This is a genomic window from Exiguobacterium sp. SH5S13 (genome assembly GCF_004337085.1).
In the GTDB taxonomy this organism is placed as follows: Bacteria; Bacillota; Bacilli; order Exiguobacteriales; family Exiguobacteriaceae; genus Exiguobacterium; species Exiguobacterium aurantiacum_A.
The window spans coordinates 1-56075 of sequence record NZ_SJUS01000020.1 but is presented as its reverse complement, the minus strand read 5'-3'; the positions used below and the strand labels follow the sequence as shown (position 1 = coordinate 56075).

Annotated in this window: 63 protein-coding genes, 1 riboswitch and 1 other annotated feature (1 of these 65 running past the window's edge); of the genes, 25 read left to right on the top strand and 38 right to left on the bottom strand. The window is 52.4% G+C overall.

The genetic code is table 11. The features are described 5' to 3' along the window. The 8 genes from EVJ30_RS10950 to acpS form a co-directional block, all read right to left on the bottom strand. Positions 1–551 carry the 5' portion of a Tex family protein gene (locus tag EVJ30_RS10950; RefSeq protein ID WP_131469092.1) on the bottom strand. The gene continues 1579 nt to the left of window position 1, outside the view, so only the first 551 of its 2130 coding nucleotides appear in the window; the start codon lies at positions 549–551; its stop codon lies off the left edge, out of view. Between the two features lie 75 nt (positions 552–626). Beyond that, entirely contained in the window at positions 627–1427 is an 801-nt protein-coding gene (sigB, locus tag EVJ30_RS10945) for an RNA polymerase sigma factor SigB (RefSeq protein WP_131469085.1), read from the bottom strand. Next, on the bottom strand, positions 1393–1869 hold the full coding sequence (gene rsbW / locus EVJ30_RS10940; protein WP_131469083.1) for an anti-sigma B factor RsbW: 477 nt from the start codon (positions 1867–1869) through the stop codon (positions 1393–1395). Before rsbW ends, sigB begins: the two co-directional genes overlap by 35 nt. Next, entirely contained in the window at positions 1866–2192 is a 327-nt protein-coding gene (locus EVJ30_RS10935) for an STAS domain-containing protein (RefSeq protein WP_016510528.1), read from the bottom strand. Before EVJ30_RS10935 ends, rsbW begins: the two co-directional genes overlap by 4 nt. Positions 2193–2332: 140 nt before the next feature. Next, entirely contained in the window at positions 2333–2683 is a 351-nt protein-coding gene (locus EVJ30_RS10930) for a type II toxin-antitoxin system PemK/MazF family toxin (protein ID WP_016510516.1), read from the bottom strand. Positions 2684–2688: 5 nt separating this feature from the next. Then, complete coding sequence (locus EVJ30_RS10925) at positions 2689–2967, bottom strand: hypothetical protein (RefSeq protein ID WP_070329223.1); 279 nt, start codon at positions 2965–2967, stop codon at positions 2689–2691. Between the two features lie 128 nt (positions 2968–3095). Beyond that, positions 3096–4172, bottom strand: a complete 1077-nt coding sequence (gene alr / locus EVJ30_RS10920) for an alanine racemase (protein WP_131469081.1) — start codon at positions 4170–4172, stop codon at positions 3096–3098. Then, complete coding sequence (acpS, locus tag EVJ30_RS10915; protein WP_070329221.1) at positions 4150–4527, bottom strand: holo-ACP synthase; 378 nt, start codon at positions 4525–4527, stop codon at positions 4150–4152. The genes alr and acpS overlap by 23 nt, the downstream gene beginning before the upstream one ends. 63 nt (positions 4528–4590) lie before the next feature. Here acpS and EVJ30_RS10910 point away from each other — a divergent pair, with 63 nt between their 5' ends. Continuing rightward, positions 4591–5316 (top strand): rhomboid family intramembrane serine protease, encoded by a 726-nt coding sequence (locus EVJ30_RS10910; RefSeq protein ID WP_131469079.1) that lies wholly within the window; start codon positions 4591–4593, stop codon positions 5314–5316. A 36-nt stretch (positions 5317–5352) separates the two neighbouring features. Here the strand turns inward: EVJ30_RS10910 and EVJ30_RS10905 are convergent, their stop codons facing one another. Genes EVJ30_RS10905 through EVJ30_RS10895 form a run of 3 tightly spaced genes read right to left on the bottom strand, consistent with a single transcriptional unit; the run spans position 5353 to position 6455 of the window. Beyond that, positions 5353–5670, bottom strand: coding sequence for a hypothetical protein (locus EVJ30_RS10905; protein ID WP_131469077.1), 318 nt, complete (start codon positions 5668–5670; stop codon positions 5353–5355). Positions 5671–5704: 34 nt separating this feature from the next. Continuing rightward, positions 5705–6187 carry a hypothetical protein gene (locus EVJ30_RS10900; RefSeq protein ID WP_236634026.1) on the bottom strand — a complete coding sequence of 161 codons (483 nt, stop codon included), beginning with the start codon at positions 6185–6187 and terminating at the stop codon, positions 5705–5707. Beyond that, positions 6180–6455: a 4a-hydroxytetrahydrobiopterin dehydratase gene (locus tag EVJ30_RS10895; RefSeq protein ID WP_131469075.1), complete on the bottom strand. Its 276-nt coding sequence runs from the start codon at positions 6453–6455 to the stop codon at positions 6180–6182. Before EVJ30_RS10895 ends, EVJ30_RS10900 begins: the two co-directional genes overlap by 8 nt. Positions 6456–6597: 142 nt before the next feature. Between EVJ30_RS10895 and EVJ30_RS10890 the strand changes: the two genes are divergently transcribed. Together EVJ30_RS10890 and EVJ30_RS10885 are read left to right on the top strand one after the other, a co-directional pair. Further along, a complete protein-coding gene (locus EVJ30_RS10890; RefSeq protein WP_070329216.1) occupies positions 6598–7131 on the top strand; it encodes a cysteine hydrolase family protein in 534 nt (177 codons plus the stop codon). A 23-nt stretch (positions 7132–7154) separates the two neighbouring features. Beyond that, entirely contained in the window at positions 7155–8600 is a 1446-nt protein-coding gene (locus tag EVJ30_RS10885; RefSeq protein ID WP_070329215.1) for a nicotinate phosphoribosyltransferase, read from the top strand. A 34-nt stretch (positions 8601–8634) separates the two neighbouring features. On the opposite strand, the gene EVJ30_RS10880 is transcribed toward EVJ30_RS10885, so the two are convergent. Beyond that, positions 8635–8937, bottom strand: coding sequence for a hypothetical protein (locus EVJ30_RS10880; protein ID WP_016510524.1), 303 nt, complete (start codon positions 8935–8937; stop codon positions 8635–8637). Between the two features lie 113 nt (positions 8938–9050). Between EVJ30_RS10880 and EVJ30_RS10875 the strand changes: the two genes are divergently transcribed. Further along, positions 9051–9524 (top strand): YwpF family protein, encoded by a 474-nt coding sequence (locus EVJ30_RS10875; RefSeq protein WP_070329230.1) that lies wholly within the window; start codon positions 9051–9053, stop codon positions 9522–9524. Positions 9525–9598: 74 nt separating this feature from the next. Here the strand turns inward: EVJ30_RS10875 and EVJ30_RS10870 are convergent, their stop codons facing one another. The 3 genes from EVJ30_RS10870 to EVJ30_RS10860 form a co-directional block, all read right to left on the bottom strand. Then, entirely contained in the window at positions 9599–10075 is a 477-nt protein-coding gene (locus tag EVJ30_RS10870; protein ID WP_070329213.1) for a DUF456 domain-containing protein, read from the bottom strand. 10 nt (positions 10076–10085) lie between these two features. Beyond that, positions 10086–10685, bottom strand: coding sequence for a histidine phosphatase family protein (locus tag EVJ30_RS10865; RefSeq protein WP_131469073.1), 600 nt, complete (start codon positions 10683–10685; stop codon positions 10086–10088). A 66-nt stretch (positions 10686–10751) separates the two neighbouring features. Continuing rightward, on the bottom strand, positions 10752–11687 hold the full coding sequence (locus tag EVJ30_RS10860) for an alpha/beta hydrolase (RefSeq protein WP_131469071.1): 936 nt from the start codon (positions 11685–11687) through the stop codon (positions 10752–10754). 173 nt (positions 11688–11860) lie between these two features. On the opposite strand from EVJ30_RS10860, the gene EVJ30_RS10855 reads away from it, so the two are divergent. Further along, entirely contained in the window at positions 11861–12904 is a 1044-nt protein-coding gene (locus EVJ30_RS10855; RefSeq protein WP_131469069.1) for a metal ABC transporter solute-binding protein, Zn/Mn family, read from the top strand. Between the two features lie 71 nt (positions 12905–12975). Here EVJ30_RS10855 and EVJ30_RS10850 read toward each other — a convergent pair whose 3' ends face one another. From EVJ30_RS10850 to EVJ30_RS10825, 6 genes are all read right to left on the bottom strand, one after another. After that, positions 12976–13257 (bottom strand): hypothetical protein, encoded by a 282-nt coding sequence (locus EVJ30_RS10850; protein WP_131469067.1) that lies wholly within the window; start codon positions 13255–13257, stop codon positions 12976–12978. Between the two features lie 89 nt (positions 13258–13346). Beyond that, positions 13347–13796: a hypothetical protein gene (locus EVJ30_RS10845; RefSeq protein ID WP_131469065.1), complete on the bottom strand. Its 450-nt coding sequence runs from the start codon at positions 13794–13796 to the stop codon at positions 13347–13349. Positions 13797–13840: 44 nt separating this feature from the next. Beyond that, the gene (locus EVJ30_RS10840) at positions 13841–14296 is read right to left on the bottom strand and encodes a hypothetical protein (RefSeq protein WP_131469063.1); all 456 of its coding nucleotides are present in this window, start codon (positions 14294–14296) and stop codon (positions 13841–13843) included. An 84-nt stretch (positions 14297–14380) separates the two neighbouring features. Then, positions 14381–15826 carry an alanine/glycine:cation symporter family protein gene (locus EVJ30_RS10835; protein WP_131469061.1) on the bottom strand — a complete coding sequence of 482 codons (1446 nt, stop codon included), beginning with the start codon at positions 15824–15826 and terminating at the stop codon, positions 14381–14383. A 183-nt stretch (positions 15827–16009) separates the two neighbouring features. Continuing rightward, positions 16010–18475, bottom strand: coding sequence for a CoA-disulfide reductase (locus tag EVJ30_RS10830; protein WP_131469059.1), 2466 nt, complete (start codon positions 18473–18475; stop codon positions 16010–16012). Continuing rightward, positions 18472–18777: a rhodanese-like domain-containing protein gene (locus EVJ30_RS10825; RefSeq protein ID WP_016509667.1), complete on the bottom strand. Its 306-nt coding sequence runs from the start codon at positions 18775–18777 to the stop codon at positions 18472–18474. Before EVJ30_RS10825 ends, EVJ30_RS10830 begins: the two co-directional genes overlap by 4 nt. Before the next feature lie 283 nt (positions 18778–19060). On the opposite strand from EVJ30_RS10825, the gene EVJ30_RS10820 reads away from it, so the two are divergent. The 3 genes from EVJ30_RS10820 to EVJ30_RS10810 all read left to right on the top strand — a co-directional run bounded on the left by EVJ30_RS10820 (position 19061) and on the right by EVJ30_RS10810 (position 20863). Further along, positions 19061–19327 (top strand): metal-sensitive transcriptional regulator, encoded by a 267-nt coding sequence (locus EVJ30_RS10820; RefSeq protein ID WP_016509666.1) that lies wholly within the window; start codon positions 19061–19063, stop codon positions 19325–19327. Positions 19328–19393: 66 nt separating this feature from the next. Continuing rightward, positions 19394–19825, top strand: a complete 432-nt coding sequence (locus EVJ30_RS10815; protein ID WP_016509669.1) for a type III secretion system chaperone family protein — start codon at positions 19394–19396, stop codon at positions 19823–19825. 90 nt (positions 19826–19915) lie between these two features. Further along, positions 19916–20863: a DUF4003 family protein gene (locus tag EVJ30_RS10810; protein WP_236636081.1), complete on the top strand. Its 948-nt coding sequence runs from the start codon at positions 19916–19918 to the stop codon at positions 20861–20863. A 19-nt stretch (positions 20864–20882) separates the two neighbouring features. Here the strand turns inward: EVJ30_RS10810 and EVJ30_RS10805 are convergent, their stop codons facing one another. From EVJ30_RS10805 to EVJ30_RS10790, 4 genes are all read right to left on the bottom strand, one after another. Next, complete coding sequence (locus EVJ30_RS10805; protein WP_131469055.1) at positions 20883–21605, bottom strand: YwiC-like family protein; 723 nt, start codon at positions 21603–21605, stop codon at positions 20883–20885. A gap of 80 nt (positions 21606–21685) precedes the next feature. Beyond that, the gene (locus EVJ30_RS10800; protein WP_070329202.1) at positions 21686–22321 is read right to left on the bottom strand and encodes a YitT family protein; all 636 of its coding nucleotides are present in this window, start codon (positions 22319–22321) and stop codon (positions 21686–21688) included. 255 nt (positions 22322–22576) lie between these two features. Continuing rightward, entirely contained in the window at positions 22577–24700 is a 2124-nt protein-coding gene (locus EVJ30_RS10795) for an MMPL family transporter (protein WP_131469052.1), read from the bottom strand. A gap of 102 nt (positions 24701–24802) precedes the next feature. Further along, on the bottom strand, positions 24803–25594 hold the full coding sequence (locus tag EVJ30_RS10790; protein ID WP_131469050.1) for a hypothetical protein: 792 nt from the start codon (positions 25592–25594) through the stop codon (positions 24803–24805). A 139-nt stretch (positions 25595–25733) separates the two neighbouring features. Here EVJ30_RS10790 and EVJ30_RS10785 point away from each other — a divergent pair, with 139 nt between their 5' ends. Beyond that, positions 25734–25898 (top strand): YycC family protein, encoded by a 165-nt coding sequence (locus EVJ30_RS10785; protein ID WP_016509685.1) that lies wholly within the window; start codon positions 25734–25736, stop codon positions 25896–25898. 15 nt (positions 25899–25913) lie between these two features. Here the strand turns inward: EVJ30_RS10785 and pulA are convergent, their stop codons facing one another. Then, entirely contained in the window at positions 25914–27908 is a 1995-nt protein-coding gene (pulA, locus tag EVJ30_RS10780) for a type I pullulanase (protein WP_131469048.1), read from the bottom strand. Positions 27909–27977: 69 nt separating this feature from the next. On the opposite strand from pulA, the gene EVJ30_RS10775 reads away from it, so the two are divergent. Both EVJ30_RS10775 and EVJ30_RS10770 read left to right on the top strand, forming a co-directional pair. Beyond that, a complete protein-coding gene (locus tag EVJ30_RS10775) occupies positions 27978–28469 on the top strand; it encodes a YajQ family cyclic di-GMP-binding protein (RefSeq protein WP_034780837.1) in 492 nt (163 codons plus the stop codon). Then, a complete protein-coding gene (locus tag EVJ30_RS10770) occupies positions 28466–29044 on the top strand; it encodes a metallophosphoesterase family protein (protein WP_070329198.1) in 579 nt (192 codons plus the stop codon). The genes EVJ30_RS10775 and EVJ30_RS10770 overlap by 4 nt, the downstream gene beginning before the upstream one ends. Before the next feature lie 40 nt (positions 29045–29084). Here the strand turns inward: EVJ30_RS10770 and argS are convergent, their stop codons facing one another. Further along, positions 29085–30767 (bottom strand): arginine--tRNA ligase, encoded by a 1683-nt coding sequence (argS, locus tag EVJ30_RS10765; RefSeq protein WP_131469046.1) that lies wholly within the window; start codon positions 30765–30767, stop codon positions 29085–29087. 53 nt (positions 30768–30820) lie between these two features. Next, positions 30821–31032, bottom strand: a binding site (T-box leader). 156 nt (positions 31033–31188) lie between these two features. Here argS and EVJ30_RS10760 point away from each other — a divergent pair. Together EVJ30_RS10760 and EVJ30_RS10755 are read left to right on the top strand one after the other, a co-directional pair. Continuing rightward, on the top strand, positions 31189–32868 hold the full coding sequence (locus EVJ30_RS10760) for a GGDEF domain-containing protein (protein ID WP_236633531.1): 1680 nt from the start codon (positions 31189–31191) through the stop codon (positions 32866–32868). A 98-nt stretch (positions 32869–32966) separates the two neighbouring features. Next, positions 32967–33062, top strand: a riboswitch (SAM riboswitch). A 71-nt stretch (positions 33063–33133) separates the two neighbouring features. Further along, positions 33134–34417: a Na+/H+ antiporter NhaC family protein gene (locus EVJ30_RS10755; protein WP_131469044.1), complete on the top strand. Its 1284-nt coding sequence runs from the start codon at positions 33134–33136 to the stop codon at positions 34415–34417. Between the two features lie 36 nt (positions 34418–34453). On the opposite strand, the gene EVJ30_RS10750 is transcribed toward EVJ30_RS10755, so the two are convergent. After that, positions 34454–35086, bottom strand: coding sequence for a TVP38/TMEM64 family protein (locus EVJ30_RS10750; protein ID WP_070329195.1), 633 nt, complete (start codon positions 35084–35086; stop codon positions 34454–34456). 223 nt (positions 35087–35309) lie between these two features. Between EVJ30_RS10750 and trhO the strand changes: the two genes are divergently transcribed. The 4 genes from trhO (at position 35310) to ald (ending at position 39383) form a co-directional block, all read left to right on the top strand. Beyond that, complete coding sequence (gene trhO, locus EVJ30_RS10745) at positions 35310–36251, top strand: oxygen-dependent tRNA uridine(34) hydroxylase TrhO (RefSeq protein WP_131458565.1); 942 nt, start codon at positions 35310–35312, stop codon at positions 36249–36251. A 117-nt stretch (positions 36252–36368) separates the two neighbouring features. Next, positions 36369–36794 (top strand): divergent PAP2 family protein, encoded by a 426-nt coding sequence (locus tag EVJ30_RS10740; RefSeq protein WP_070329193.1) that lies wholly within the window; start codon positions 36369–36371, stop codon positions 36792–36794. Positions 36795–36897: 103 nt separating this feature from the next. Further along, positions 36898–38121: a PucR family transcriptional regulator gene (locus EVJ30_RS10735; protein ID WP_131469042.1), complete on the top strand. Its 1224-nt coding sequence runs from the start codon at positions 36898–36900 to the stop codon at positions 38119–38121. A gap of 131 nt (positions 38122–38252) precedes the next feature. Further along, a complete protein-coding gene (gene ald / locus EVJ30_RS10730) occupies positions 38253–39383 on the top strand; it encodes an alanine dehydrogenase (RefSeq protein ID WP_131458563.1) in 1131 nt (376 codons plus the stop codon). 72 nt (positions 39384–39455) lie between these two features. Here ald and murB read toward each other — a convergent pair whose 3' ends face one another. Further along, positions 39456–40376: a UDP-N-acetylmuramate dehydrogenase gene (gene murB, locus EVJ30_RS10725; RefSeq protein WP_131458562.1), complete on the bottom strand. Its 921-nt coding sequence runs from the start codon at positions 40374–40376 to the stop codon at positions 39456–39458. 154 nt (positions 40377–40530) lie between these two features. Further along, positions 40531–41181, bottom strand: a complete 651-nt coding sequence (locus tag EVJ30_RS10720) for a diacylglycerol/polyprenol kinase family protein (protein WP_131458561.1) — start codon at positions 41179–41181, stop codon at positions 40531–40533. Positions 41182–41329: 148 nt separating this feature from the next. On the opposite strand from EVJ30_RS10720, the gene EVJ30_RS10715 reads away from it, so the two are divergent. Beyond that, entirely contained in the window at positions 41330–41953 is a 624-nt protein-coding gene (locus EVJ30_RS10715) for a DUF1836 domain-containing protein (RefSeq protein WP_131458560.1), read from the top strand. Positions 41954–42028: 75 nt separating this feature from the next. Here EVJ30_RS10715 and EVJ30_RS10710 read toward each other — a convergent pair whose 3' ends face one another. Then, positions 42029–42508 carry an LURP-one-related family protein gene (locus EVJ30_RS10710; protein ID WP_131441646.1) on the bottom strand — a complete coding sequence of 160 codons (480 nt, stop codon included), beginning with the start codon at positions 42506–42508 and terminating at the stop codon, positions 42029–42031. 218 nt (positions 42509–42726) lie between these two features. Next, entirely contained in the window at positions 42727–43212 is a 486-nt protein-coding gene (locus EVJ30_RS10705; protein WP_236634041.1) for a restriction endonuclease, read from the bottom strand. Between the two features lie 135 nt (positions 43213–43347). Between EVJ30_RS10705 and EVJ30_RS10700 the strand changes: the two genes are divergently transcribed. Continuing rightward, positions 43348–45522, top strand: coding sequence for a PAS domain-containing sensor histidine kinase (locus EVJ30_RS10700; protein WP_131469040.1), 2175 nt, complete (start codon positions 43348–43350; stop codon positions 45520–45522). Then, positions 45519–46589, top strand: a complete 1071-nt coding sequence (locus EVJ30_RS10695; RefSeq protein ID WP_131469038.1) for an SDR family oxidoreductase — start codon at positions 45519–45521, stop codon at positions 46587–46589. The genes EVJ30_RS10700 and EVJ30_RS10695 overlap by 4 nt, the downstream gene beginning before the upstream one ends. A gap of 20 nt (positions 46590–46609) precedes the next feature. Here EVJ30_RS10695 and EVJ30_RS10690 read toward each other — a convergent pair whose 3' ends face one another. Next, on the bottom strand, positions 46610–47989 hold the full coding sequence (locus EVJ30_RS10690; RefSeq protein WP_131458556.1) for a TrkH family potassium uptake protein: 1380 nt from the start codon (positions 47987–47989) through the stop codon (positions 46610–46612). A 201-nt stretch (positions 47990–48190) separates the two neighbouring features. On the opposite strand from EVJ30_RS10690, the gene EVJ30_RS10685 reads away from it, so the two are divergent. From EVJ30_RS10685 to EVJ30_RS10675, 3 genes are all read left to right on the top strand, one after another. Next, positions 48191–48382 carry a hypothetical protein gene (locus EVJ30_RS10685; RefSeq protein ID WP_233589722.1) on the top strand — a complete coding sequence of 64 codons (192 nt, stop codon included), beginning with the start codon at positions 48191–48193 and terminating at the stop codon, positions 48380–48382. An 85-nt stretch (positions 48383–48467) separates the two neighbouring features. After that, a complete protein-coding gene (gene motA / locus EVJ30_RS10680) occupies positions 48468–49250 on the top strand; it encodes a flagellar motor stator protein MotA (protein WP_070329182.1) in 783 nt (260 codons plus the stop codon). Beyond that, positions 49228–50004 (top strand): flagellar motor protein MotB, encoded by a 777-nt coding sequence (locus EVJ30_RS10675; protein ID WP_070329181.1) that lies wholly within the window; start codon positions 49228–49230, stop codon positions 50002–50004. The genes motA and EVJ30_RS10675 overlap by 23 nt, the downstream gene beginning before the upstream one ends. Positions 50005–50039: 35 nt before the next feature. Here the strand turns inward: EVJ30_RS10675 and EVJ30_RS10670 are convergent, their stop codons facing one another. From EVJ30_RS10670 to EVJ30_RS10655, 4 genes are all read right to left on the bottom strand, one after another. After that, a complete protein-coding gene (locus tag EVJ30_RS10670; protein ID WP_131469036.1) occupies positions 50040–51464 on the bottom strand; it encodes a dihydrolipoyl dehydrogenase family protein in 1425 nt (474 codons plus the stop codon). Then, entirely contained in the window at positions 51461–51826 is a 366-nt protein-coding gene (locus EVJ30_RS10665; RefSeq protein WP_131469033.1) for a DUF1499 domain-containing protein, read from the bottom strand. Before EVJ30_RS10665 ends, EVJ30_RS10670 begins: the two co-directional genes overlap by 4 nt. Before the next feature lie 65 nt (positions 51827–51891). Continuing rightward, complete coding sequence (locus EVJ30_RS10660; protein WP_131457892.1) at positions 51892–53271, bottom strand: sensor histidine kinase; 1380 nt, start codon at positions 53269–53271, stop codon at positions 51892–51894. Continuing rightward, complete coding sequence (locus EVJ30_RS10655) at positions 53268–53960, bottom strand: response regulator transcription factor (RefSeq protein ID WP_131457893.1); 693 nt, start codon at positions 53958–53960, stop codon at positions 53268–53270. The genes EVJ30_RS10660 and EVJ30_RS10655 overlap by 4 nt, the downstream gene beginning before the upstream one ends. 125 nt (positions 53961–54085) lie before the next feature. On the opposite strand from EVJ30_RS10655, the gene EVJ30_RS10650 reads away from it, so the two are divergent. Together EVJ30_RS10650 and EVJ30_RS10645 are read left to right on the top strand one after the other, a co-directional pair. Then, positions 54086–54907: a Cof-type HAD-IIB family hydrolase gene (locus tag EVJ30_RS10650; RefSeq protein WP_131469031.1), complete on the top strand. Its 822-nt coding sequence runs from the start codon at positions 54086–54088 to the stop codon at positions 54905–54907. 32 nt (positions 54908–54939) lie between these two features. Further along, complete coding sequence (locus EVJ30_RS10645) at positions 54940–55929, top strand: alpha/beta hydrolase (RefSeq protein WP_131469029.1); 990 nt, start codon at positions 54940–54942, stop codon at positions 55927–55929. Positions 55930–55997: 68 nt separating this feature from the next. Here EVJ30_RS10645 and EVJ30_RS15445 read toward each other — a convergent pair. Continuing rightward, on the bottom strand, positions 55998–56075 hold a 78-nt coding region (locus EVJ30_RS15445), incomplete at its 5' end, for an IS3 family transposase (protein ID WP_131469088.1).

The window sequence follows — 56075 nt, the reverse complement described above, 5'->3', positions numbered from 1 at the left end:
TTTTGGGACCGGAGGAGCGCCTCGTTCCGCACTTTCGTCCGCAGCGTCTGGCGGAGCGTTGCCTCTTCCCCCCACTCTTCCCCGATGATTGCTTGCACGAACGGAAGCGCCTCTTCTAGCGCCAGTTCACCCGTGAGTCCCTCTGCTTGTTGTACCGAATAAGCAGATGCTTCCCGGAACCAGTCAGCGAGCGGCTGTAGCCCTTTCTCTCGTCCTTGCTCGGCTTTCGTTCGGCGCTTCGGACGATACGGCAAGTAAATGTCCTCGACTTGTTGGAGACTCGTCGCGACCTCGATGGCCCGTGTCAGTTCCGGCGTCGCCTTCTCGAGTTCTTCGAGTTTTGCGAGGACGTCCGTTTTCCGTTTTTGGAGACTCTCTTCATATTGGAGCGAGTCGAGGATCGCTTTGATCTCGACTTCGTCCAAATTCCCCGTCATCTCTTTTCGATAGCGGGCCATGAACGGGATCGTCGCTCCGTCCGACGCAAGTTGTTGTACCGTCTCGATTTGACTCGTCTTCAGCTTCAATTCGTTCGCAATCTTCGTAATCAATCGAATCACTTCCTTTTCTCTTCTCTATTGAAGTGTAGCAAACTCTGTAGAAGACGACAAAAAAACGATGACCGTTTAGTCATCGTTTGAGAATACTTCGTTGAGCGGGACTTTGATGGCCTCACGCAATTTCTCGAGCGCGCGTCGTTGTAGACGTGACACGTGCATCTGGGAAATACCGAGGAGTTCGCCCGTCTCTTTTTGACTCATGTTTTTATAGTAAGCACATTCTAAAATCGCTTGTTCCCGCTCGTTCAAGACGCTGAACGCCTTTTCGAGAATGAGGCGCTGGTCGACTGACTCATACCCACGCTCTTGGCTGCCGACGAGGTCGAGCAGTGTGACCGTGCTGCCTTCATTGTCCGCTTCGATTGAACTGTCGACCGAGAGCGCTTGATAGCTCTTGCCCATCTCGAGCGTTTCGAGAATTTCTTCATCGGAAACGCCAAGGTATTCGGCGATCTCATCGATGCGCGGTGACCGTTGCAGTTCTGTCGTCAGCTCTTCGACCGTCTTCTTGATTTTCGGTCCAAGCTCCTTGATCCGACGCGGCACGTGAACGCTCCACGTCTTGTCACGGATGAAACGCTTGATTTCACCGATGATCGTTGGAACGGCGAATGATTCGAAGCTGCGTCCGAACTCCGGGTCGAAACGGCGAAGTGCGGCGAGCAACCCGATCATCCCGACTTGCACGAGGTCATCATGGATGGCCCGGCCACGCGAGAATTTTCGAGCGAGCGCTTCAACAAGGTCTGAGTATCGGTTGATGAGGAGCATCTGGACTTCTTCGTTTTGATCGTCCTGTTGATAGCGCTCAATCCACTCTAATACTTCATCATCACTGTGATGGCGTTGTTGAGATTTTGCTGGCACTCTGATCCACCTCGTCCCTGTTAAGGAGTTTCGTCATCGTCACTTTGACACCGTTGTCCTTGTTGATCGAGACGTTATCCATTAACGCTTCAATGAGGAAAAGACCGAGTCCCCCTTCGTGAAGCGATTCGATTTCCGCCGTCTCCTCGACCGGAGCCGCTTGGCGTTTCACGTCGTCTGCGAACGTCTTGCCCGAGTCTTCGATCGTCATCTCGAGGCGGTCGTCGTGGACACCGCACGTGAGCTTCACTTCACCCTTTTGGTCTTCATAAGCGTGCTGAACAGCATTGCCACACGCTTCCGAGACCGCAATTTTAATATCCTCGATCTCGTCGTACGTATATCCCATACGGTTAGCGATTCCTGAGACGACTAAACGGACCACGCCGACATATTCCGGTTTGGCCGGGAACGTCATCACCGTCTGTTCGATGTTACTCATTTCGTGCCACCTCTTACGTTTGTATTGATCGACAATAACTTGTCTAGGCCTGTCAATTCAAAGAGACGGTTGACGCGATCGGTAACGCCGACGAGCGATAACTCTTTCTCGTTACGTTTGGCAATTTTAAGTGCGCCGACGAAGACGCCGAGACCTGTTGAGTCCATATAGTCGACTTCGTCCAAATGAACGATGACATCTTGTTCCGTAATCGCCGGGTGCAAGACCTCTTTCAATTTTGGTGCCGTATATGTGTCTACCTCTCCAGAAACGTAAAGGTGTAATTGTTCTCCAATGACTTGCTCGCGAATCGCTAAATCCATTGTATATTCCCTCCTAATGTTACGCATAGAAAAATTGAGTACGATTAATCATATTTCCCTTATTTCAGGATTTGAAACCACTTTTATCGATCTGTTTGAAAAAAAACCGATACCCATGTACCGGTTTAGTTATATGTAAGCTAGAGCGGGATTAATCCCATACTGATCTCTAGCGCTCGGTCAACTTTGTGCATCGTCTCATCATCGAGATGAGTGACTTTATCCGTCAGACGACGCTTATCAATCGTTCGAATCTGTTCAAGCAAAATCACGGAGTCTCGTTCGAGGCCGTGTTTGACTTGATATACTTCCACATGAGTCGGCAGTTTTGCTTTCTGGATCTGAGCCGTAATCGCAGCGACAATGACGGTCGGGCTAAAGCGATTGCCGATATCGTTTTGAATGACGAGAACCGGACGAACTCCACCTTGCTCTGAACCGACTACGGGCGACAGATTCGCATAAAACACGTCACCACGCTTTACGATCACTCCGCTCACACCCCGCTTACTTGACGTAAGAGAGCATGTTCGGCTTCCGTCTCAATCATCAGCATCTCTTCTGCCATATTCAAATTAAACGCAGCCATCTCTTGATAGCCTTTCGCCAATTCTTCACGCAGTGCTTGTTGTCGATCAGCAATTTCCTTAGACAAGTACGTCACTACATCGTTCAATGACAGTGATTCACGATCTTTCATCGAAATCGGACTCACATGCTGCGAGAACCGATCTGGAACGGACACTAGAGCACCCGCAGTTCGCTGTTTCAACATCTTGCACCTCCAGAATCGTTTCGGTGATTGGCGGAATTTTTCCCGCGTTCTTTATCAATATAACACGCAAGAATGGGAAAATATAGAGGATTCGCGAAAGAATTCAGATAATTTCACACGTTTATAATTTACACGTAGCGCCGTGGCAATCGACTCGTCAATTGACAAACGACCTCGTAATTGATGGTCCCGAGGTGTGCCGCGAGTTCATCGATGGCGACCGCCCCGCCGATCAACGTGACGACGGTGCCGACCGGGGACTCGTGCGGAAGGCGGATCATGAAGCGGTCCATGCACACCCGTCCGACGATCGGGCAACGCTCGCCCTCGACGTCGACTTCGAAGCCGCTCGCCTTGCGGATCCAGCCGTCGGCATAACCGACCGGTACCGTCCCGATCCATTCATCGGCCGTCGTCGTGTACGTCGCACCATAGCTGACCGTCTGCCCGGCTTCAAGCGTCTTCACTTGCATGAGTCGGCTCTTCAATGTGAACGCCGGTTTCAAGAACGCATACGCCGACGCCATCTCGCTCGATGGGTATAACCCGTACAGCGCGATGCCGACCCGGACAAGGTTATAGGGAACATCTTCTCCGGCCATCCGGATCGCCCCGGCCGAGTTCGATGTATGAATGTAGCGGAAGCGCGGGATGAGTCCGTCGATCAACTGACTGAACCGCTTTTGTTGCTCGTAATAGAGCGGACTGTCCGGTTCGTCGGCCGTCGCGAAGTGTGTATAAATCCCTTCGACGTCAAAGCGATCGTCGGCTGCGTCGAGAAGTGCATCAAGTTCGGCCCGTGTCCGCAAGCCGAGACGCCCCATGCCCGTGTCGACTTTGACGTGGACGGTGAGCGGGCGCTCGGTCACATACGCTTTCGCCTCACGTAACCAGTCGGCCGAGAACACGGAGAGCGTCACATCATGCTCGGCCGCGACTCCGGCGTATTCTGGGAACTGTGCTTCCATGACGAGGATCGGGGCGGTGATACCGGCGTCTCGAAGCTCGATCGCTTCTTCAAGCAAGGCGACTCCGAGCATCGTCGCCCCGTTTGCGAGCGCGATGTGCGCGACCTCGACGGCCCCGTGCCCGTAGGCGTTCGCTTTCACGACCGCCATGAGCGCTTGCGGGATACGTTTTTTGATTTCGATGATGTTGTGGGCGATCGCCGCCCGGTCGATTTCAATCCAACTTGGACGAAACATGGTGATCCCCCTCTTCAATGATAACTTGTGCAACGGCGTACCGTTCGCTATGGCTGATGCTGACATGGATCCGGCCCGGGTGAGGCGCCGTCATATGCGGGCGTCCCGTCTCGTCCGGCAATATTTCAATCTGTTGCCACGACAAGCCGCGGGCGATGCCTGTCCCGACCGCTTTGGCGTAAGCTTCTTTCGCCGCGAACCGACCGGCGACGAACTCGATTCGGCGTTCGTCTGAATACGTGAGGGCGAGCCCGCGCTCTGCCTCCGTCAGCACTCGGTTCATAAAGCGAGGTTGTTCGATCGAGCGAGCGATCCGTTCTAGCTCGACAATATCGATTCCGATTCCCGCAATCATAGGACACTCGCTCCTTTCCTTTTCCACTCGTTTCCTTATACAATTAAGAAAAGAGGTGATGCTATGTTTAGTCGTACTGAGAATGTTCAAACGTTCGTACGGGCGTATCCGCTCGTAACGCTGTTCATTGTAATCCAACTGCTCGTGTTTGTCATCGATTCTTTGATGCCCTCACTGCGTATCGTCGCGCTCGGAGGGTCGTTCCACCTCGCGCTCGCCCAAGGCGAGTGGTACCGTCTCGTGACAGCCAACTTCATTCATTTAGGGCTCGGTCACTTGCTGTTCAACTCGTTCGCGCTCATCATTTTTGGCCCCGCCATGGAACGCATGGTCGGTCATGTGAAGTTCGCCGTGTTTTACATTGTAGCTGGGGCACTCGCCAACTTGTTGACGTTCTTCACGGTGAGCGAACTGTTCTATTTGCAAGCTGGTGCTTCGGGTGCGATTTTAGCGATTCTCGGCTTCTACGTGTTCATCGGCCGTTTCCGCCGTACGCTCATCAACAGTCAAGATGCGCGACTCGTCTTCATCTTCGTTGCCATCAGCGCCGTGTTCACGCTCATCGGGGCGAACGTGTCGCTTTGGGGACACGTGTACGGCTTCTTGGCCGGGTTCTTGCTCGCGATCCCGCTGTCTCGTTTCACGGTGCCTTACTCGCGTCCGCTCCGTTACGGGAAGTACAAGCCGCGGAAGTATGCTCCGCCCGTCGTCCACTCGAGCGATAGCAAATGGATTTTCTACGTCATTATCGGGCTCGCCGTTTTCGGCTTGTTCGCACGGTTCTTATGAAAAAATGGCCAAGCGCTCAGCGCTTGGCCATTTGAATTAGATCTGATTTTTATGACGTGCGTCTTGGAGCGCGTCGACCAAGTCTTTGACGTCTTCGACGAGGTTTTGGATCGTGTCTTGGTTTTCTTCGTACAACGCCTTCAAGTCCATGACGCGATCTTTCAAGCTGCTTTTCGATGAGGCTTGGAGCCCGACCGAATGTGATTGCGTCGATGTGTCCGTCGACTTGAGTCGTGACTTTATCCCTTTGAGCTGTCTGATCTGCTGATCGCGTGTCTCTTTGTGGAGCAGCGATGCGCTGGCACCGATAATGGCACCTGCCGCCAGACCCATCCAGAAGTAGTTCTTGTTCATAAAAAAATCCTCCCCTAACGTGACGTTATGTTTATTATAGGTTATCCGGTTCACTGACGACATAGTGTTTTATGATCGGACCGGCCCCTTTTTGTTCGACGGCTTCTTTCAATCGTTCTTGAAACAGTAAGTAGTCGGTCGAATCACGGAACCGATTTCCTTCTTCAGTGAATTGAATGATGACAATCCCATGGTTGTCGTCCGGGTCAACGCCGAGCCGATACGCGGCAAATCCGTTGTGCCCAGACCCGAGACGGGACTTTTCTGTCAGCAATCGGTGGAACAAGAGCGACCGGGCGTTCGAGTCGACCGGGATGTTCGCATAGATGATATTCCCTGTCGCCGCGAATTGTCCTGCCGCTTCTTCGATTTGGAACGTCTTCCCACTCTGGAACGGGGACTTGTCCCCTTCAGCAAGCAAGATTGTCTCGTTGCCGCTCGCGACGATGACGCCCGGTTCCTTGCGCAACCGGTCGGCGACACTGCCTGAGGCGAACGTCATAAACAGTTTAGACAAATTCCTCACAGCCTTTCGCGAGCATGATGTCCTTCTCTGTGATGCCTCCTTCGTCGTGTGTCGACACGGTGAGCGTGACGTTGCGATACTCGATCAATATGTTCGGATGATGGTTGAGCGTCTCGGCCATATCGGCAACGAGATGAACGAATTGGATCGCCTCCGGAAACGTCTCAAGGCGATACGTTTTCTGTAGCTCCCCTTCGACAACTTCCCAGCCCGGTAATCGTGACAACTGTTCAGACAGTTCGGTCGATGACAAAATCATCAGCTGATTCCCCTTTCGATTGCAGTTCCTCTTACACTTACTACCCGACCAAGCGCGAAAATAATCTTTTTCGCATGCCGTAAAATGATTTAGAATAAGAAAGATAGCCAAATCATTCTTCACAAGAGAGAGGAGACTTCCCATGCGGGCATTGATCGTCATTGATTATACGTTTGATTTTATCGCAGACACGGGTCGTTTGACTTGCGGGAAACCCGGGCAAGACATAGAAGAACGAATCGTCCAGTTGATCGAGGAATTTTCAACAGAGGACTACGTCGTCGTCGCGAACGACGTCCATGACGCCGGCGACACGTATCACCCTGAAACGACGTTGTTCCCACCCCACAACATTCGGGGCACGGAAGGTCGCGAGTTGTACGGTGCCGTCAAACCCGCCGCCGAACGCGCCGATCATTGGATCGACAAGACGCGTTACAGCGCCTTCGCAGGCACAGACCTTGACCTTCGCCTACGTGAGCGCGGCATCCATGAAGTCCATCTCGTCGGTGTATGCACCGACATCTGTGTGCTCCATACGGCCGTCGATGCGTACAACCTCGGATACAAGATCGTCGTCCATGCGGATGCGGTTCAAAGCTTTAACCCGGTCGGACACGACTGGGCGCTCGAACATTTTGTCACGACCCTCGGAGCTACTGTGACCGGGAAGTGACGCCAAACAGAAAGGAAACTACAATGTTACATCGCAACTTAGCGCTTCATACCGACCTTTATCTCCCACGCTGGATGTATATTTATTGGAAACAAGGCCGTCATAACGAAAAAGTCGTCTTCGACCTTTACTACCGCTCGAACCCGTTCAGCGGCGGTTACGTCGTCTTCGCCGGCTTGCAAAATATCGTGCACTATTTAGAGAACGTCTCGTTCACGGAAGCCGATATCGCTTATTTGAAAGAACAGCTCGGGTTCGAGGACGAGTTCGGTGACGTCCTCCGCAACTTCAAGTTCACCGGTTCTCTCTATAGTGTGCGCGAAGGTGAAATCATCTTCCCACACGAACAAGTCGTCCGGATCGAGTCGACGATCTTCGAGGCGAAGCTGTTCCAAACGGCGCTCCTCAACATCGCTAACCATGAGTCACTCATTGCCTCGAAGTACGCCCGAATCCGTCAAGCCGCGCCGAATGAGACGTTGCTCGAAGGCGGGGCCCGCCGTGCCCAAGGCGTCGACGCCGCCTACTATGGGACGCGCGCCGCTTACATCGCCGGCTTTGACGTGACGAGCCTTGTTTCGGCAGGACGTGATTTCAATGTCCCGACCGGAGGGACGATGGAGCACGCCGACATCCAGTTCCATGATGACGAACTCGAGGCGTTCCGTTCATTCGCCGAGATGTATCCGGACAACACGAGCCTGTTGATCGACACATACGACACGCTCAAATCGGGGCTCCCGAACGCCATCACGGTCGCAAAAGAGCTCGAGGCGAAAGGATACCGCTTGAAATCGGTCCGTCTCGATTCGGGCGACCTTGCCTACTTGTCAAAACGGGCCCGGAAAGCATTGAACGCGGCCGGTCTCGACTACGTTAAAATTGTCGTCTCAGGTGACCTCGACGAGTACGTCATCCAAGACTTGCGGATGCAAGGCGCTGAAGCCGACACATTCCTCGTCGGGACGCGTGGGATCACGGCTTACGAACAGCCGGCCCTCGGGATGGTGTACAAGCTCGTCGCCCGTGAAGGGGCCGATGGCGAGTTGAAACCGGTCATCAAAGTGTCGTCCTCGAAAGTGAAGACGACGACCCCGCACAAGAAAGAACTTTACCGAATTATCGATAACGAGACGGGCAAGTTCAAAGGGGATTACATCGCGCTCGCCGACGAACCGGTCGAGACGTATACGGAGATCGACTTGATCGACGTGCGTGACCCGGCGTTCCGAATCAAGACGCGCAACTTCACCGTCAAACGTTTGCTCGAACCGATCTTCCTAGATGGGAAGCGCGTGTACGACTTGCCGAGCGCGACAGACATCCGCCAGTATCACCATGAGCAGATGAACGGCCTATGGGAAGAGTACAAGCGACTCCGGTTGCCGGAAGTGTATGCGGTCACGTTCAGCAAGCCGCTGTGGGATTTGAAACTCGAAATGATCCGTCAAACACGGATTCCAAAATAAACAAAAGGTTACGGGGCGTCCCGTAACCTTTTGTTTATGCCGTCGTCATTTCGTGCGCGTGGAGTTTATCTTCTTTTCTCCGAAAGTAAAGTGCGATCGAAAGGGAAATCAAAATCAAGATGAAATAGATGGTCCGCTGCCAAAACGTCGCCTCCGTGTCCCCCCGGAACAAGGCGATGATATAGTCACTCCCACTCACGAAGAACAGTCCCGCGAGCAAAAGAAAGATGCGATACCCGGCTCGACTCCGTTCTTGCTTTACTTTGAAGAAAAGGACACCGTAATAACCGATTGCTAGGATCGTGATATATCCGATTATGCCAACAATCCAACTCATTGTGATGCCTCCTTATCCTCTGATATTCACGTCGCTTCCCCGTTATCGTAACACAATCTTCGAATCAGACTATGTTAAGATGAGTTAAAGAAAACGTGGAAGGGATCGATACGATGAAAACGTTCCGTCTGGTCCAAGTCCGCCTCGTCCAAGACGAGTACGGCAACGAGTTAAACCTCCCGATCGAGCTGCTCGACGGGTTGATCATCTCGAAAGAACACGATAATGAATGGCTCCTCGAAATGCTCGTCCCGACCGAATTTGCTGTCATGCTCCACCACTATTTGAACAAACGGATCCTTCTTTTAGCAGAGGCGGTCATCACCTCGGCCAACAACCGTCCCGCGGCCATCGCGATGACGTTCACGAGCGAGCGTTCGCTATCGAACCATCACACGTTCGTCGCTGAAGGGTTGATGCTCCTGCCAAAACAAGATCCGACGAAACAAGTTCTCGACTCCTTGATCTCAGAAGGGGTGGCGGACGCCAATCTCAAACCGTCGTTCTTCGAAAAACAAGTCGAGCAGCAACAGTCGTTCAGCCGCTCTGCCTTCACCCAGCTCGTCAAGACAGGATCGTTCGAATAAGCGAACGGTCTTGTTTTTCTTTCCCCGTTTTTGTAAACGGCTCAACCAAAAAAGACGAAGAATTTTCTCCGCCTTTAGATATACATGAAAAACAAGATGACCATCATTGTCATCCCGATGACTTTGAGCACGGTGCTACCAAGGAATGCGAGCACCGTCCCGACGCCGATGCTCCACGCCTCGCGCGTCGTTTTGCCGAGCGTGAGCTCCGCTAAAAACGCAAAGATGAACGGGAAGATGAGTACACCGACGAGCGGGAAGATGAACGGTCCGGCAATCAAACCGATGGTCGCGCCCCACTTCGCCCGTTCCGAGCCGCCGCGCTTGTCGACTGTCGCCCGTGTGACGATGTAGTCGACCGCAAACAAGAAAATCAAGAACAGGATTTGCCAGAGCCAAAACGTCCATGTGAGCGGTTCAAACGAGAACCCGAATCCGTAAATCACATAACCGATGAATAAGAACAGCACGCTCGGGATGACCGGATAGATCAATCCCGCGAACGCGACAACAAATGATGCGATGATGAAAATCCAGAGCAATGTTGTCATGAGCTTCTCCTCACTTCGTGACGATCTCGTTCGTAATATGATCGGCGACGTTCACGGCCTTTACGACGAACTGATCTTCACGACGTTCGATATAGTTCGAGCAGGCGTTCCGCATGGCATGGCGGAACGTGTACGTGTCATCGACCGCCGATAGGGCGGCTTTGATCGCATGCGAATGGCAGACGACGATAATCCGCTTCCCTTTATGCGCCTCGACGAGATGTTCCATCCCTTCAAGCACCCGGGCCCGCATCTCGTCTTCCGACTCAAGACCCGGAACCCGTTCCTGATCGTCCGCTTGAACTGCCTCGTAAATACCCGGCACCGGTTTGCCTGACGCATGGCCGAACTCACGCTCGATGAACCGTTCGTCATGAATAATCTCGCCCGGACTGATGCCGCACGCCTCCGCGATGTAATGGGCCGTTTCGATTGCTCGCGTGAGCGGGCTCGCGACGATCACGTCCCAGTTCTCTTGACTTAAAAAAGCCGCGCTCTCTTCGGCTTGGCGATGTCCAAGCGCGTTGAGCGGGATATCTTCCCGTCCTTGAATGATTTCTTGAAAATTCCAATCTGTCTGACCATGTCGGACTAAACAAAGTTCCGTCACACTCTTCACTCCTTCGTAATCGTTAAATCTTTTCCAATCGTAACATCTTTCTAAAAAAGCGCAACGTCACGTCAAGACATCGTCGATGAAACGATCGATGCGGGCCATGAGCTGTGTTTCTTTAATCGGATTATCGGATTGGAGAAAACTTGCAAGCGAGTGGGTACCGTTCGGGAACGAGATGAGCTGGACGTTCGCCCCGACCTCACTGGCGTGCTCGACGAAATGGAGCGCTTGCCCGAACGGGACGATCGGGTCTTTTTTACCGTGCAAGATGAGAATCGGCGGCGCGTCGTCATACAGATGTGTGACCGGTGAACATTTCACCATCAATTCACGCCACGTCTCGCGACTGCCCTCGTAAAACTTCAAGTGCGCAAGCCACGTCTGGATGAACTTGAACAAGAGGAAGTTCGTCGGCGGATACAGCGCGATGACCCCTTTCACCGGCGGTACGTCGTCACCGAGTTCACCTGTGAACTGTTTACTCCGGTCGAGCGCCGTCGCGAGGACGAGCGCCGCACCCGCCGAGTCGCCCCAGACGATCAATCGATTGATGTCGAGATTGAGGAGCCCGTCATGTTGTTTCAAGTAACAAAGCGCGTCGGACACGTCGATGATGTTGTCCGGGAAGTAGACACCGTCCTCGAACAGGCGATAGTCGATGCTGACGATGGCGAACCCTTTCCCCAAGAAATGATCGAGAAGGGGATGGAACAACGTCACCATGCCTCGGCCTCCGCGGACGAACGCGCCACCGTGCGCGTAGACGGCGACCGGGAACGGTCCATCGCCCGGTGGGTAGTATATATCGAATTGGAGCGGTTGGTCGTTGACGACCTTGTACGTGTGGGTTCGTCGTTTGCGTATAGACGGGCGAACCGTCATCTCTGGTTCTTGCCATCTAACGAGCGAACCGTACTGATTCCAAACGCTCGCCCCGGCCGCGGTCGCCGCCGCTAACGCAGCGCCCCCGACAAACCAGGCGGTCTCCTTTCTCATACAAATCCACTCCTCGCTCTTTTTTTAATCATATTCCCTTTTTCTTTAAAAACCATCCATCGGAAGTCGGACTTGACGTGTGCTTGACTGCCCCCTATAATATTAGACGCAGTTACAGAGCGTAACCGTTACGGTTTAATAGTTGATATAGAGAATGAGAGGCGGAATAATACATGAACAAGAAATTAATGAGCGTCGCCGCGGCCGGGACACTTTTACTCGGCGGTTGCGCCAACAACGAAGAGAGCAATGCTACAAATGCTACAGACGAATCGAGCGATCAGTTGACGGTATACGCGTCGACATTCGCCTTAAAATCGATTGCCGAAGAGATCGGGGGCGACCGCGTCCGCGTTGAGATGGTGATCCCGCCAGGTGCCGACCCGCACACGTACGAGCCGACTTCAAAACAGATGACACAGATCGCGGAAGCTGATCTATTCCTCACGATCGGTCATGACCTTGAGCCGTACGTCGAGGCGATGGAGCAGAGTCTCGCGAGTGAGGACGTCACGTTCGTGAAGACCGCGGAAGACATCGCTCTGCTCTCGGCTGACGATACCGTCCACGTTCACGGTGAGGATGAGCACGGCCACGAAGCAGACGAACATGCCCATGAAGAAGACGAGCATGGCCACGAGGAAGATGGGCATACGGAAGAAGAAGCAGGCCACAGCGAGGACGACGGTCACGATCACGGCCAATACGACCCGCACGTCTGGCTCGATCCGATGAACGCCGTCTCGATGGCAGAAGCGGTCGAAGCGTCGTTCGCCGAGCAAGCGCCTGACTATAAAGACGAATTCGCAGATCGGTTGAGCGCATTCAAAGAAGAAGCCGACGCGCTCGATGCCGAGCTGCAAGCGGCTGTCGACGCCGGTTCGAAGTCAGAGCTCCTCGTGACGCACGCGGCTTATGGCTACTTGGCGGAACGATACGGTTTCGACCAGCTTCCGATCACTGGTCTCACGCCGTCTGAAGAACCGTCACAGCAAGCGCTCAAGCGGGTCATCGAAGAGGCAAAGCTCCATGACTTGAAGTACATCGCGTTCGAGGACACGGTGACACCGAAAGTGGCCGAAGTCGTCAAAAATGAAATCGGTGCCGAAGCGGTGACGATTTACAACCTTGAATCGGTCACGAAAGAACAGATGGACCAAAGCTATTTCGACTTGATGCGCGAGAACGTCAAAGCGCTTGAAATCGCATTGAAATAAGACAGAACAAAAGCTCGGCGCCGTTGCGTCGAGCTTTTGTTGTCTGAATGGTATTACACCTGCCCCTCTTACTAGCGTTCGGTGTTGTCGACCTCATCTTGTAGGACTCTTTCTAAGATTAGGACGTAGACTAAAGAAACCAAAACTCCTACAGTACCTGGTAGGACGGCGACGAGTGCATCGTCCAGATATGATGCTGGGATTAGGTAAGTTAAAAAAGCCTTAACGCCATAAAGTGCTATTAAAGCTGTAAGTAGAATTAAAGTTATAGTTTTTTTCTTCACATTTCCAAAAAACTGACGTTCAGTTTTATCGGTTTTATCTGCATTAGTTATGCCTAACCAAGATAACATTCAGCGAACCTCCATAGAATAATAAGTACTTTAAATCAATGCCCCCCAAGCAGTTCACAGCACCGCTCGACGCTATGACGTCGGGCTTTTTACATCTCCGGCTGTCGATCAACCTGGCGCAGCCGAATCCAGATGACGCTTGTGACAAAAAGTACGACTGTCGTCATACTCGCTTGTAGCAACATCTCCCACAGTATGTCACGTGAATCGAGACTATAAGTGACTAGCAAGCTTCCTAAAAAGAAAATGATCGCCGTGACACCGATGTACAACAAAGAACGGTTTGGCCGACGTTCATATAAGAACATCGCGCTAGTAATCACAGCCAATAAAAGATTCAGGAACAGCAAGACACCCCAAAGTATCGAGACAGGATGTTCGGAAGGGGTCCCCGCTTCAAGGACATATCCCCAGCTCACGATATAAAGCAAAAGCGTTATAATATTCATCCTTGCAACGCGTTTTCGGCCGACTCGATATGCAAACGCGGGGCTAACCATCATATAGAACAAAGCCAAATTAACAAAGAAATTGCCCACTTAGCTTACCTCCAGGTTTTCAATATTATACCATTCAGACAATATCATTCATAATAAATCAACACGAGCTCATCCCGCTCGCTCGCCTCGTCACAGAAGCGCTTCAACAGTGTCCATTTGAGCCAAATGTCATCGAGACTGTCACGATTCACTAGCGCCATCTCTCCGACATCTTCTTTTTCGAAGGCGTTCATCGCGTCTTTGACGATATGAAGCAGCTGCGGCGTCAAAATCCCGACGACGACCGCTTGCTTCTCATTGACGACCAACTCTTCCCCAATGACGGCCATCTCCAAGTTATACGTGTCATTCCCGTCGATATACACTTCGATTTGACCGAGTATTTGTTGAAACCGTTCAATATTTGGAAGCGTCAACGTCTCGTACGTGTCACGGTGTTGCTCGTGCACGTGAAGCAACCAGTCTAGAATCATCTCCGGATCTTGACCGAACGAGACCCATACTTCCGGGGAAATGCGTATATAATGTGTCGTCTCCATGAGTGAACGCCCCCCTTTTCTTCACTTTACCCTTCTTTCAGACGCAAAAAAACCGCCTACGTAGATTCGTAGACGGTTTGTTGCTTATGAACGGAACGTACCCGTTTTGACTTCTTCTTCCTCGTTATCCCAAGCCTCTAAATATTCACGACCAGGCAGGTCTTCGATCGAGTCAGCATAAAATACCGGATCGTCTCCTTGACGGCGTTGCTCTAAATAATCGTCGAGCACGAGCCGTGCGACTTTCGCGAGACGGAAAATCGCATACAAGTTGACGAGTGCCATGAGTCCCATGAACACGTCGGCGATCGACCAGACGAGACCGGCCGAACGGACAGCTCCGAAGAGGACCATCCCGACGACACCGATGCGGTAGAGCGTGACATAAATCTTTTTATTCGAGATGAACTGAATGTTCGTCTCACCGTAGTAGTAGTTTCCTAGGATCGAGCTGAACGCGAACAAGAAGATCGCAATCGTCAGGAACGATGTCGCCATCGGACCGATTTCAGCCGTGAGCGCCGCTTGTGTCAATTCGACACCTGCGAACGAATCCGAACCAGCCACACCTGACAACAAGATGATCATCGCTGTCGACGTACAGATGATGAGTGTATCGACGAAGACGCTGAACGATTGGATCAAGCCTTGTTTGACCGGGTGTGATACTTCAGCAGTCGCTGCCGCGTTCGGAGCCGACCCCATACCCGCTTCGTTCGAGAACAGACCGCGACGGATACCTTGAAGGACCATCGCCCCGATCGCCCCGCCGAACAGTTGCTCGAGACCGAGCACACCTTCAGAGAAGATGAGACCGAACACGCTCGGCAATAGCGAAGCGTTTGAAATCATGATCCACAAAGCGAGCAGGATGTAACCGCCGGCCATGATTGGAACGATTATACTTGATAACATCGCAATCGATTGGATGCCGCCGAAGATGACAATTGCTGTGATGGCAGCCAACACGAGACCGACCGTTGTCGGGCTGACCCCGAACTGGTTGCTCATCGAAAGCGAAATTGTGTTCGATTGGACCGAGTTAAAAGCAAAACCGAACGAGAACGTGATGAGGATGGCGAACAAGATGCCGAGCCACCGTTGCCCGAGGGCACGCTCCATGTAGTAAGCCGGTCCCCCGCGCCATGTACGGCCATCTCGAATTTTATAGACCTGTGCGAGCGTGCTCTCGACGAACGCCGAGGCGGAACCGACTAAAGCGATGATCCACATCCAGAAGACAGCTCCCGGACCACCGAGCGCGATCGCTGTCGCGACACCGGCGATGTTGCCTGTTCCGACACGTGCTGCCGTCCCGATGGCGAACGCTTGGAACGAAGACACTTGTCCTTTTTCACGCTTCATGCCGTCTTTGAACAAGAGGCGGAACATTTCAGGAAGCATACGGAACTGAACGAACCCCATGCGAATCGTGAAGTAAAGGCCTAACGCGACAAGAACGACGATGAGCACCGACGACCAGAGCAGGTCGTTCGCTTGCCCAACAAACTTTTCGATCATATTCTCCATCTTCAATCCTCCAAAATGTATGTTTAGTTATAAGTAAAAGTTATGTCAACTTTCTTAACATGATTAGAATTATAGGAAAAGTGTGCGGAGAATGCAATCTTTTTCAGCAATTTTCAAGTTTCACACCCAAACAATAGAAAAAGCGACCGGCCCATGGCCAGTCGCTCTGATTGCTTGATTTACTTAGATGAACAGGTTCAAGTTGCCGCCTTCAGCTGCCCCGAGGTATGCTGCCACACCGCCGAGATTGATGCCGTCGATCAACTCTTCTTCTTTGATTCCCATGACATCCATCGACATCGTACAAGCGACCATCTTGACGCCTGCTTCTTGTGCCGATTTAATCATTTGGTCAAGTGATGGCACGTTTTTGTCACTCATCACTTTCTTCATCATTTTCTGGCCAACCCCACCGAAGTTCATGTTCGAGAGCGGAAGTTCTCCAGCATGCGAAGGCATCATCATGCCGAACATCTTCTCGAGACCTTGCTTCTTCACGTCAGGTGCGTCCGGTTTACGAATGACGTTCAATCCCCAGAATGTGAAGAACATCGTCACTTCTTTCCCCATTGCCGCTGCGCCTTGAGCAATGATGAACGAGGCGAGGGCACGGTCGAGGTCTCCGCTGAAGACGACCATCGAAGCGCCGTCGCCGGCTGGTGCTCCTGCTTGGGCGGCCGCAGGGCCGTTGCCTTTTTGAAGGATCGCTTCGACGCGACCGTTTACGAACTGTTTCGAGACGAGTTTATTGCCCGTCTTTTTCGCCCATGCTTCGATGTCTGCGAAGAAACCAGGATCGCTTGCGAGGACGCGGAGCGTCTCGCCTTCGCCGAGCTCTGCCACTTTTTTATTTACTTCTAAAATCGGGCCCGGGCATTGAAGACCACATGTATCAAGGAAAATCGGTTCTCCGACTGGTTCATTCGTCATTGCGGGTGGTGCCTCCTTCGTTGCTGTCGCAGCAGTCTCATCTGCCGTTTCACCTGTCTCGAGCGCGTCAAAATCACGTCGTACTTGTGACCACGTCTTGTAGCCACCGCTCAAGTTTTTCACTTTGAAGCCATTTTGGCGCAAGATGCGTGAAGCCAGGTAGCCACGAAGGCCGACTTGACACGTCACGTAGATCGTCTCGTCTTTACTATAGCTGTCCAAGTTGTCACGGAGCGAGTTGAGCGGGATGTTGATCGACCCAGGAATTTTCCCGAGCTCATGCTCAGACTCGTCACGGACGTCAAGGAGTGTCGCGCCGCTCTCGACCAATGCGTCAATCTCGTCCCAATGCACGACTTCGTTGTCACCGAGGATGACGTTCGAGGCGACGTAACCGATCATGTTGACCGGATCTTTCGCCGAGCTGAACGGCGGTGCGTAGCTAAGTTCGAGGTCTGGCAGGTCGAGGACCGTCAAACCACCTTTGATTGCTGTCGCGATGACGTCGATCCGTTTATCGACACCGTTCATCCCGACACCTTGAGCACCGTAGATTTCACCCGTTGTCGGATGGAACAACAGTTTGAGTGAAACTGGAGTCGATCCTGGGTAGTAGCCTGCGTGTGAACCTGGGTGCACGTGGACGGCTTCAAACTCTTTGCCGGCCGCTTTCAAACGTTTCTCGTTCCATCCTGTCGAAGCGACAGTCATGTCGAACACTTTTGCGATCCCGGTACCCATCGTCCCATTGTACTTCACGTCGCGGCCGTTGATGATGTCGGCAACGAGGCGTCCTTGACGGTTGGCTGGCCATGCGAGCGGAACGACCGTTGGCTCTTTGAAGATATAGTCGAGCACTTCGACCGCGTCCCCGATCGCATAGATGTTCGGGTCCGATGTGAGCATCTTCTCGTTGACACGAATCGCGCCACGTGTGCCCGTCTCAAGACCGGCTTCTCGGGCGATCGTCGATTCAGGAATGACCCCGATCGACATGACAACCATGTCCGTTTCAATGACACGGCCGCTCGTCAAATGAATCTTCTTCCCTTGATCAGAGAACGACGACACGCCGTCTGACAATTGGAGGTCCACGCCATGGAGACGCATATGTTCATGGATTGGTGCGACCATCTCACGGTCGAGCGGTGTCATGACTTGATCCGCCATTTCGACGAGCGTCACGTCAACGCCGCGTTCACGTAAGTTTTCAGCCATCTCGATTCCGATGAAGCCGCCTCCGATGACTGTCGCGTGTTTCGGTGCCTTGTCATCGACGTAGCTACGGATTTTATCTGTATCCGGAATATTTCGGAGCGTGAAGATATCTTCTGCTTCCTCGATTCCAGGAATGTTCGGACGAATCGGTTTCGCTCCAGGCGACAAGACGAGGACGTCGTATGACTCATCGTACGTTTCACCCGTCTGGACATGTTTCACCGTCACCGTCTTCTCAGCGCGGTTGATTTTCATCACTTCCGTCAAGTTGCGGATATCGAGTTGGAACCGTTTGTTCATGCCCTCAACTGTTTGGACAAGCAATTTTTGACGGTCTTGAATCACGTCACCGATGTAGTATGGGAGACCACAGTTGGCAAATGAGATATATTCGCCACGGTCGAACATGACGATTTGATTTTCTTCATTTAAGCGACGGAGACGTGCGGCTGCCGAAGCACCACCTGCTACCCCACCGACAATTACGATTTTTTTACTCATTGCTCATTTCCTCCTTTGACGACTTCACCAGGCCAGCTCATCAAGCCGTCTTCTATATTGACCACTTTATAACCTTTTGCTTCCATTTGCCAAGTAGCTTGCGTGCTGCGAGCGCCCGAACGACAGAGCACGATGTACTCTTGGTCTGTGTCGAGCGTATCAATCCACTCCGTTATTTCAGAGAGCGGATAATTCGCCGCCCCCGCGATGTGTGCTTCTTGAAACTCGTCGCGTTCGCGCACGTCGACGATGTTTACAGGGACTTCAAAGTCCATTTGACGTTTTAAAGCCGATGCTTTCATCTTTGTTTACCCATCCTTTTTATCTATAGTCATTTCACGTATTCATGATCAGCTTGGTAGCGGGCGTCCGATAAACTTTGTGATTCATTGAACAATTCACTTCCACGTCATTAATATACCCCCTATGGTATGTGATTGCAAGGGAAATGTTTGACGAATCGGCAAACACTTGATTTTTTTCGGCTTAAACGTTGTTGCTCGACACATACTCCCCCACGTATTAAGATGAGACTACACAATACTAGTTGGGTTACTGAACGATTTGAATATAGAGGTGAAACTTATGGAACAGTATCAATACGACACGAAAGTGTTGAACCGGATGAAACGGGTCGAAGGCCAGATCCGGGCCATCATCCGCATGATGGAAGAAGGCAAGGAGTGTCGCGACGTCGTGACACAACTGAGCGCGGCCCGATCGGCACTTGACCGCGCCTCGACGATCATCGTCGCCAAGAACTTGGAGCAGTGCATCATCACGGCGCAACAAGATGGCGAAGATACGTCGGAAACGGTCGAAGAAGCCATCAAAATGTTGATGAAACGCTAGTTCCCCTTGCTTTCCCCTCTCAAATGGGGGAAAGTTAGAGTAACGACTTTTAAGGGGGATTTCTTTGTGAACTTTGAAGAAAAAGTAGAATCATTCAAAGCGCTCGTCGCAGAACGCAACATGACGTTCAAAGAGAGCGAGACCGAAACACACGTCACGTTTTTAACGCGTGAAACGACTAAATCTGGGGCCCAGCCCGTTATGATTATCGCCTTCAACAAAAAGACGACTGACGCCGAGCTATACGCCGCGACAGTGACGCACGTGCCGGACTACGTCGAAGACCTACCGATCCTCAACGCATTGAACGAGTTCAACCAAGAGTTCAAGTACTTCCGTTGCGTGCTCGACAGCGACCGTGACGTCACGCTCGCTTCAACGCTCGACCTCGACCTCGGCTTCTCACCGGAAATCATCTTGCAACATTCGTTCATGATGTTCCAAGCAGCCGACGAAGTGAACGAGTACATGCAAAAACTGTACACGCAAGTTCAATAACAAGCAGCCGCCCCGGAATAAATCCGCGGCGGCTTTTTTTGAAACGTGATGTCCATTCGGTTCGTATGAATCAGAGAAGGAGGGATTTTGATGTTAACTCGTTACACCCGTTACCTCGATTCGTTCGAAGCCATCAAAACGGCGACGAAGTGGGCACTCACTGACGACTTCCGGCGTTTGATGGCCGTCAACTACGCCATCCACGACACCCCGTTCGATCCAAATCGGTTTGAACAGGCGCAGGCGGCCGTCAAACAGAAAACCGGCTTGTTCTCCAAATTTCGCGGTAGCAACAACCTCGTCTGGTTATCGTTTCTCGACGCCAGGTATGAAGACGTCGGCCCCGCGATTGACGAAGCACTTCGTCTCGACACGCTGCTCGACCGAAAACATTTCCGTTTCAGCGCGCTGCGGCCGTTCCTCGCGAGCCAGTTGATCAACGTCGACGAACCAGAACGCAGGCTCGATGAGGCAAGCGCCCTCTATCAAGCATTTAAACGCCAGCATCCGTGGCTCACGAGTGAAGAGGATCTGCTGTCGGCACTCGTCCTCGTGCAAGCGTTCGACGACCACACTGAACTGAACGAGCGCATCGAATCGTATTACGAGGCGCTGAAAATCCACTTACCACGCTCGAACGAACTGCAGCTCGTGTCGCATTTGCTCATGTTCAGCAAGTTGGACCGAGACGACGCCGTCGCTCGCTTCTTAGACTGGCGCACCCGCCTACAAAACCAACAGCTTACCGTCAAGAGTGAGCAGCTACCGTCGCTCGCCTTGCTCTCGATCGTCTCGGCACCGAACGACCAAGACGAACAAGCGATCCTCGACATCACGAACGCTGAAAAAGAGCAGCAACGCTGGTTCAACACGCACGGACTAAACGTCGCCATCCAACTCGTCGCCGCGGAACATATTACCGAAGATGCGAGCGACCTGCTACTGAACGGGACGTTCGCTCATTTGCTGGCGATGCAACAAGCAGCCTCGGCAGCAGCAAGCGTCGCCATCATCGCGAGCACGTCGTCAAGCGACTAAAAAAGAAGGGTTGCCCCTTCTACGTGTAAAGATATGCGCTCAAACAAATTAAAACGAACACCGAGTTCACGATCTCAAAGATCCCGATTTTCATGACCGGGATCTTTTTGCCGTAGAAAACGATCGCCCGGACGAGGCTCGGCGCGTATGCGAGCGCGAGCAGCGGATAGCCGAACGCGATGAACGCTGCGACGAGCATGAGGTGATACCCCCACGAGATGTTCCGGTACAACGCGCTCTTCTTCTCCCGAATCATCGTCTTGACGTAAAAGATACTGCCGAGGAAATACAAGTACGGCAAGATGAACAGCCAGACGATCGTCGCGCCCAACGTCTGCGCACCCAAGTAATAGCTCGCCATCCCACCGATACAAAATGACGTGACGGCACTGACGTCGTTCCAGACGTTGCGCTCGTCTTTGATTTTGGCGAAATAGGCGTTGACGAGACCGAACGGGATCATCGCGAGGACGAACCAGACGAGACGCCACTCGGTGATGAACACCGGAATGGCAGCGACTGTCGCAATCACGAGATACGTCACGACCATTCGCAACAGCTCAGCCGACTTCTTCCGTTGCTTCACGTATTGGAACAAGAAAAACGTGCCCATGTAGACGAACAACCAAGCGATGGCGAACGGTAAGTGCGCGAGTGTCCATCCTCCGACGATGCCGCCGAGTAAGAACGGTAAAATAAGCATCGACCAGGCGCCGTGCTGTTTTGGAATCATCCATTTCATGTGACTCACTCCTTCTATAATCAGTTTAGAAGAACGGCGTGGGGAAAACTGTGACAAATTTTACAAAACAAAAAACGATCTCAGGCGAGATCGTTTTTTGGTGTTAGTTTGGTCACACTTGGTATGGCTACTTCGACAGCGTCTTCCGTCAACATCTTCGTGACGACACGACCCGCGATTGAGACCGCGATGAGCGTGTAGAGCGCGTTCGAGAGCGGCAAGTAGATGAGCGAGATCGCAAGAACAACCACATCGAAGGCGATGAGAATCGTTCCGACCGATACGCCGGACCACTTTGACAGACCGAGTGCGAATAAATCGTCGCCTCCGGTCGCTCCACCTGACTTCAAGACGAGACCGAGACCGTAGCCGGTCACAATCCCACTCGCAATCGCAGCAAACAGTGTCGCCGGCCAGACCTGGATGTCAAACGTCAACAGGTCGAGTCGATCCCACATCGCATAGCTGAGCGAAAGTGACGCCGCGGCAAGCACGGCTTGTCCGACGAAGCGCCAGCCTTTCCACCAAAGAGCGATTAAAAAGAAGGGGATGTCGAGTACGATCATCGAGATCGCCGGATCGATATCAAATAAATAGCGGCCGAGTAATGCTAACCCGACAAAGCCCCCTTCTGCCAAACCAAACTGTTCATTCAAATAATAATAACCGAACGCCATGATCAGCGTTCCGAGCACTATGGTAGCAACTCGTTTCATTCCGATTGTCCTCCCCGTTTTCAACGGAGAGGAGGATCCTCAGTCGTAGCCGCGGTTCCATCTGTTCCATCTCCGATCTTCCGTTTGTTGATTTTTTACATCGATGTTCGTCTGTAAAAACTCAACGCTAGAAGTCCGGCAATTGAAACAGAGGCCATGTCCTCTCGGTGTCCATAAAGACCTTCCTTTCCCAAATTGCGCGTAATCATGAGACTATTTTAACATACTCTCGCGACTATTTCATTAAATGTACATTTAGTGTAGATTACGTTTCGGTAAATCCTTCTTCCCGAACCACCACCAGTTCCAGTCGCCGAACAGTTTCATCAAGGACGGGACGAGCAACATCCGGATGATCGTCGCATCGATGAAGATGGCGAGCGCGATACCGACCCCGAGCTGTTTGATCGGGCTGACACCGGTGAAAGCGAACGCGCCCGTGACGACGATCATGATGACCGCGGCCGACGTGATAATCTTGCTCGTCTTAGCGAGCCCCATCTCGGTCGCATAGTCGTTATCCCCGGTCTCGCGGTAATACTCCTCGATCCGTGAGACGAGGAACACCTCGTAGTCCATCGACAGGCCGAAAACGAGCGAGAAGATGAACACCGGCGTCAAAATACTGATCGTCTCGGCGTCGTAGACGTAGCCCGACTCAAAGATGATGACCAACAACCCAAACGTCGCCCCGAGTCCGAGCACGTTCATGATGATCGCCTTGATTGGAATCAAGATCGAGCGGAACGCCCACATGAGGATGACCATCGTCGCTAAAATCACGGTCACGACCGCATAGGGGATGCTGTCGTAAATCTCTTCATAGATCTCTTCGTTGAAGGCGGCCGGCCCGCCGACGTCGAAGCCTTGGTCGCGCCAATCGCGGACGAACGCCTGCGCTGCTTTATCGCTCGGCGGCACGTCGAAGCTGACGTTGACGAGCGCGAGGTCGGTATTCCCTTCGAGCGTGACGAGACGTTCAAACGCCTCGAGCTGTTCCGGGGCGACTTGAACGAGCTGTTGGAATTCCGCAGCTGTCAGATTTGATGCGGTCAAGAACGTCGTGACGTTGTCGACGATCGGGTCTTCATTCAACTCATCTGTGAGGGTTGTCAACTCGTCAAGAATCATCGAGTCGGTCAAATCGTTCGTCTCAAACAACAGCACCGCATCGGTCGACGTCTCGCCGAACACATCGTCCCACCGCTCGAGGGCGGCCCGGGATTCGTACGACGTCGGGAGCGCATCGGCGTCCGGGATGTTCAGTTCTAAGTCGCGGACGAACCAAAGGCTCGGCAACAAAAGGAGCAACGCGACGAGCGTCATCACGACCGGACGCTTCATGACGAACCGGGCCAACTTTTGCCAGCGCACTTCAGAGCGCGTCTCGTTCGTTCTGATGAGACGTCCTTTATTGATGGCATCGCCGAAGATATAGAGCGCCGACGGCAAGAGCGTGAGCGCCGATAAGACGGCACCCGCGACCGCAATCAAGGCACCGAGCGCGATCGCTTGAAACACATCGACTTGAATGAACAACAGTCCGGCGAGCCCGACGAAGACGCACAGTCCTGAGAACAGGATCGAGCGACCTGCCGTCGCGACCGTCCGGACGATGGCCGCTTCCCGTGACAGTCCTTTGGCGAGCTCTTCACGGTAACGGTTGACGAGCAGGAGCGAGAAGTCGATCCCGAGCGCAATCGCGATCATCGCGACGGCATTCAATACGAAAATCGATAGCTCCATCGTCTGCGTGAAGAAGAAGAGCGATCCCGCCGCGACGATGAACGTGATCAGTCCAACGAATAAGGGCATGAAAGCGGCGAGCGGTGTCCCGAAGACGAGCAGGAGGACGACGAGCGCGACCGGGATCCCGATCAATTCGGCCCGGATCAAGTCATTTTTCGATGCCTCGTTCAAATCTTGGGCAAAGACCGGCTCCCCGGTCAACCGGACTTCCGTGTCCGTATCTCGAATCAATTCAGCACGAACGTCGGCAATCGCCGCCTCGGCCGCTTCCTGGTCCTCGAACTCGAGCACGAAGTACGCGGCGTCACCTGAACGCGCGTCCGGGTTCTCCGCTGGCGTGATGACGCCATCGACGCCTGAAACAGATTCGAGCCGTGTTTTTTGTTCGGCCATGACCGTCTCTAAGTCACCGCCTTCAAGCAAGACGATCATCGAAGCGCCGGCCCGGTCGAACCGATCGTTCAACGTGTCCTCCACTTGCGCGAAGCGGCCATCTTGAACCGCAAACCCGTTTCCTCGCAATTCCCCAGGCAACTGCAATCCGAAGTAAATCGAGACCGCTAATAACACAGTCCACACGGCGACCACCCAAAAGCGCCACCGCACCAAATTTTTACCTAACCGTTCCATCCAAGTCCACCCCTCTCCATCTAAGAAGACTGTTCCCGTTTCGCACGAGTTTCATCAAGTCTTCGCAAAAAAATCCTGAACCGTGAATTCGGTCCAGGAACGTCAACGCTCGAACACTTGTAGCCAACTATGGCAAAATCGTCGAGGCGTCGATAATACGACGAGGCGGTCTCCCGACTCATCAAGCAACATCACTTTCAATAATTCACTTTCGGCACATACGTCAGAAGCAAACAGCAGACGGTCACGCTTGAACAGCTGGAACGAAGTCATCGACGTAATCGCTGTCGTCGCACCGACCTGGTCGACGATAACCGTATCATAATCGCCGCCGTAAGGAATCGTCCATCGTTCACCCGCTTCGACCTGCTCGACCATGAATTGCTGATTCAATTCATCGTAAAGCGTGACGAGGCCTGGGGCCGTGAACCGCTCAAAATCATAAATCGGATGATAGGCTAACTCGATGATGGCGCCAAACTCCGGCGTCTCCTCATAGCGGCTATAGCGGAACGTGTGGTCGGTCATGTTTAACGCCACGATGTCAGATTCCGCCGAGTAGAGAAATAAATCGTCTCCTCGCCAATGACATAAATTGCTGAACCAATCGTCATGAAACGTTTTTGGGATTGGGTGACACTCCATCATGCCTTGCTTTAAATCAATGACTCCATACGTTTGCATGTCTCGGAACAGCGCGACGGCTTTTTTTCCATGTGGTTCAATATATAGTGCGCAAGGTGCCGATTTCCACTCGAGTTCCCATCTGATTTGGAACGTTTCGTCGAAAAAGACAAATCCAGTTTGCGCCAAATACAACATCCATCCTCCACCGACGCGCTCTAACCATTCAACCGTCTGATGAAACTGATAGTCTGCTACTTGTTTGTACATTTGATCACTTCCTAGTTTCAGCTTAGCAACGACCGAACGGTTTTTCGATTTTGAATGTGTTCACACGACACATTCTCACTCGGTCCGTTTTTGCTGTATACTGGCTGTAGCAAACCTGAATTTAGAAAGGAGAAACCACATGCGCCCACTACAACTGTCTCCCGAGACGGCGGTCGAGCTTGCCAAAAAGTTGAACGTACCGCTTGAAGAACTCATGCATATGCCAAAACATATCCTCGTTCGGAAGATGATGGAGCTTGAAGCATCTAAGACCGAGCCGAACGAAGAAAAGGAGACGGAATGACGTCTCCTTTTTTTGTTACCCTTGTTTATTCTTCCGTTTTTTCGCGACGTACCAGAGTCCAAGGATGGCAAGCGCAGCCCCACCGGCGACGGCGTACTTGCTGTAATCCGGACGGCGTTCTGTCACGACGAGCGTCGACAGCGGCGCGACGGTGAGGTGCCGGTCTTCGACGAGGCGTGGCGCCGTCAAGTTGACGGTATGGTCCTCGACATGAACTTCGAACTTGCCTGCTGGCAGCTTCACGTCGACCGGTACTTCGAGTCCGTTATGGTAGACGAGATGACGCTCGACATAACCTTCGACGTGACGATGAAGTTCGTAGGCGATTATCCCTTCTTCTTCGTCAAAGAAACGTAAGTGCTTTCGAATCTGTTCGGTGTTCTCGAGACGGAACAACGGATACTGTTTGCGTAAGTTGATCAAGCCTTTCACATATTCGACGCTCGGCGTCTCTTGCTCGGCCCGGGTCCAGTCCAATCGGTTGATGACCTCGCCCGATTTGAAACTGTTCTCGTCCCCGTCTTTCGTGCGGAAAAACTCTTGACCGCTGTGAAGGAACGGAATGCCTTGACTGAGCAGGACGATCGTCGTCGCAAGACGATGACGGCGGCGGCGCTTCGTCTCATTGTCGTCAGGACTAGCGGCGGCAAGTTTGTCCCAAAGCGTCAAGTTGTCATGGCATTCGACGTAGTTGACGACTTGGTTCGGCTCATCGGCGAAGCTTTGACTCGTGACCGCACCGGCGATCCCGCGCTTCACGTCAGCCGTCAGCTCGGCGTTGCCGCTGATCCAGCCCGGCAAGTCTTCGATGAACACGTCACCACGGATTCCGTCCCGGATTGCATCGTTGAACTGGGCGATACGTGGCATTTTATGGGCGTTGTGTTGGTTTGCCTTCTTACGAACTGCCAGTGGTGTATCGAGATCCCAGCCTTCTCCGGTGACGAGGATCGAGGGATCGATCCGGTCGAGTGCTTTGCGGACTTGGTTCATCGTCTTGACGTCATGCAGCCCCATCAAATCAAAGCGGAAGCCGTCGATCATAAACTCTTTGGCCCAATACGAGACGCATTCGACGATCAGCTTGCGCATCATCGCCCGCTCTGACGCCGTATCGTTGCCGCACTCCGAGCCGTCGGCAAGCGTCCCGTCCTCGTTCAACCGATAGTAGTAGTCCGGCACGAACTGGCCGAGCGGTGTCGTCAAAGCGTCATACGTATGGTTGAACACGACGTCCATGATGACGCGGATCCCGCGGTCATGGAGCGCTTGAATCATCGCCTTCAATTCGAGGATACGGGCGGCCGGGTCATCCGCTGTCGAGGCGTACGAACCTTCGACCGCGAAATAATGGACCGGGTCATAGCCCCAGTTATAGTTCGACTCGCTTTCCCGCGACTCGTTGACCGAACCGTAGTCAAAGAACGGCATAAGTTGAAGGTGGGTCACGCCGAGCGCTGTGATGTAGTCGAGCGCTGTCGGGTATCCGTTTTTCGTCTTCGTGCCGGCCTCGGTCATCCCGAGGAATTTACCACGGTGCATGACACCGCCATCCGGATGGCTCGTCAAATCTCTCACATGTGCTTCATAAATGACCGCTTCTTGCGAAGAGTGGAAGAGCGGACGTTCTTTGACCCAATGGTCCGGGTTGATTGAAGACGGGTCGAGCAGGCAGCCCCGCTTCCCGTTGACGCCGACGACTTTCGCATACGGATCGAGGGATTCGATGCGTTTGCCGTCAACGATTGCCTCGAACACGTAAAACTGACCTTCGAATTGCGCCCGGTCAAGCTCGACCATCCATGTCCCTTTTTCGGCCCGTTCGAGCTCGATGCGATCAAACTTACGCGCCCGCGCCGTACGATAAAGCTTCACTGTCATTTGCTCGGCTACCGGCGACCACACCCGCAGACGGATGAGTTCACTTTTAAACGTCACCCCAAGGTCTTTTCCATGATATGCAACGTGATCCAAGTCTACATTTGTCTGTCTATCGATTGTATGTTCCATCGTTTCACTCCTTCACTGCTTCAAATCTGCTATCATTATAACAAAACCCATACAAAGGATGGATGAAACATGGCAAAAGACAATTCTTTTGATATCGTGTCAGAAATGAACCTCGAAGAAGTGAAAAACGCGATCCAAATCGCCGAAAAAGAAATTTTGAACCGTTACGACTTTAAAGGGTCGAAGAGTGAGATGTCACTCGATAACGGTGACCTCGTCCTCGTCTCAGATGACGATTACAAACTCGAACAGTTAAAAGACGTCATGATCTCGAAGTTGATCAAGCGCGGTGTGCCGACGAAAAACCTCGACTATCAAAAAATCGAACGCGCACTCGGCGGTACCGTCCGTCAACGTGTCAAGTTGAAGAGCGGAATCGACAAAGACGATGCCAAGAAGATCAACAACGCCATCAAAGAGTCGAAGTTGAAAGTGAAATCGCAAATTCAAGACGATCAAATTCGTGTGACGGCCAAGTCACGGGATGACCTACAAGCGGTCATGCAACTCGTCCGTGAGCTCGAGTTATCGGTCGATGCCCAGTTCACGAACTACCGATGAAACTCGCCATCATCAGTGACCCGCACGGTTCGTTTGATGATTTGAAAGCCGTCCTCAAGGCGGTCAGGCGCGAGACCGAGCACATCCTCTGCCTCGGCGACTTGTACGAGTGCCATATCGGCAAAAAACGGCGCAACGAACGGTTTCATGACGTCTCTGACGTCATGACGTTTGACGAGCAGTACGAGGCGCTCTTGACGTTCCCGAGCCTGCGCGGCAACCAAGAAGAACGGATTGACGAAGTGCTCATCGTGTCGCACCCTGTCAAGACCCGCATCTCATTATTGCCTGAACAGACGACACTCGATGAGGCGCTGTTCTTACATGGTCACCAAATCGAGTGGAGCGCCGACTGGGAGCCGATCGTCGAAAAAGGCAAGTACCCGCTCGTCTTCATCGGGCATAGTCATATTCCGGGCATCTACCGGAAAGGCCGCTCGATTCCCTGGGAAATCGGGACACCGTTCAAGTTGAAGAAGAAGCGCTACGTCATCAACGTCGGCGCCGTCATCTTCGACCGAGAATGGTGTCTGTATGATACGAAGACGCGAACAGTCACGCGGATGAAGGCGTGACACAACAAAAGGGACCTTTCGCAGGTCCCTTTTGTTGTATTTACATTTCTTCTGGAGCTTGAACACCGATTAAACGGAGTCCTTCCGTCAAGACGATCGTCACGGCTTTGACGAGCGCGAGACGCGATTGTTTGCCCGCATCTTCTTCAAGCACACGGACGTGGCCGTAATACTTGTTGAACGATTGCGCCAAGTCGAGGACGTAACGGCTGATGATCGACGGCTCACGGCGCTCATGGGCACGCGTGATGACGTGTGGGAACGCGTTGAGCATCGTCACGACACCCCACGTGTGGTCGTCGTCCGCACCTGCGAACGTCGAACCGTCGTAGTTGCCTTTACGGAGGAGCGAGTTCGCCCGTGCGTTCGTGTACTGCACGTAAGGTCCCGTCTCCCCTTCGAACTTGAGCATGCTGTCGAGGTCGAACTCGATGTTGTTGATGCGCTCGTTCTTCAAATCGTGGAAGATGACGGCGCCGACGCCGACCATACGAGCCACGTTCTCTGCGTTTGGAAGCTCAGGGTTCTTCTGTTCGATGTTCGCTTGCGCTTTCTCGATCGCTTCTTTCAATACTTCTTCAAGTAGGACGATGCGGCCTTTACGTGTCGACATCTTCTTCCCTTCTTGCAAGATCAAGCCGAACGGTACGTGGTGCATGCCGTCGACGAAGTCGTAACCGAGCTTGCGGAGTACCGAGAACAACTGTTTGAAGTGGAGCGCCTGCTCGCCACCGACGACGTAGTTCGCTTGGACGAAGTTGTACGTCTCATGACGATAGACGGCCGCAGCCAAATCACGTGTCGCGTAAAGCGTCGCGCCGTCTTTCTTTGTGATCAGGCAAGGTGGCAAGTTCTCGTCTTCAAGCGAGACGACCATCGCCCCTTCACTCTCGACGAGCAGGTTCTTCTCTTCGAGCATGGCGACGATCCGGTCCATCTTGTCGTTGTAGAACGCTTCACCGTGGAAGCTGTCAAACTCGACACCGAGGAGATCGTATACTTTTTGGAACTCTTTGAGCGACTCGTCACGGAACCACGTCCACAGTTCGGTCGCTTCAACGTTACCGTCCTCGAGCTTTTTGAACCAAGCACGGCCCTCGTCTTCAAGCTCAGGCTGAGTTTTCACTTCTTCATGGAAGTGAACGTATAGCTTCAAGAGCTCAGCGATCGGATTTGCCCGGACCGCTTCCTCATCGCCCCACTTCTTATAAGCGACCATGAGTTTCCCGAATTGTGTACCCCAGTCGCCGAGGTGGTTGACACCGACGACGTTGTAGCCGTTTTTGCGAGCGATCTGGTTGATGGCGTTACCGATGACCGTCGAGCGCAAGTGTCCCATCGAGAACGGTTTGGCGATGTTAGGTGACGAGAAGTCCGTGACAATCGTCTCGTTGCGTGTCGCATGCGTCGCGTAATCCGCTTGCTCGTCGAGAACCGTGTTAATGATTTCCTGCGAGACGACGTCACGGCTCAAGAAGACGTTCACATATGGACCGGCCGCTTCAACTTTTGTGAACAGTTCGTCGTTCAATTCACCGGCGATGTCAGTCGCAATCATGACCGGCGCTTTCCGGTACGCCTTGGCGAGTTGGAAGCATGGGAACGCGAGATCCCCGTGCGCCTCATGTTTTGGTTTTTCAATCAATGCCTCAATCTGGTCGAGCGTGAGTTCGTCACCGATGACACGTGACAGAGCCTCCGCATACTTGCGTTCATAACTCATGTAAATTTCCTCCTTCAAATCTAGTCATAAAAAAAACGCCCTTTGCACAGATGCAAAGAGACGGGTTGGCCCGCGGTACCACTCTTCTTGCCTGCTTTACACAGACCACTTTAATGGTGATAACGGGGGGCCCCCGGCTACGCCTACTCGCTTCGGATAGCATCTCAAAAGTGCGTTTCGCGATGTTTGTCAGCCTAGGCTCTCACCAATCCCTAGGTCGCTTTGTTGACTAAACGATCGTTACTCTCTTTTTCATCGACTTTCGTCTATGTGGTTGAAAAGCAACTTCATTATAGAGGATATTTGATGTAGACTCAATGCTAGAATTCAGCCATTATGATGAATAGGCAGGACTTGGGCGCAACCGTGCCGAATCTCCTACCATACATATGAGAAGACTTTTCCCACACAGGAGGGAACTATGAATCATTTTCGCAAAATGTCCGTCCTCGGTTGGAGCATTTGGAGTTTGATCGTTTTACTGACCATCACCTTGTTTACAACCGGTGTTCTTGATATTCCGGCAATCGAGCCGCTTCCGTTCATCTTGATCGCGCTGCTCGTCGTCATTTTCCAAATGGACTCGATTGAACGAAAAGGCATTTATTTCACGTTTTCAGAAAGTATCGTCCTCATCATCTTTTTATTCTTTGATTTTGAGACGGCGCTCCTCGTCAACCAAATCGGACTTCTCGTCTTTCAGTTCGCCAACCTAAAACCGCGCGTCGCGCTCCGCCGCTTTCGGTTCACTTATCCTTGGAACGCGATCACGTCATTTTTAGAAATCGCCATCCCGGCAAGTGTTTACTTGGCCCTCGGAGGTGAAACTGGTCTTGGCTTCTATTCGCAGGATTCGTTCGTTCCGCTCGTCGGTCTGATCATTGCCATAATTTTGAACACGGTCGTCCAGAAGTATCAGGTCGGCTGGTGGTTCCGCGTCGATATCCCGGTCCGTGATTTTTTGAGCATCGCGTTTTACACATACATCGTCAGTTTGGTCTTCATCTTCGCCGCGTCGTTCTTCCGTGAGACGAACTTGCTCGTCGTCAGCAGCATCGCGGCCGCCCTCACGTTCTTTATTAAGCGGTTGATGATTCAAAAAGGGCGCCAAGACGCGTTCAAGTCATTGATCGAACAGTACGATGAAGCGAAAGAGGCCGTCTCCCTATCTCAAAGCGAGGCCCAGGCGATTGAAGTGTTCTTGAGTCAATGTGAGCGCCTCAACCAATATGATAAAGGGTTTGTCGAGTTCGTCCTGTTCGACCGAACGCTCTATTTCGATTTGTTGACGCGACAGCCGATCGACCGTCCACTCGTCTTCGACTTGATGGAAGCGCGCCATCCACACGCCAAGTCTGTCGATTATGAGATGCGCTTCGAATGGGACGCAGCGTTGTCAGATGCGTTTCATGACGATTACCACAGCTTCATCTCGGTCCAGTCAGAAGAGATTGACGGGATTCGCACACGTATCGTCATGATTGGTGAACACGTCTATGGCTATCCCCCCATCATTCAAAACGAGATGGTAAAACTGTTGAAATCGTTCAACCGAACGATCAGCCGATGCCACGAGCGCGACCGCCTATACACGGAAAGCCGCACCGATAGCTTGACGCTGCTCGCCAATGCGCGCGCGTTCTACGAGTATGGGATTCAACAAATCTCGGACGGCTCGATGTACCCGATCTCGGTCGCGATGCTCGACATCGACTTCTTTAAAAAAATCAATGACACGCACGGTCACCAAGTCGGAGACAGCGTGCTCCAAGAGTTCGGGCGGCGAATCCGGCAAATGCTCCGGACCGATGACTTTGCGGCCCGTTACGGGGGCGAGGAGTTCATCTTGCTGCTCAATCATTGCGACGTCGACCAAGCCGTCGATATCGCCGAACGGATTCGGCAGAAAATTGAAGATAAGCCGTTCCGTGTCGATGGGGTCGATATTCCCGTGACCGCCTCGATCGGTGTCGATACGATTCAAGCGTTCGGCGACAAACGGCTTGACGATACGATCCGTAACGCTGACCGGGCCCTTTACGTCGGCGGCAAGTACGCCGGTCGTAACCGCGTCGCCCATTACAACTTTTTGACGACATGACTTCCCCCCGCGTCCACTGGCGCAGGGGGATTTCTGTTGACAACCCGATTTGAAACAGGTACGTTAGGAAACGTGTCTAACAACTACATCATGACGACTTTTTATCAAGAGAGACGGAGGGACTGGCCCTTAGATGTCTCGGCAGCGGGTAACCTGTGCCAAATCCAGCGAGCGTTCTGCTCGAAAGATGAAAAGGGTGTCTCTTACAGAGAGAGCCTTTTTCGGAAGGCTCTTTTTTTCTATTCTTTGAAATGAGGTGAATCGATTGGAACAACCAACAGCTAACAAATGGGCGCTCTTGCCCTTGCTCGTCTTCCTCGTCTTCTTTATCGGGGCAGGTATTTATTATGGTGACTTTTACAAGTTCCCGGTGCTGATCGCGGCGTTGATCGCTTTAATTGTCGCCGCGATGATGACGAAAGGAAGCGTCACACAGACCGTCGAACGTATCGCCCAAGGCGCCGGTAATCCAGGTATCTTGATCATGATATTCATCTTCCTGCTCGCTGGCGCGTTCTCGACCGTCGCCGGTGCAATCGGTGCGATTGACGCGACGGTCAATGCGGCGTTGACGTTCCTGCCGCCGTCACTCTTACTGAGCGGATTGTTCGTCATCGCTGCCTTCATCTCGATGGCGATGGGCACATCGACCGGTACGATTGCCGCGCTCGCCCCAATCGCGCTCGGCATCCATCAAGAGAGCGGGGTCAATATCGCGATCGCGGCCGCGGCCGTTGTCGGCGGGGCCATGTTCGGAGACAACTTGTCATTCATCTCAGATACGACAATCGCCGCCGTCCGGACACAGCGGACGAACATGCGTGACAAGTTCCGGACCAACTTTTGGATCGTGCTCCCGGCCGCAATCATCACGACCGTCCTGTTAGCCGTTCTCTCAAGTGGAGAATCGACGATTGAAGTGGCCGCGTTCGAATGGTACAAATTGATTCCGTATCTCGCCGTCATCGTCCTCGCCTTGACCGGACTGAACGTCATCCTCGTTTTGCTCGGCGGCATCGCGCTCGCTGGCATCATCGGACTGATTGACGGAAGCTTGGCCGTCACGTCTTACGTTACGGCGATGGCCGACGGTATGATGGGCATGGCCGAGATCTCGCTCTTGACGTTATTCATGGGCGGACTCGTCGGGCTCATCTCGCATAACGGTGGACTCACCTATTTACGAGATGCACTCACGTCACGGATTCAGCGCCGGGCTGGTGCGGAATGGAGCATCGCCGGGCTCGTCAGTGCGACGAACGTCGCGACGGCGAACAATACGATCTCGATTCTCGTAGCAGGCCCGCTTGCCGCGAATATCGCCGATACGTATGACATCGAACGGAAAAAGTCAGCGAGCGTACTCGACATCTTCTCGTGCGGGGTACAAGGACTTCTGCCTTACGGGGCGCAGCTCCTCATCGCCGCCGAGTTGACGAACACGGCGTCCCCCGCCCTCGTCCCGTATATGTTCTATCCGTTCCTCCTGTTCATTTGCGGAGGCTTGGCGATCGTCTTCAACTTCCCACGTTTCAAAAAAACCAACTAAGCAAAAATCCTCGAAGGCGGCCGCCTTCGAGGATTTTTATGTTCTTGCTTCACGTTTACGTTTGAGCTCTTCGTTCCGTTTTTTGAAAGCGCGCCGTTTGAGAAGTTCTTCGAGACCGCGACTGATCGCCCACAATACGAGCAAGAGCAGGCCGAGCATCGATAAGCGGAACGGGCTTTGGATGAACTCTTGCCACTGATCACCGATGACCGAGAAGATGATGACGACGAGCAGTTTCCCGAATCCGGCCGCCAATACGAACGTTCGGAGCGGCATTTGAATCAAGGCGAGTAAGTACGTGATCAAACTGACCGGGATGAACGGCAACGAATATAAGAATCCGAGCGAGATTGGACTCATATGGTTGATGCGATCGAGCCAATAGACACCCTGTTTATGTTTTTCGAGCCAACGCGTCATCGGTTTGCGGAACACGTATCGGACGGCGGCGAACACGAGGAGCGTCCCTGCCAAACTGCCGATCCATGACAAGAGAACACCAAGCCAGAAGCCATACGTGGCAGCGTTCGCCGAGATGATCAAGACGAGCGGGAGAAACGGGAAAATCGCTTCTAGGAACGGGGCTCCGAGTCCAGCCCAAGGACCTCCCGGCAGTCCTTGGAGCCATTCGATGATGTTCAATATATATTGTTGTAGTGATGTGAGCATCTCAGTTTCCACCTTCGGCTTTCGTTACTACCTTTTACCCGAATTCGTTCAAGAGGACGCATCCCCCTGCCCTCCTCAAAAAAAAATAAAAAGTATTTGCGAAATTTCACTGTGATATCTATCATATAATAATGGACTTGTGGTTGCAGGCAAGTTCATTCGTCGAACGACACAACCCAACGTTCGTTTTCCTGCAAAAAACTGAACACAGGGGAGCAATAACATGGAAACAAAACCAATGCGGGTCTTACTGTACTATAAGTACGTCAACATCGAGGACCCAGAAACACTGACACAACAACACCTCAAGTATTGTAAGGACCTCGGGATCAAAGGACGTATCTTGATTTCTTCCGAAGGAATCAACGGGACGTGCTCGGGCACTTGGGAACAAACCGAACAGTACATGAACGACTTGAAAGCCGATCCATACTTCAGCGACATCGAGTTCAAAATCGATGAAGTCGAAGAGCATGCTTTCAAGAAAATCTTTGTCCGTCACAAACAAGAGCTCGTGACGTGGCGCTTTGATGGCGAGTTCGACGTGCCTAAACAACACGGTGCGTATCTCGAACCGGAAGAATGGAAAGAGATGATGAATCGCGATGATGTCGTCATCCTCGACGTTCGTAACAACTACGAGTACGATCTTGGTCACTTCAAAAATGCGATCAAAATCGACGTAGAGGCTTCTCGTTACATGCCAGACTGGCTCGAGGAGAACAAAGACCTCTACGAAGGGAAAACACTTCTCACGTACTGTACCGGAGGCGTCCGTTGCGAGAAATTTACCGCATATATGCGTGACCAAGGTCACGACAACATCTTCCACTTAAAAGGCGGCGTCGCCATGTACGGCAAGGACGAAGCGACGCAAGGTGAAAACTGGGACGGCGAGCTTTACGTCTTTGACGAGCGCATCAACGTCCCGGTCAACACGGTCAATCCGTCAGTCGTTTCAGCGTGTATGCACTGCGGAACGAAGACGACCCGTTACGTTAATTGTGCCAACCCGGAGTGCAATAAACAACACTTCTGTTGTGAAGAGTGTGAGCCGAAACAGATGCGTTCATGCTCGAAAGAGTGTCAGGAGCATCCACGCAACCGCTTTATCATCGAGAACATCGCGGAAAAACTTCAAGAGACTGAAGGCGTCGTCGGGTAACAAAAATCGACCGAATAGCGTCGCGGGCATTTGCCCGCGACGCTATTTTTGACAGAAACTTTACGTCTAGCGCGGCATGGAATCGGGTATAGTGTAGATACTATTGTCAGACAGGAAGTGACTGAATTGCTCTTTAACGAACCGTTACTCGCCGCAATACTGGCCTGGTTTATCGCACAGGCGGCCAAACTTGTGACCGAACTCATTCGAACACGTGACTTTGAACTTGAAATTATGTTCGCCTCAGGCGGAATGCCAAGTTCCCATACCTCGACCGTCGTCGCGCTCGCGACCGCGATTGGCCGGGCTGAAGGCCTCGACTCGAGCATGTTCGCCCTCGCGCTCACGTTTGCGACGATCGTCATGTACGACGCGACCGGCGTCCGTCAAGCCGTCGGTTTCCAAGCCCGTCTATTGAACGACTATTTTAAAGGGATCAAGCACGACACACCGATCTTGAACGAACTCGTCGGCCATACACCGTACCAAGTCATCGTCGGCGCATTGCTCGGCCTCGTCGTCGGACTATTTTTCCCCATGTAAACGATACACACGTTCAGGCATGTCGTTCCCCTCTCAAAAACTGTCCATCTTTTTGTGAACTTTCACAACAGAGACGGTATAGTGATAGAGAGGAGGAATCGACATGCCTTTTTTACAGAAATCATATGAATCGCTCGACACACTCGCCGAAGCGATCGGGCAAGCGATCCGCGCACCGATCACGATCGAAAATCGCCACCATCAGCTACTCGCCTATAGCACGCATCCCGACTCGACCGACCCGGCCCGGATCGCGACCATCATCGGCCGCCGTGTCCCGGAAGCCGTCATCGAAGATTTGTGGGAAAGCGGTATCCTGCAAGAGCTGATCGACCGAGACGAGCCTGTCGTCATCCCGGCCCGGATGGCCATCGGTCTCAGCGAGCGCGCCGCCGTCGTCATCAAGCAGCAAGAAGACGTGCTCGGCTACATTTGGAGCCTGGCCCGGACGACCCCGTTCTCCGAGCAGGAACTCACCGTCTTGAAGGACGGGGCAAATATCGCCAAGAAACTGCTCATGACGATCGCCATGCACGAACGTCGCATCGATGCCGAACTCGAGCGTTTCTTTTTAGAAGTGCTCGCTTCGCCATACCTCGCTCCCGCACATCGGGAACGCTTGAACGAACTTGCCCCAATCGCCGTCGCGAATCGCCTGACGATCATCGACTGCTTGCAGCCGATCACTCCGCAATTCGCTGAGCGGTTATTTTATGCGCTTGCGACACAAGAAGCGATCGAGGTCGTCCTTCACGCCATCGACGGCCAACAGCTGCTCGTCTGGCACTATATGAAGTCCGAGCTATCTGAAGAAGAGGCCGCCCTCCTCCAGTGGGCCGACCGCTTCGAGACCCAGCTTCAAGACAAGTTCACTGACGCCGAACCTCGCCTCGGGATTAGCCGTCGTTTCTTCGAGAGCGATACGCTCTATGCCGCGACCGAGGAAGCGAGACGGGTCACATCGCTACGCCGGAAGTTCCCGTTCGAGCTCGCTAGTGCCCGGGCGTTCGAGCAGATCGGCATCTATCAACTCGTCCCCGATTTGTCCCGACGGATCGGCCTGCGCCTCGAGACGCACCCGACGATCGAACGGTTGCAGGCGTATGACCAAGTCCACCACACCGAACTCGTGACGACGCTTGAATGGTATTTCTATTTTGACGGGAACGTCAAACGAGTCGCCGCCCACCTCCATATCCATCCGAACACGGTCTTGTATCGGATTCGACGGATCGAAGAACTGACGAGCATCACCCAAGTCTCGCTCCCGGAACGGGCTGCTATTTATTTAGCGATCAAGGCCGGACAATATCGTCAAGACGACTGACCCCCACTTTGTGAAAAATCACAAAGTGGGGGTTGCCGTTTTTAGAATCCATGCTAAAGACAGCGATTTCACTTGGGTCTATACTAGAGGTGTGAACAGATTGTGTCAGCAGATAGAAAGGGGAACTACACATGAAAATCGGGGTATTGAAAGAGATTAAAAATAACGAAAACCGCGTCGCGTTGACGCCGATGGGTGCATCCGTCTTGACGGAACTCGGACACGAGGTGCTCGTCGAGACGGGGGCCGGTATCGGGAGCGGCTTCACGAATATGGAGTACATCGACGCTGGGGCAAGCATCGTCGATTCAGCACAGGACGTTTGGGGAGACGTTGAACTCGCCTTGAAAGTAAAAGAACCACAGCCGTCAGAGTATCAATATTTCCGTCCAGACCTCACGCTCTTCACGTATTTACATTTAGCGGCCGAACCTGAACTCACGAAAGCGCTCGTCAATTCAGGCATGACCGCCATCGCCTACGAGACGGTCGAAGTCGACCGTACGCTTCCGCTGCTCACACCGATGAGCGAAGTCGCAGGACGGATGGCTGCTCAAATCGGGGCGCAAATTTTAGAAAAACCGCATGGCGGCAAAGGGATCCTCTTGTCAGGTCTTCCCGGGGTGCCTCGTGCGAACGTCACCGTCATCGGGGGCGGTGTCGTCGGAATGAACGCGGCCCGCATCGCCATCGGTCTCGGAGCCAACGTGACCATCATGGACATCAGTCCGGCTCGTCTCCGCCAAATCGACGACCAGTTCGGGAACACGATCAACACGCTCATCTCGAACCGCTATAATATCGCGAAGCAAGTCGCCGAGAGCGACCTCGTCATCGGTGCCGTCCTCATCCCGGGCGCGAAAGCACCTAAACTCGTCACGAAAGAGATGGTGCAACAAATGTCACCGGGGTCAGTCATCGTTGATGTCGCCATCGACCAAGGCGGGATCTGTGAGACGATCGATCATATTACGACGCATGACGCGCCGACGTACGAACGCTACGGTGTGCAGCACTATGCCGTCGCCAACATGCCAGGGGCGGTCCCGCGCACGTCGACGCTCGGTTTGACGAACGCGACGATGCCTTATATCGTCGAGTGCGCTCAAAAAGGAATCTTCCCGGCGCTTCGCGAAAATGCAGCGCTCCTCAAAGGGTTGAACGTCATCGACGGTACGGTCACATACGAAGCCGTCGCCCGTGACCTCGGCTACACGTTCGTACCAGCCTCTGAAGCCGTCACGAAGCAGCTCCACGCGTAATCGAACACATCCGAAATATGCGGACAGAAAGACGCCCGAACGGAAAATCCCGTTCGGGCGTCTTGCGTATGTTTATGCGTTTTCGACGGCGATGTCTTCACCGATGATTTTCACTTCAGGTTCAAGTTCGATCTCAAACTTCTGTTTGACCGTCGCTTGGACGTGACGAATGAGCGAGATGTATTCAGTCGCTGTCGCCTGATTGATATTGACGATGAAGCCCGCGTGCTTGAGTGATACTTCCGCCCCGCCGATGCGCTTGCCTTGCAGTCCGCAATCTTGAATCAGTTTACCGGCAAAGTAACCGGGCGGGCGCTTGAACACACTGCCGCATGACGGATATTCAAGTGGTTGTTTCGATTCACGCTTATGCGTCAAATCGTCCATTACGTCTTTGATCGCTTCATAACCGAGCGGATCGAGTTCGAACGTCGCCTCTAAGACGATCAAGCCTTCTTTCGAAACTCGGCTCGTTCGATAATCGAGGTCAAGCTCATCTTTCGAGAGCGTGAGCAGTTCGCCGTCTGGCGTCAAAACGACCGCACTCGCGATTACGTCTTTCGTCTCGCCGCCGTAGGCACCCGCGTTCATGTAAACAGCGCCTCCGACCGTTCCCGGAATACCGCATGCGAACTCCAGTCCAGACAGCTCTTCAGTGAGCGCCTGGCGCGACACGTCGATGATGGCCGCTCCTGCTTGGGCGATGATCCGGTTGCCGTCACGGCGAACCGTGTTCAATTCGTTCAAATTCAAGACGATGCCACGCAGGCCGCCGTCTCGAACGATCAAGTTGGACCCGAAACCGAGAATCATGAATGGTACGTTCTCGCGATGGGCGAGCTCGAGGACGGCTTGAACTTCTTCATACGTGTGTGGAGCTACGAAATAATCCGCTTTCCCGCCCAATTTTGTATATGTGTGTGCTGACAGCGGCTCGTCTTGCTTGAAGCGCTCGGCCGGGATGATTGTGAGTAGTTGGTCTAAAAAGCTCATGCGTTGCCTCAATCCTTTACGGTCTATTTTATTAGTGCCGCAAGCGAAAAAGTTCGCCTCGGACACGTTGCTGAATGGTTTCAGTACGAAACACAGTATACAAATGTTTACCGAGAGTGACAAGCAACGTTTTCTTTACAATCTAGCAAATAGTTTACAACAATAATGATGTCGCGACGGCGACGACAATCGGGATTGTGAAATTATCCCAGTCTCGATACGAAATCGCTTCTGTCAGCGTCGCTATGATGGAAATGATAAACCCATAAGTTACCACTTGCCACATCGGAATACCTTTCCACAAAAACAATAAAAAGAGTACCACGTACGAACTTAAGAACATGGCCATGCTGCCTTGGAACGATCGCTTTTGCCCATACAGGTCATAGATCACCGTCCCATATTTTCGTCCAATGAGGGCTGCTAAGCCGTCTCCCCATGCCAATACGAGCGAACCCGCTAAAAAGGCGAGCGGTTCCGTCTCGAAAAAGAAGAACAAGATGACGAGGAGTGCGATCGGATAATAGACGGTCCCGAGCGATTTCCGCTCGGTCTGATGGACCGGAGACGGGCTCTTATATAGAAGCCACGCGTTTGCGAACGTAAAGAACACGAGCGGTATGGCAGCGATGTACCATGTGTCCATCAACCAGACGGCGAGCAATGACCAATGCCCGACTGCAATATGTACACTCTTTCGAATTGTCTCATCCGTCCAGCCGAGGCGCTTGCCAATCTGTTCGAGACCGACAAGAAACACCAGGACAATGACGATGGACAGAATAGAACTGACCCATTCATTCATCGTGGGACCACCTTTATGTGCGATTTTTATACGTACTCATTATACCTTAATCAAGCCAGAACCTAGCTTCCTTTTCAAACATTTGGTAGAATGAGGTCAAATGACTGTATAGCCTGCGAACGAAGTCGGCTATAGAAAGGATGCCTGTATGCGCGACGCAAATTCGATTCAAACGTTGGCTGATTGCCTTCACTATATGCGGGTTGGTGACGTCGATCGGGCCATCTCACTTTTTCCTGAAGAAGTGCGTGAGCATTTCCCGAAAGAGCTTCGTAAAATCCATTTGTTTCATATTGAAAAGAACGGATTGTCGATCAATCAAATCGTGGCTTTGGCCAACACACTGACCGGAGAGCATTTGTCCGCGACGACGATTCAAAACTGGACGAAACGCGAAGTTCGTAAAATCATCGGTGTCCCCCGGGTCGGTAAAAAATATTCGCTACAACAGGCTGCGATCATTTATTTGCTCGACGACTTGAAGCATCTGTTTTCGCTCGAAGAGACGAGCTCGCTGCTCGCACTCATCTTCAACAATCCCGACCGCGACGAGGACGACCTCATCTCCCCGATCGACTTCTACCGCTTGTACGCGGAGTATGCCAAGTCGACGAGCCCGATCGAGATGTTAGACACTCGTGCGAAGCGTTCGATTGAGAAGATGGGACACACCCATCCGAACATCATGCACGTTCTGAAGCTATGCTTGTACGCGCACCGCGTGACGACACTCGAGATCGAGGCCAAACACTATTTAAGCCGCTTCATTTGAGCCAATCAAATGAAGCTTTTTTTGTGGAACGCAAAAAAAAACACCAGTCGCAGTGACTGGTGTTCGTCATATTGGTTAGACTGACATGGCGACCGGCATCCGTGATTTGACCGTCAACGTCTTCAAAACTGACAACAACTCGAACATCGAGAGCTGATCCGCCTCTTTCGTCAAACAGAAAGAATCGTCATCTTGTTTGCGAAGTTCCGCCACAAGTTTCCCAGCTTTATCGCGAACACTGAACTTGTAGCGTTCGACGTCGTATTGAATCGTGTAGAGACCGCGTTCATAGACGTTGTATTCACACTTTTTCCCGAATAACGAGAACTTGTCTTTTAATTGACCAATCGCTTGCCCGTCATGGTTCATGACGACCCACTTTTGGCAGTTCGGGATGTACTTCCCGTGAGCGATTTGTCGACCGGACAAGTTGTGCACTTGGACATTGCCCTCCGCGTTGCGGTGAACAGATCCGATTGCATCATTTGTTTCGTCATAAATGGTCGCCTCGCCTTGCGTAAAGACACAACCTTTTACATAAATTAATTTGCGCACCGCTTTTTCCTCCTACTACGTTCCAACCTCGATTTTTGTGTTTGTTCGGTTGGTCATTCTGTGAAACCCCAATTTAGTTTCTAGTAGTCGTGTTTCTCTGTTCAACTACTACATATTTCATATGACGAAGATGATTATTGCACCGTTTGAGGAAAAAGACAACCCCTTTTTCTTCGACACAATCCGCCAGTCTGTCAAAGCTGTGAACAGGCGCCATTTTAGCACTTAAATCCAGCCTGTTTAAGCAGCTGTTCGAGCTCCGTTCTTGCAATCAGACGAACTTGATTTGGTTCGGCGAGTTCGTATGCACTATCCGTATAGGACGAGTTCGTGACGACCCATCCTTCGTTCGCCCCGTAGTATGGAACGGACGCGGCTACTTGCTGGACCGCTTCGAGTCCGACAACTTTTTCATAGCGTTTTGCTTGGACCGCGATCGACCAGCCGTCCGACGTTTCAAGGAGCAAATCCGCCCCGAAATCACGTGACGCTGGCGTGACCGTCACGGTGTACCCGAGCGCTGTGAATACTTCTTCTAAAAACAGCTCAAACTCACGGCCGTCCATTCGATCAATCCGATCAATCGTCGACAGGCGCATCCGCCAGATGAGCCAAGCAATCCCGAGAGCGAGCACCGTGACGACGCTCCACATCGGTGCTTCGAACCACCATAATCCGGTGGCAATCAATAGGCTAAGCGCCATTCCTTTCACGTCAATCGTCCTCCCTATCGTTTCTTTTATTTACTTTACCGAATCAATGCAGGAAAACAAAGGGGCATCTGTCGAATGTATTCCAAATGTACCCGTTTGATATAAAGAAGGAGGGATCAAACGTTAATGGAGAAAAGGATGTATCTCCAAAACGAACTGCTGCACGCTTTACCTTACGGCGTCGCGTTGATTACGAAGGACGGTACGATCGTTCAGGCGAATCGTCCGTTCATGGAGCAGTTTCCTGAAGACTTACAGACGAAAACGAATATTTTCCACATGGTCAACCAATCACCCCTCACCATGGAATTGTCGCGTCGGATGGAGCAAGGACTTCCTTGGATATACGAGATGCCGACGATTCGCGTCCATGCGATCCCATATGAACATATATACGTTCTCTCCATCGAGCCGCTCCCGCTCGACACGCGGGTCACGGTCCAACATAACGCCTTTGAGGCGATGATGCATACCGAGCTCGACATGGCGATGATCATGACAGATGCCAATCTGCTCATCAATCGCTTCAATAAAGGAGCGACCGAGCTGTTCGGCTATAAACCTCACGAAGTGCTCTATGAGATGACACCGTTCGCCTTGTTCGAGTCGCGAGAACTGAGTGAGAAGCGGACGCATTATCAAGACGAGACGGAGCGCTTGTTGTCGTTCGAACAGATGCTGCGCGTCGCACTCGATCGTGGAGACCGAGAATGGAAGTTTCAGCGTAAAGACCGCACCCATTTCGTCGGCAAACTGTTCATGCAGCCAGTCTATGAACACAATCAAATCATCGGCTTCTTTTTCTTCGTCTTTGATGTCAGTCCTGAAATCGCGCTCAAAGGTGAACTGCTCCATAAAGAGCAGCGCTACCGCATGTTTGCTGAGTCCGTGATTGAAGCTGTCCTGTTTCACGAAGGGGGAACGATTCTTGACGCGAACAAGGCAGCCGAAACGATTTTCCGTATCCCGGCCGAGGACATGGTCGGACGCCAAACGATTGAATTTATCGCGGAAGGCTACCGGGCCGATGTCCTCAGACGGATCCGTAATCACATTCAAACCCCGTACGAAGTCATCGGACGGCGCGAGGACGGTACCTTTTTAGAGATGGAAGTCTATCCGAAAGAAGTGACGTTCCAAGGCCAGACGCTCCGCGTCGCCGTCATGCGCGATATTAGTGACCGTAAAAAAGTCGAGCGCATGCTTGAACGAGAGAAAAATGCGATTGCTCGTCAGCGCGACATCATCCAATCGATTCTGCAAGCATCGAACGAGGCGTTCGTCTTGACCGAATCGAACGGTAGTGTCCTGTTCATGAACGTACATGCCCGGCGCTTACTCGACCTGCCCGGCATCGCTCCGAACAAGATACAGGAACGCATCCCGCTCCTGACGACATTCCGGGGCCGTGACCGCACTGAAATGTTAAAGAAAATCGACCTCTTGCTCGACGGGTCGGCTCGTGAAGTGTCGCTCCGTTTTTCGATTCCGCAACCGAACGATCGCGACGAACAGTATTATGAGATGTACGGAACGGGAATGGACACAAAACGGCAGATCGGGATGGACAGTGGCTTTTTGTTCGTCTTCCGCAACCGGACCGAAGAAGAGCGGATGGACCAAATCAAAAACGAGTTGGTCAGCACCGTCTCACACGAGTTGAGAACGCCATTATCTTCTTTATCGGGATACATCGAATTGATGCTGACACGCGATTTGTCGAAGGACAAGCGCGAGCGTTATTTAAAGACGATGGCGAAAGAAGCGAAGCGGTTGACGGACTTGTTGAACGACTTCCTCGATATTCAGCGCATGGAAGATGGCAACCAAGAGTATAAACGAGACCGCTTCGTCTTGAACGAGCTCGTCCGCGAAGTCGTCGAACGCTTCCGCGAGACGACTGACCACTCGATTCATTTCGATGATGCCGACGAGTTGCTCGTTCTCATCGCCGATAAGGACCGGATCGAGCAAGTCATCATCAACTTGCTTTCAAACGCCATCAAGTACTCACCTCACAGTCATGAGATTGAAGTTCGCGTCCGGAAAGAACACAAGCAAGCCCACGTGTCTGTCCAAGATTTTGGGATTGGGATTCCCGAGCACGCATTCGAAGAACTGTTCAAAAAATTCTACCGTGTCGACAACTCAGATACACGTCAAATCGGAGGCACCGGCCTCGGGTTGTCCATCTGTAAGGAGATCATCGAGTCGCACGGCGGCAGCATCGAAGTCGAGTCGAGCGTAGGCGTTGGCTCGACGTTCACGTTCACGTTAGATGTAGCGGAGGAGACGCCATGAACCATTATGCCTTTACCGGTTTCCCAGGATTTTTAGCAGGAAAGCTGATTACCCATCTCGCGACATTGCCGGATCAGATCGGCACGATCTATGCGCTCCATTTACCGGCACAACGACCGGAAGCGCTCGCTTTGAAACAAGAACTGTTGGCCACGACTTCGCTTCAAGACGAGCAGTTAGTGCTTGTCGAAGCCGATATCACACTCCCGGAAGTCATTCTCGATCCGATCATGCGGTCGGTCATCGAACGGGAAGTGAATTATATCTTCCACTTAGCGGCCGCTTATGACTTGAGCATCCCGTATGACGTCGGCTACCGAGTCAACTTGCTCGGGACGAAGCATATGACGGCGTTCGCCAAACGGGCAAAACATTTAAAGCGATACGTCTACTTTAGTACCGCCTACGTCTCCGGACGCCGCCAAGGGACCGTCTATGAGAACGAGCTATGGCATCGGGTCCAGTTTAAAAACCATTACGAGGCTACGAAGTATGAAGCGGAAGCCATCGTCTCCCGTGAACTCGGCTCGATACCCGCGACGATCATCCGTCCCAGTATCGTCATCGGCCATAGCAAGACCGGAGAGACGAAAAAATTCGATGGCGTCTACTTCGTGTTGAAGTTGATGGACCAGTTGCGTCAAGCAGCGCCGCTCCCGTATATCGGACGGCAAAACATCGAAGTGAACCTCGTGCCGTATGACTACGTGGTCGAAGCGACTGCTTATCTCGCCCACGCCCCAGTCGGTCTAAAGCGCACGTTCCATTTGACCGACCCGTTCCCGCACGGGGCTCGGGAAGTGTACCGTATGATCCACGAAGCGATGTTTGGTCGCTCGCCTCGCGGAACGATTCCCCATTTCGCCGCAGAAACCGGATTTTCCGCTTTACAGCTATCGGAACGATATGGGGTTCCAAAAGAACTGCTCGCCTATTTTAAGCATCAAGTCCATTTCGACACGACGCAGACGCTCCGGGCGTTAAACGGGACCGGCATCGTTTGCCCGGACTTACAAGACTACTTGCCTGACATCGTCGCCTACTACAACACACACAAAAAGCCCTGACCAGGGCTTTTTGTGTGTCCTCATCCAATTAACAGCTTCTCTTTCGGGTAACGGATCTTCCGGTCCATCTGTCGTGCGACCGTGAACAGAATGGTCAGCGAGCCGACACGGCCTAGGAGCATCATGAACATGATGAACCCTTTCCCGGTGTCATTCAATTCAGCCGTGATGCCGAGCGAGAGACCGACCGTTCCGAAGGCAGACACGGTCTCGAACAAGAGAGCGGTCGCCGGAATATGATCATTCGTCAAAATCGTGAGTGCCGTGATCAACAAAATAAAGAAGAAACTCGAGATGGCGACGACGTATGCTTTCTTGATTTGAAACGCATCAATCGTCCGCTCGAGAATGACCGTTTCTTTTTTACCGGCGATGAACGCCCACATGTCCGCTAAAATGACAGCGACGGTCGTCACTTTGATCCCAGAACCCGTTGATGCCGCCCCGGCCCCGATATACATCAAGATGAGGATTAATCCGATTGATACCGGCGCCATCATCGAGATGTCCACCGTATTGAATCCAGCCGTCCGTGTCGTCACCGCTTGAAAGAATGTGACGTTTAGCGCCTCGCCAATCGGACGGCCGTACAAGCCGCCTTCCACTGATACCCACTCGAACAGCATGAGTCCGAACCAGGCGATCCCGTTGATGACACCAAGCGAAGCAATCATGATTTTCGAATGTAGGGCGAGCCGCTTCCATCGTTTCACCTCGGTCGCGTCGGCAATCGTCGTGAATCCGAGACCACCGATCATCAAGAGCATCGAAATCGTGACGACGATGGCCGTATTTTGCTCGAACTGCATCAAGCTGTCGGGCCATAACGCAAAACCTGCGTTATTAAACGCCGAGACGGCATGGAAAAAGCCATAATACAGTGCTTCGCCGAACCGGTAATCACCCGTGCTGTAAAGTTCGACCGTCAAAAATAACATCCCGATGAATTGGACGATGATGGTCGTGAAGACGATGTTGCGGACGAGGCGGACCGTTCCACCCGGCCCTGACAAGTTGAGCGACTCTTGGAGTAAGATCCGCTGTTTTAAGCCGATTTTTTTACCGAGCACACTGAGCAGCATGAGCGCGACCGTCATGAACCCGAGTCCGCCGATTTGAATCAAGGCGACGATGACGAGCTCGCCGAGCATATTGAACGATGAGCCGATGTCGATCGTCGACAATCCGGTCACCGTGCCTGCTGACGTCGCGATGAACAGGCAATCGATCCAAGAGACCGGTTCGGTTTGGGCGAACGGCATATACAGCAACGTCGCTCCGATCAAGATGGCGAGTAAAAATCCAGTCGCGATAAATCGGGCCGGCTTTTCAAAGACGAGCCGGTATAACGCCTCAATTCGTTTAAGGCGCAACTCCCGTACTGTCAATCGATGTCGCATCTCGCTATCTCCTTCGAATCAAGTTTTCTAAGCATCATCTTACTCCTCGACGTGTAAATTGCCAACTAGAAAAATGTATCGCTAACCCTTCCTATATTTTTTTGGTAATATGGGAGATAGACTTTATGAATATTGAGGAGGTTGAATGAAACCGTGGACCCTAGTACGGTAGATCATTCGCTAAAGGATGTCTCGCGAAGGTTGGAGCGTCAATCACAATGTATGCCCGCCCATCTCTATTTCCAGCTCGAAGAACTGTTGAATTGGTCACTTGATCAAGAAGTTATGAATCAATTGTACGCATTATTAAAAAAATACGATGTGCTAACCGATATAGAGCGTGAAGAACGAAATATCAGCATCCAACTGCTGATTGACGAAAACGGCGCTTAACCATCGGAACGCATTTGCGGGAGACGAGTTAAGTCTCTCGCTTTTTTTATATCTCGCTTTTTTTAGAAAGGTGGAAAACATAGACATGGATGTCGTCACTTTAGTCGGACTTTTACTCGGTTTCTTTACGTTAATCGGAGGGATGATTTTGAAAGGAGCGGGGGTCGCTCCGCTGATCAACCCTGCGGCGCTCGTCATTATTTTTGTCGGGACGGCGGCCGCGGTCAGTATCGCCGTTTCGAAAGAACAGCTACAGACGGTACCCCAACTATTTAAGATCTTATTCAAAAAACAAGAACTGCCAAGCAAATCTGGTTTGTTGACGCAATTCGTCGACCTGTCGACGCAGGCACGTAAAGAAGGCCTGCTGTCACTCGAGACGGCACTCGAGCAAGTCGAAGAACCGTTTTTGAAACAAGGCATGATGATGGTCATCGACGGTCAACCGTCTGAATATATCGCCGAAGTGATGTCGCGTGATATCGAGAATATGGAAATACGCCATAAAGCGAACGCTGATGTATTCACGCAAGCAGGCACGTACGCTCCGACGCTCGGTGTACTTGGAGCCGTCATCGGGCTCGTCGCCGCACTAAAAGACTTATCCGATATTGATAAACTCGGCTACGCCATCTCCGCCGCCTTTGTCGCGACGCTGTTCGGGATTTTCAGTGGATATGTTCTTTGGTTCCCGTTTGCCAACAAGTTGAAGCAGTATTCGAAAAGTGAGGTCGTCGTCAAGGAAATGATGATCGAAGGAATTTTGTCGATTCAAGGCGGAGAGTCACCAAAGACGTTAGAAGATAAGTTGGCCGTGTATTTGTCTCCAAAGGAGCGAGCGAACTATGAAGCGCAAAAAGAAGCATGATCATGAAGAACACATCCCGGAAGGCTGGCTCATCCCTTACGCCGACCTGCTGACGTTACTTCTCGCTTTGTTTATCGTGTTGTTCGCCTCAAGTAACGTCGACCAGACGAAGCTCAATAAGATGTCTCAATCGTTCAATCAGGTGTTCTCAGGAGGCACGAGTGTTTTCCAAGCCTCAACGGCGTCAAACAGTGACATTAGCCGAACGGACAAGACAGATACGACCGCCAATCCGCGGACGTATGAGCTGGCCAAACTCGACGAGTTAAAAGAAGAAGTGAATCAGTACATTAAGAAAAATGGATTAGAAGACGAAATCGAGGCGACCATCAATTCAAGTGGGCTCGTTCTGACGATCCAAGACCGGGCTTTGTTCAGCATGGGGGAAGCGACACTCGACGCTGACGCCCGCACGGTCGCCCAGTCAATCAGCGGCATTCTCGAACAAGCCGGGAATCGAGAAATCGTTGTGTCCGGTCATACCGATAACGTGCCGATCAATACGGCTCGTTTCCCGTCGAACTGGGAACTCAGTTCAGCCCGAGCGACTGCGTTCATGCGAGGTCTGTTAACGAATGAGTCGCTCAATCCGAATCAGTTCACGCTCGCAAGCTACGGGGAATATAAACCGATTGCGACGAACGAAACGGACGCCGGCCGTTCCAAAAATCGCCGTGTCGAAGTATTGATCAAGCCGCTCGTCGACTTATCAGAAGGTTCACCAAAAATGATCGAAACGCTTGTCTTACCATGACAAAAAGCCCACTCTGCGACAGAGTGGGCTTTTTGTTAACGTGTCCATTCAAAATATTTTCGGGCGAGCTCGGTGAGCGGGCTCTCGAAGAGCCGCTTCCGCCAGTATAGATCGGCCGCTTTCTTAACGGCCTCACTCCGCGAAGGATACGGATAGATCATACGTGACAACTTGCCGATCTTATCACCACGTTGCATCGCATAGACGACGATCTGCATCCAATCGCCAGCCGTCATCCCGACCGCGTGTCCTCCGAGAATCTTGCCGTTCTTCCGGGTGATGATTTTGACGAAGCCTGTCTCTTGGCGATCGGCGACGAACCGATCGACTTCGGACAGCTTCGCCTCAAAGATTTCGATGTCATCCCCGTGACGCTCACGCGCCTCGGCCTCGGTCAATCCGACATGGAACACTTCCGGGTCGGTAAACGTGATCCAAGGCATCTTGCTGTAATCGACCTTGTTCCATAGCCCGAATAAGGCGTTGGCGACGACCGCCTTGCCTTCTTCGCCGGCCGCATGTGTGAACGGTAACGTCTTGATCGTATCTCCGATGGCGAAGATGTGGGACTGTGACGTCCGATACGTCGACGTCACATCGACATAGCCATCTTTCACGTCGACTTTCGCCCGATCAAGGCGAAGTTCTTCGATGCGTGGAACACGTCCTGTCGCCATGAGCAGTTTTTCCGCCTCATACTCGACAGTTTCCCCATCGACTTCGGCTGTGACTTTGATGCGTCCTGCCACTTCAGCAATCTGTTTGACCTTGACACCGATTTCTAGATGCAGCGCCATCTCAAGCTGTGAGCGGAGCAACGCACTGACAGACTCGTCTTCTTTCGGCAAGAACGCGTCTTGCGCCTCGAGCACGGTCACTTGGCTACCGAGCCGCGCGAACGACTGTGCCAGCTCAAGTCCGACCGTGCCGGCCCCGATGACGATGATGCTCTCTGGGAGCGTCTCTTCTTCAAACACGTTTTCATTCGTTAAGTAGGAAACGTTGTCCAATCCATCGATTGGCGGGACGGTCGGTTTCGACCCGGTCGCGATGACGAACTTTTTACCGATCAGTAAATCGTCACCGACTTTCAGTTCGTACGGGCTTTGGAACGACGCTTCTCCGATGTATACATCGACCCCGATCTTTTCGAAACGCTCCGTCCCATCGTGTTCTTGAATGATCGCCCGCGCTTTGTCGACTCGTGCTTTCGTCGTCTTATAATGATCGCGCCCGTCAAACTCGGCTCCGAGCACACGTGCGGCCTGCATCATCGAACTCGCATCTTTCGAGGCTGCGATGAGCGCCTTCGACGGGATACAGCCGACGTGGAGACAATCGCCACCCAGATGTTTTTTCTTCTCAATGAGTGCGACTTTCACACCTAAATTCGCGGCACCGGCTGCGACCGTCATCCCGGCCGCGCCTCCCCCGATTACAATCAACTGATAGTCCTTCATCCCATCAACCTCCGATATCGTTTGCTTACGTCGTCCATCCGTTTCCGGTTCACACCGAAGTCGGAATGACCGAGTCGTGAAGCAGAACGAAATTCTACTTGTCTCGCTTCATCGTCAAATAAAAATTCCACATCATCTTTAAAACGCATCAGTTTCGAAGAGACGACGTAATGGAGCGTGTCCGTCGTCTCCTCGGCAAGCTCCGTCCGAGGTAGCTGCCCCATCACCATTTTGATGGTTTCGACCGTTTGATCGCGGTCTTTTCCATACGGAAGCGGGTCCATGTGCAGCGCTTTGATCGACGTTTGTGTCGATACGGCATTCGGACTTCCTTTCAACGGTTTCAATGTTTTTGCGGCCACGACAAAAAACCTCCCTCATTCTACATACAATTGTATGTATCCTGAATTCGGAAGGTTTAACCCTTTTATTGCAGTTCGCTCGGGTCGAGCGGTAACAGAACTGTCACAGTCGTCCCTTGTCTGACTTCACTTTCGATGACAAGTTTCCCTTCATGCGCCTCGATCAACTCCTTAGCGATCGCAAGGCCGAGGCCGCTGCTGCCTTTCGTCACTTGCGCTTGATAGAACATTTCCGTGATGCGCTGCAAGTGTTCTTTCGAGATGCCAGGCCCTTGATCGATAATCGAGATGAAGGCGACCCGCTCCGACTGGACGAAGCGAACCGTGAGCGTCCCGCCGACTGGTGAGAACCGGATCGCGTTTTCAAGTAAGTTTAAGAATACTTGCTTGAGCCGGTTCTCATCGAATAGACCGACCGACTTGGCCGGGTAGCGCTCGATCAACGTAATCTGCTTATCTTCAAGCGATTGTTTCAGTTGAATCGTTACTTTGCGTAACAGTGAGACGAGATCGAGTTCTTGACGATAGAGCACGAGACGACTCTCCTCGATTTTCGTGTAGTCGAGCAATTGCTCGACGAGACCGATCATGCGCTCGGTCTCCGAATGAATGATACTCAGACCGAGCTCTGTCTCGTCTGACAGTTGTTCGTCCCCGCCTCGGATCGTCTCAGTCCAGCCTTTGATGGAAGTGAGCGGTGTCCTAAGCTCATGGGAGACGTTCGACAAGAATTCGTTGCGCGTCGATTGGTGCTGTTGCACTTTAGCGCCTAAGTAAGTCAGCGTCCGGGCAAGCGCCCCGAGCTCGTGCTTCTCGTTCGAATATACCTCGACGTCGAAATCACCTTGCGCCATCTCGTCAGCCGTCTCAATAATCTCGCGGATCGGACGGACGAATCGGTCCGCGATTCGGATGACCGCGTATAGCGCCACGAGCCAAATCAAGACACCGATCATGAGGACCGCCATCCAAATCTCGCGGATGAGCGTGTCTAAGTCTGCGAGCGGACGCGTGAAACTGATGGCGAACTCGCTCGTCCCCTCGGTCATGATCGGGCTCGTCACCGACAGAAAGTGCTCCTCGCTCACGTCATAGTCTTGGACGACCGACTCGCCTCTAGCGAGACGCTCGAGCTGCTCAGGTGTATACGACGCTTGTTGTGCTCGCTGTCCGGTTGTTTTTATAATCGCGCCAGAGCGGTCGACCATCGTCAAATCGGTACCCGGATACCCGAACGTCCGGACGAGAACCGAGAACGCGCTCGGTGTCTCAAATCCGACTTGTGCCTGTGGATACAAATAAGCGCTTGTCGTCGCATGGCTGACCAACGCATCGGACTCATACTCGTAGTAATAACGGTACGTACCGTACGACAGGACGCTTACGAGCAGTAAGAGCACGAGTGTCACGACAATCATCATGCGGATGACGAGCTGTTGTCTCATCCGTCATGTCTCCGCCACTTATAGCCATGCCCCCATAGCGTCTCGATATAAGCCGGATGGCTCGGGTCGTCTTCAATCTTTTGCCGTAAGCGGCGAATGTTGACGTCCACCGTCTTCCGGTCCCCAAAGTAGTTGATGCCCCAAACCGCGTCAAGAAGTGCGTCGCGTGATAAGACGACTTCTTCGTTTTGGACGAGATGACAGATCAAGTCATATTCGGTCGGCGTCAAATCGATCGATTGTCCGTATTTCGTCACTTGTTTCGCCGCCAAGTCGATGGCGAACGGTCCTGACTTGAGACGTTTCTTCTCTTTGCGCTTCACTTTTTCAACGCGTCGCAGGAGCGCATGAATGCGCGCGATGAGCTCGCCCGGGCTGAACGGCTTGGCGATATAGTCGTCCGCCCCTTTCCCGAGACCTTCGATTTTATCTTCTTCAAGCGTGCGTGCCGTCAACATGATGATCCCGACGTTCTCGTCTAAGTCACGAATCGCGGCGCACGCTTCAAAGCCGTCCATCTCAGGCATCATGACGTCTAGCAAGACGATATCGAACGGTTCACGATCGAATGCGGTGACCGCTTCACGGCCGTTCGTCGCCTCAAAGACATCAAATCCGGCTCGTTTTAAATTTACGATGATAAAGCTGCGAATCGCATGCTCATCTTCGGCTACTAATATCCGATTCATATTTCCACCTCTTCTGGAGTTCACTACTCTACATTATAGTTACGTTTTTGCGACAAGGTTGTCAATTGACCTCAAATCGTATTAGGATGGAGTCATTAGATTCTAAAGGAGGACTCCTTACCACTATGAGTTATAACATGATTGTTTTAGATATGGACGATACGCTCCTCACGAGCGACCACACGATTTCCCCTGTCACGAAAGCGGCGTTGCTTGACGTCCAAGAACGCGGCCATAAAGTCGTTTTAGCAAGCGGACGTCCGACGTACGCCATGTGGGCAGCGGCCCGTGAGCTTGAGCTCGCCAAATATGGTAGTTACATCTTGTCATTCAACGGTGCTTCAATCATCAATTGTGAAACAAATGAAGAAATCTTCTCGAGCACGTTAATGCCGGACACAGTCGCCCACCTCCATGATATCAGTGTCCGGGAGGAAATCGCGATTCATACGTACATCGGTAACGAAATCGTAACCGATCAGCCGAACCCGTATACCGATATCGAAGGCGAATTGACGGGCATGCCGGTCATCCACGTCAACGATTTCAAAGAAACCGTCACGACCCCTGTCGTCAAATGCCTCATGCTCGGCGATGGCGACACGCTCGCTCCAATCGAGACGAAGCTGCAACTCGAGCTCGAAGGCAAGCTCGCCGTCGCCCGTTCGAAACCGTTCTTCCTCGAGTTCACGGAAGCCGGTGTGACGAAAGGGACGAGTCTCGCCTTTTTGGCTGACCACGTCGGAATCGACCAAGCACACGTCATCGCTTGCGGAGACGGCAACAACGACTTGACGATGATCGAATGGGCCGGACTCGGTGTCGCCATGGGCAACGCCAACGCCACAGTCAAAGGGAAAGCCGACTTCATCACGAAGTCAAACAATGAAGATGGGATCGCCCACGTCATCGAGACGTACATGAGCAGTGTCGTTACGACTCGTTAAGCAATAACCGTTTGAACCAAGGAGGAATCACGATGAATAAAGGATTGAAACGAGCTGGACTCGGACTAGTCGGAACGGCCGTCGCCGGTGCCGCCTACGTCTTCTTGTCACCGAAGCCTGCGTCCCGTCTCGTCAAAACTTCATTTACTGGAGGCAAGGAAGTCGCGATCAAAGGATTCGACGAAGTCGTTCAAAAGACGTCGGTCCGTAAAGACATCGATTACTATTCTGCCTACGAGAACGGGACGTTCGATTTGATTCGCTATGAAGGCGATAAGCATGTCGTCCCGACGATTTTTTGGGTGCACGGTGGCTCGTTCGTTGGCGGTGATAAGGCTGATGTGTTCAAGTATGCGACGTCGATTGCAAGCAACGGCTACAACGTCGTCAGCATCAACTACGCCCTCGCCCCGGACGTCACGTATCCGGTGCCGCTCCAGCAAATCGAAGAGGCGTACACGTATATTACCGACAACAACGATCGCTTCCGACTCGATCTCGACCGCGTCTTCTTCGCCGGAGACTCGAACGGAGCGCAGCTCGTCGCCCAATTCATCGGGATTCAACTGAACGATGACTATGCACCGTCAGCCGAAGTGAATCAAGTCGTCCCGCAAGACTCGATCCTCGGCGCGGTTCTCTTGTCTGGCCCGTATGATTTGAAACGGACGATTCTCGAGTCTTCGAAAGCCGTCAACCGTTTCTTGTTCAAGCGGATCGGTTGGGCCTACTTCGGGACGTACAATTGGGAGAACCTCCCCGTCGTCACCGAAGCGTCCCCTCTCGTCAACATCCCGGCCACGTTCGTCCCGACGTTCATCACCGACGGGAACACGGGGTCGTTCGAGACGCAAGCGAAAGAGTTCGCGACAATTCTCTCCGGACGGACTGATGTGACGAGCGTCTTCTATAATCGAGACGAATACGAACTCGGAAACAGCTATCACTTCGAGATGGATCAACCAGCAGCCAGCTCAACGTATCGTCGCTTGATCACGTTCTTGCGCGAAACGACCAAATAAAAACAACCCCGACTTTGAAAAATGAACTGCTCCCCGTCAAGTAGACAGGGCAAATAATGAAAACCAGCCTAGGCGGCTTGAGACCTGTATTCGACAGGGCTCAAGCCGTTTAGTCGTTTCTGGAAACGATCGTGGTTGTAGAACGA

What these genes read in the sequence shown, in the direction of transcription:
- EVJ30_RS10785 (WP_016509685.1), top strand. Translation starts at nt 25,734, where the DNA reads ATGCGCCCACTACAACTGTCTCCCGAGACGGCGGTCGAGCTTGCCAAA.
- EVJ30_RS10650 (WP_131469031.1), top strand. Translation starts at nt 54,086, where the DNA reads ATGAGTTATAACATGATTGTTTTAGATATGGACGATACGCTCCTCACG.
- EVJ30_RS10760 (WP_236633531.1), top strand. Translation starts at nt 31,189, where the DNA reads ATGAATCATTTTCGCAAAATGTCCGTCCTCGGTTGGAGCATTTGGAGT.
- EVJ30_RS10700 (WP_131469040.1), top strand. Translation starts at nt 43,348, where the DNA reads ATGGAGAAAAGGATGTATCTCCAAAACGAACTGCTGCACGCTTTACCT.
- EVJ30_RS10925 (WP_070329223.1), bottom strand. Translation starts at nt 2,967, where the DNA reads ATGTTGAAACAGCGAACTGCGGGTGCTCTAGTGTCCGTTCCAGATCGG.
- argS (WP_131469046.1), bottom strand. Translation starts at nt 30,767, where the DNA reads ATGAGTTATGAACGCAAGTATGCGGAGGCTCTGTCACGTGTCATCGGT.
- EVJ30_RS10720 (WP_131458561.1), bottom strand. Translation starts at nt 41,181, where the DNA reads ATGAATGAATGGGTCAGTTCTATTCTGTCCATCGTCATTGTCCTGGTG.
- EVJ30_RS10870 (WP_070329213.1), bottom strand. Translation starts at nt 10,075, where the DNA reads ATGACAACATTGCTCTGGATTTTCATCATCGCATCATTTGTTGTCGCG.
- EVJ30_RS10735 (WP_131469042.1), top strand. Translation starts at nt 36,898, where the DNA reads ATGCCTTTTTTACAGAAATCATATGAATCGCTCGACACACTCGCCGAA.
- trhO (WP_131458565.1), top strand. Translation starts at nt 35,310, where the DNA reads ATGGAAACAAAACCAATGCGGGTCTTACTGTACTATAAGTACGTCAAC.
- EVJ30_RS10935 (WP_016510528.1), bottom strand. Translation starts at nt 2,192, where the DNA reads ATGGATTTAGCGATTCGCGAGCAAGTCATTGGAGAACAATTACACCTT.
- EVJ30_RS10705 (WP_236634041.1), bottom strand. Translation starts at nt 43,212, where the DNA reads ATGGCGCTTAGCCTATTGATTGCCACCGGATTATGGTGGTTCGAAGCA.
- EVJ30_RS10675 (WP_070329181.1), top strand. Translation starts at nt 49,228, where the DNA reads ATGAAGCGCAAAAAGAAGCATGATCATGAAGAACACATCCCGGAAGGC.
- EVJ30_RS10770 (WP_070329198.1), top strand. Translation starts at nt 28,466, where the DNA reads ATGAAACTCGCCATCATCAGTGACCCGCACGGTTCGTTTGATGATTTG.
- EVJ30_RS10905 (WP_131469077.1), bottom strand. Translation starts at nt 5,670, where the DNA reads ATGAACAAGAACTACTTCTGGATGGGTCTGGCGGCAGGTGCCATTATC.
- EVJ30_RS10825 (WP_016509667.1), bottom strand. Translation starts at nt 18,777, where the DNA reads ATGAAAGCATCGGCTTTAAAACGTCAAATGGACTTTGAAGTCCCTGTA.
- EVJ30_RS10895 (WP_131469075.1), bottom strand. Translation starts at nt 6,455, where the DNA reads ATGATTTTGTCATCGACCGAACTGTCTGAACAGTTGTCACGATTACCG.
- EVJ30_RS10830 (WP_131469059.1), bottom strand. Translation starts at nt 18,475, where the DNA reads ATGAGTAAAAAAATCGTAATTGTCGGTGGGGTAGCAGGTGGTGCTTCG.
- EVJ30_RS10790 (WP_131469050.1), bottom strand. Translation starts at nt 25,594, where the DNA reads ATGTACAAACAAGTAGCAGACTATCAGTTTCATCAGACGGTTGAATGG.
- EVJ30_RS10840 (WP_131469063.1), bottom strand. Translation starts at nt 14,296, where the DNA reads ATGGAGACGACACATTATATACGCATTTCCCCGGAAGTATGGGTCTCG.
- rsbW (WP_131469083.1), bottom strand. Translation starts at nt 1,869, where the DNA reads ATGAGTAACATCGAACAGACGGTGATGACGTTCCCGGCCAAACCGGAA.
- EVJ30_RS10820 (WP_016509666.1), top strand. Translation starts at nt 19,061, where the DNA reads ATGGAACAGTATCAATACGACACGAAAGTGTTGAACCGGATGAAACGG.
- EVJ30_RS10690 (WP_131458556.1), bottom strand. Translation starts at nt 47,989, where the DNA reads ATGCGACATCGATTGACAGTACGGGAGTTGCGCCTTAAACGAATTGAG.
- EVJ30_RS10715 (WP_131458560.1), top strand. Translation starts at nt 41,330, where the DNA reads ATGCGCGACGCAAATTCGATTCAAACGTTGGCTGATTGCCTTCACTAT.
- EVJ30_RS10880 (WP_016510524.1), bottom strand. Translation starts at nt 8,937, where the DNA reads ATGAGTTGGATTGTTGGCATAATCGGATATATCACGATCCTAGCAATC.
- alr (WP_131469081.1), bottom strand. Translation starts at nt 4,172, where the DNA reads ATGTTTCGTCCAAGTTGGATTGAAATCGACCGGGCGGCGATCGCCCAC.
- EVJ30_RS10875 (WP_070329230.1), top strand. Translation starts at nt 9,051, where the DNA reads ATGAAAACGTTCCGTCTGGTCCAAGTCCGCCTCGTCCAAGACGAGTAC.
- motA (WP_070329182.1), top strand. Translation starts at nt 48,468, where the DNA reads ATGGATGTCGTCACTTTAGTCGGACTTTTACTCGGTTTCTTTACGTTA.
- acpS (WP_070329221.1), bottom strand. Translation starts at nt 4,527, where the DNA reads ATGATTGCGGGAATCGGAATCGATATTGTCGAGCTAGAACGGATCGCT.
- EVJ30_RS10885 (WP_070329215.1), top strand. Translation starts at nt 7,155, where the DNA reads ATGTTACATCGCAACTTAGCGCTTCATACCGACCTTTATCTCCCACGC.
- murB (WP_131458562.1), bottom strand. Translation starts at nt 40,376, where the DNA reads ATGAGCTTTTTAGACCAACTACTCACAATCATCCCGGCCGAGCGCTTC.
- EVJ30_RS10855 (WP_131469069.1), top strand. Translation starts at nt 11,861, where the DNA reads ATGAACAAGAAATTAATGAGCGTCGCCGCGGCCGGGACACTTTTACTC.
- EVJ30_RS10910 (WP_131469079.1), top strand. Translation starts at nt 4,591, where the DNA reads ATGTTTAGTCGTACTGAGAATGTTCAAACGTTCGTACGGGCGTATCCG.
- EVJ30_RS10660 (WP_131457892.1), bottom strand. Translation starts at nt 53,271, where the DNA reads ATGAGACAACAGCTCGTCATCCGCATGATGATTGTCGTGACACTCGTG.
- EVJ30_RS10795 (WP_131469052.1), bottom strand. Translation starts at nt 24,700, where the DNA reads ATGGAACGGTTAGGTAAAAATTTGGTGCGGTGGCGCTTTTGGGTGGTC.
- EVJ30_RS10860 (WP_131469071.1), bottom strand. Translation starts at nt 11,687, where the DNA reads ATGAGAAAGGAGACCGCCTGGTTTGTCGGGGGCGCTGCGTTAGCGGCG.
- EVJ30_RS10850 (WP_131469067.1), bottom strand. Translation starts at nt 13,257, where the DNA reads ATGTTATCTTGGTTAGGCATAACTAATGCAGATAAAACCGATAAAACT.
- EVJ30_RS10750 (WP_070329195.1), bottom strand. Translation starts at nt 35,086, where the DNA reads ATGCTCACATCACTACAACAATATATATTGAACATCATCGAATGGCTC.
- EVJ30_RS10835 (WP_131469061.1), bottom strand. Translation starts at nt 15,826, where the DNA reads ATGGAGAATATGATCGAAAAGTTTGTTGGGCAAGCGAACGACCTGCTC.
- EVJ30_RS10775 (WP_034780837.1), top strand. Translation starts at nt 27,978, where the DNA reads ATGGCAAAAGACAATTCTTTTGATATCGTGTCAGAAATGAACCTCGAA.
- EVJ30_RS10670 (WP_131469036.1), bottom strand. Translation starts at nt 51,464, where the DNA reads ATGAAGGACTATCAGTTGATTGTAATCGGGGGAGGCGCGGCCGGGATG.
- EVJ30_RS10805 (WP_131469055.1), bottom strand. Translation starts at nt 21,605, where the DNA reads ATGAAATGGATGATTCCAAAACAGCACGGCGCCTGGTCGATGCTTATT.
- EVJ30_RS10655 (WP_131457893.1), bottom strand. Translation starts at nt 53,960, where the DNA reads ATGAATCGGATATTAGTAGCCGAAGATGAGCATGCGATTCGCAGCTTT.
- ald (WP_131458563.1), top strand. Translation starts at nt 38,253, where the DNA reads ATGAAAATCGGGGTATTGAAAGAGATTAAAAATAACGAAAACCGCGTC.
- EVJ30_RS10810 (WP_236636081.1), top strand. Translation starts at nt 19,916, where the DNA reads ATGTTAACTCGTTACACCCGTTACCTCGATTCGTTCGAAGCCATCAAA.
- pulA (WP_131469048.1), bottom strand. Translation starts at nt 27,908, where the DNA reads ATGGAACATACAATCGATAGACAGACAAATGTAGACTTGGATCACGTT.
- EVJ30_RS10645 (WP_131469029.1), top strand. Translation starts at nt 54,940, where the DNA reads ATGAATAAAGGATTGAAACGAGCTGGACTCGGACTAGTCGGAACGGCC.
- EVJ30_RS10800 (WP_070329202.1), bottom strand. Translation starts at nt 22,321, where the DNA reads ATGAAACGAGTTGCTACCATAGTGCTCGGAACGCTGATCATGGCGTTC.
- EVJ30_RS10890 (WP_070329216.1), top strand. Translation starts at nt 6,598, where the DNA reads ATGCGGGCATTGATCGTCATTGATTATACGTTTGATTTTATCGCAGAC.
- EVJ30_RS10695 (WP_131469038.1), top strand. Translation starts at nt 45,519, where the DNA reads ATGAACCATTATGCCTTTACCGGTTTCCCAGGATTTTTAGCAGGAAAG.